Here is a 55,693-nt window from a genome sequence, read left to right on the forward strand (position 1 = left end):
CGAGGTGCTGTTGACCGGGGGGGCCGCCTGACGTTTCGTGACGCCGGAGGGCCGACGCCGGACGCTTGCGCCCGGCGTCGTCGTTTCCGAGCCCGCCGTCGCGCACCGGACACCGACGCGCCGCGGCCCGCCCCACGGAGCCCCGCCATGCCTTACAGCACATCCGTCGGCAGCCAGTCCTACCGCTTCGCCGACCTCAAGACCCTGCTGGCCAAGGCCAGCCCCGCGCGCTCCGGCGATTATCTGGCCGGCCTCGCCGCCGCGACCTACGAAGAACGCATGGCGGCGAAGATCGCTCTCGCCGACGTGCCGCTCAAACGCTTTCTCGAGGAAGCGCTGATTCCCTACGAAGCCGACGAAGTCACCCGTCTGATCATTGACGGCCACGACCTCGCGGCGTTCGCCCCGATCTCCCACCTCACCGTCGGCGACCTGCGCGACTGGCTGCTGCTCGATTCCACCGACAGCGCCACGCTGAGCGCCGTGGCGCCAGGCATCACGCCGGAAATGGCGGCAGCGGTGAGCAAGCTGATGCGCAATCAGGACCTGATCCTGGCGGCGAAGAAGTGCCGCGTGGTGACCCGCTTCCGCAACACCATCGGCCTGCCCGGCCACCTCTCCGTGCGCTTGCAGCCCAACCATCCCACCGATGACGTGCGCGGCATCGCGGCGAGCATGCTCGACGGCCTGCTCTACGGCTCGGGCGACGCGGTGGTCGGCATCAACCCGGCGAGCGACTCGCTGCCGACCCTGATGCGCCTTTGGCAGATGCTCGATGAGGTCCGCCAGCACTTCGACATTCCGATGCAGAGCTGCGTGCTCACCCACGTCACCACGCAGATCCAGGCCATCGAGGCCGGCGCGCCACTGGACCTGATGTTCCAGTCGATCGCCGGCACCGAGAAGACCAACTCCAGTTTCGGCATCAACCTGGCGATCCTGCGAGAGGCGCACGACGCCGCGCAGAGCCTCGGCCGCGGCACCGTCGGCGACAACCTGATGTACTTCGAGACCGGCCAGGGCTCGGCGCTTTCCGCGGGCGGCCACCACGGCGTCGACCAGCAGACCTGCGAGGCGCGCGCCTATGCCGTGGCCCGCGAGTTCAAGCCGCTGCTGACCAACACCGTGGTCGGCTTCATCGGGCCGGAGTACCTCTACGACGGCAAGCAGATCATCCGCGCCGGGCTGGAAGACCATTTCTGCGCCAAGCTCCTTGGCGTGCCGATGGGCTGCGACGTCTGCTACACCAACCACGCCGAAGCCGATCAGGACGACATGGACACCCTGATGACCCTGCTCGGCGCCGCCGGCATCACCTTCATCATGGGCATCCCCGGCGCCGACGACATCATGCTCAATTACCAGAGCACCTCGTTCCACGACGCGCTCTACCTGCGCAGCGTGCTCGACCTGAAACGCGCACCGGAATTCGATGCCTGGCTGACGCGCATGGCGATCACCGAGGCCTCCGGGCAGCTGCGCGAGATCGGTCGCGGCCACCACCTGCTCAAGCAACTGCCCTTCCTTTCCGGAGCCGCCTGATGAGCGACCTGACCCTGACGCAAGGCAACCCCTGGGACGAACTGCGCGCGCACACCTCGGCGCGCATCGCCCTCGGCCGGGTCGGCTCCAGCCTGCCGACCAGCGAGGTACTCAAGTTCGGCCTGGCGCACGCCCAGGCGCGCGACGCGGTGCACCGGCCGCTGGATTTCGACGCCCTCGGCGACGAACTCCAGGCCGCCGGTTTCCGCACCCTGCGGGTGAAGAGCGACGCCGAGGACCGGCATGTCTACCTGCTGCGCCCGGACCGCGGTCGCAGCCTCGACGAAGCGTGCCGCGAGCGCCTGCGCGAGGAGGCACCGGCACCGGAACTGGCCGTGGTGATCGCCGACGGGCTGTCCTCGATCGCCGTGCAGAACCACGCATTGCCGCTGCTGCGCCTGTTCCGCGAACGCTTCGAGGCCGACTGGGCGAACACGCCGGTGGTGCTGGCCGAACAGGGACGTGTGGCGATCGGCGACGGCATCGGCGAGGCGCTGCGGGCCAGGCTGGTGATCGTGATGATCGGCGAACGCCCCGGTCTGACCTCGCCGGACAGCCTCGGGCTGTACGTCAGCTACGCGCCGAAGGTCGGCCTGATGGACAGCGAGCGCAACTGCATCTCCAACGTGCGCCCGGAAGGACTGCCCTATGGCGTAGCCGCCCACAAGCTCGACCACCTGGTGCGCGGCGCGCTGCGCCTGCAGCTCTCCGGCGTGGCGCTGAAGGACGACAGCACGCTGCATGACGTACTGCCTGCGAACTGACAGGCTGTTCCGCGCGTCCTAAGGTAAGGACACCCAAAGACAAGAAGGAGATTCCAATGCCCTGGTATGCCTGGCTGATTCTACTGGTCGCCATCGGCTCCATCGTCGGCGGCCTGATGATGTTGCGCGACACGGCGAAGGAAGTGCCGCTGTCCAAGGAACAACTCGACCGCGTCCACCAACGCAACGCCGAAGCGGACGCCCAGGACGCAGACGACCGCTGACCACCCTTCCGTCCAATCCACGGCTTCACCCACGCCAGCGGCATGGCGCAGGGTGGGCGAAGCCCGCCTCCTTCCTCGTGATCACACCGGCTCGGGCCCAGCGCTAATGCTCGGCGTCGTCCTGCGCGGGCGCGGCGTCGAAGTGATAGCGCTCCACCAGCGCGGCATAGCGACCGTCGCGCCGCAGCGCTTCGAGGATCGCCGAGAGGCGCTCGGCGTCGATCGGCCCGTTCGGGCGAATCAGCGCCAGCGGGCGAAACGCCTGGTCCACGCGCGTGGAAACCAGTAACCGCTCACGCAGCTCGGGGCGCGCGTCGAAGTGCAAGCGCAAGTAGGACTTGGCCATCACCGTGAGGTCGATGCGCTGGCGCAGGAGCATTTCCAGGTTGGTCTCGTGGGAGCGGCTGACGACGACGTCGAAGCGCTGGTGCAGGCGCTCGCTGTCGCTCTCGAAATCGGCGAAGGCATAGTGATAGCCGATGTGCAGACCCAGGCGCTTGTCTTCCAGCGTGGCGAAGTAGCTCTGGTCGCGGCCAGGCAGCGCGCGGGCGACGAAGACTTCCGAGTCGTCGATACCCAGGTCGAGGGTCTGCGTCGGGATGTCCTGCCAGCCCCACTGCCGCGACTCGAACAGCACCAGGTCGATACGACCGCGGGTGAAGTCGCGGTAGCGTCGCCCCGTGGAGGTCAACGTGATCTCGAAGCGGTAGTCGTCCTGCACCGCGTTCATCGCCTCCAGCAGCTCCGGCAGCAAGCCCCTCGGCTCACCCTGCGCCGGCATCGTCACATAGGGCGGATACTCGGTCGCGCCGACCACCACGCGCTGCGCGGCAAGCAGCGACTGGGCGAGCAGACAGCAGAGCAGAAAGAGGATTTTGCTAGGCGCGAACACGAAGGGTTCCCCGATGACGAGTGCGGCGCCCCGCGGATTCGGGGCTACTCGTTATCGGCCGGTTTCAGCGTTCCTTGATGACCAGTGACAGCGCCTGCTCGGCCAGTTGATCGAGGCTCATCGGACCCTCGGGGCGGAACCAGGTGTTCGTCCAGCTCAGCGCGCCGGTCAGGAAGCGCCGCAGGATGAAGCTGTCGCCGCTGAAATAGCCCGCCGCGCGGGCCTCGTCGAGCACGTCGAGCCAGAGCTGCTCGTAGGTATCGCGCAGGCCGAGGATGTAGCGCTGGCTGTCCTCGGACAGCGACCGCCATTCGTAGACGAGCACCGCCATCGCCTCGCCGGTGCCGCCCATGATCGATTGCAGCTCGCAGCGGATCAGCGCCAGCACCCGCCCGCGCAGGTCCTCGGCCTGCGCCAGCGCGGCGTGCATCAGCGCGGTGTTGTAGCGGATGGTTTCCTCCATCACCGAACGAAGGATTTCATCCTTGCTCTTGAAGTGATGAAAGATGCTGCCGGACTGAATGCCCACCGCGCTGGCCAGGTCGCGCACCGTGGTGCGCTCGTAGCCCTTGCTGCGGAACAGGTGCGCCGCCGTTTGCAGCAACTTGCCGCGGGCGCTTTCAGGATCGGTGATCTGTCCGCTGGCGAGCAATTCCGCCATCACTGCCTGGGCCTGCCGATCGTCCACGCTGAATTCCCCGATTACTGGATGATGCGCCATCGGCAAAACCGTCCGATATACGCAAGTCGTTGTGTATGCGAAGGAATTTATGCTGCGCGGAGTCGCCAAGCAAGCGCTTGGGCAAGAAAAGCACCGCGGAGGGGTTTCAAACCAAGCGCTTGCTTGGTAGGCTCGACTGCACTCGAATCCCGCTGCAGGAATTCTCCATGTCAAAGACCGTTCGCATCGGCTGCGCCTCCGCCTTCTGGGGCGATACGTCCACGGCAGCCGCACAACTGGTCCAGGGTGCGCAACTGGACTACCTGGTGTTCGACTACCTCGCGGAGATCACCCTGTCGATCATGGCCGGCGCGCGCATGAAGAACCCCGAAGCCGGCTACGCCACGGACTTCGTCGAGGTACTCGCGCCGCTGCTGGAAGATATTTCCAGCAAGCGCATCCGCGTGATCAGCAACGCCGGTGGGGTCAATCCGCAGGCCTGCGCCCGGGCCCTCGCCAGCGCCTGTGCCCAAGCCGGCGTGGACCTGAAGATCGCCGTCCTGCACGGCGACGACCTGCAGCCGAGCTTCGCCGAGCTGCGCAAGGCCGGCATCCAGGAGATGTTCAGCGGCGACCCGCTGCCGCCGATGTGCGTGTCGATCAATGCCTACCTCGGCGCACCGGGCATCGTCGCGGCGCTGCAACAGGGCGCGGACATCGTCATCACCGGCCGGGTGGTCGACAGCGCTGTGGTCAGCGCCGCACTGGTGCATGAGTTCGGCTGGGCCTGGGACGACTATGACCGGCTGGCCCAGGCCGCGCTGGCCGGGCACATCATCGAGTGCGGCGCGCAGTGTACCGGCGGCAACTTCACCGACTGGGAACGCGTGCCGGACTACGAGCACATCGGCTTCCCCATCGTCGAGGTCGCCGCCGACGGCCGCTTCGTGGTCGGCAAACCGCCGGGAAGCGGCGGTCTGGTCAGCCCGTTCAGCGTCGGCGAGCAACTGCTCTACGAGATCGGCGACCCGCGCGCCTACCTGCTGCCGGACGTGGTCTGCGACTTCACCCGCGTGACGCTCGAGCAGGTCGGCGAAAACCGCGTCGCCGTGCAGGGCGCCCGTGGCCTTGCGCCCACCGAACGCTACAAAGTCAGCGCCACCTGGCCGGACGGTTTCCGCTGCGTCGCCAGTTTCCTGATCGCCGGGATCGACGCGGTGCGCAAGGCGGAACGGGTCAGCCGGGCGATCGTCGCACGCTGCGAGGAAATGTTCGCCCAGCGCCACTGGGCGCCTTTCGCCCAGGTCGACATCGAGCTGCTCGGCGCCGAAGCCACCTACGGCGCGCGGGCCGAACGCCGCGACGCCCGCGAGGTGGTGGTGAAAATCGGCGTGCGCCATCCGCGGAAGGAAGCCCTGCTGCTGTTCTCCCGCGAGATCGCCCAGGCGGCGACCGGCATGGCGCCGGGATTGACCGGCATCGTCGGCGGCCGGCCGACGGTGTACCCGGTGATCCGCCTGTTCTCCTTCCTGATCGACAAGGACGCCTGCACGCTGAGCGTCGAGCTGAACGGCGAACGCCTGCCCGTCGCCCTGCCGCCCCGCCCGGCGCTGGATACCCGGGAACTGCCCGAGGACCTGCAACCGCCGCGCCCCGAGGGCGAAGCGGACACCAGCGTGCCGCTGATCCGCCTCGCCGTGGCCCGTTCCGGCGACAAGGGCGACCACGCCAACATCGGTGTGATGGCGCGCCGCCCCGAGTACCTGCCGTGGATCGCCGAAGCGCTGACCTGCGATGCCGTGGTGGAGTGGATGCGCCACGTGCTCGACCCGGTCACCGGGCGCGTCGCCCGCTGGTACCTGCCCGGCACGCACAGCCTGAATTTCCTGCTGGAGAACGCCCTGGGCGGGGGCGGCGTGGCCAGCCTGCGCATCGACCCGCAAGGCAAGGCATTCGCCCAGCAGTTGCTGGAGTTTCCGGTGCCGGTGCCTCGTGCGCTGGCGCAGACGCTGCCGGTGGACCAAGAGGTGTAGCCGGGCGAATCAGTGGGTGGAAAACGCTTCGCGGTCGTCCACCCTACGCGACAGACAGGGCACCACCTTGACAGGGTGGTGCCCGATACGAGCCGAAGGACAACAACAATGACATACGACTCGATCTTCAAACCCAGCCTGTTCAGCGGCCGAACCGCGCTGGTCACCGGCGGCGGCAGCGGCATCGGCCGTTGCACCGCGCACGAACTGGCGGCCCTGGGCGCCCACGTGGTGCTGGTCGGGCGCAAGCAGGACAAGCTGGAAAGCACCGCCGGCGAGATCGTCGAGGACGGCGGCAGCGTCGCCTGGCGGGTCTGCGACATCCGCGAGGAAGACGCGGTGAAGACCATGGTCTCGGCGGTGATCGCCGAACACGGGCCGATCCATCACCTGGTCAACAACGCCGGCGGCCAGTACCCCGCCCCGCTCGCCTCGATCAACCAGAAGGGCTTCGAGACCGTGGTGCGCACCAACCTGGTGGGCGGTTTCCTGGTCGCCCGCGAAGTCTTCAACCAGAGCATGAGCCGGACCGGCGGCAGCATCGTCAACATGCTCGCGGACATGTGGGGCGGCATGCCCGGCATGGGCCACTCCGGCGCGGCGCGGGCGGGCATGGAGAACTTCACCAAGACCGCCGCCGTCGAGTGGGGTCATGCCGGGGTGCGGGTGAATGCCGTGGCGCCGGGGTGGATCGCCTCCAGCGGCATGGACACCTACCCGGAGGCGATGAAGAAGATGATCCGCTCGCTCAAGGATCACGTGCCGCTGCAACGCATCGGCAGCGAGTCGGAAGTCTCCGCCGCCATCGTCTTCCTGCTGTCTCCGGCGGCGGCCTTCATCAGCGGCAACAGCATCCGCATCGACGGCGCGGCCAGCCTCGGCAGCCGGGCCTGGACGCTTGGCGCCGCGAAGCACGCCGAGGGCTACAACGGTTTCCACCGCGCCTACCTGCCGGACGTGCTGAAAGGAGAATGACGCGATGCCGGTGATCCAGTCCGAACTCGATGTACACGGCGACACCTTCGCCGCCAACCGCGACGCCATGCTGGCGGCCCTCGAAGGCTTTCGCAGCGTCGAACGGCAATGCCTGGAAAAGGCCGCCCAGGCCAAGGAAAAGTTCGACCGCCGCGGCCAGCTGCTGCCGCGCGAACGGCTCGACCTGCTGCTGGATGCCGGCAGCCCGTTCCTCGAACTCTGCGCGCTGGCCGGCTACAGGCTGCACGACGACAAGGACGGCACCCAGGCCGGCGGCGGGATCATCTCCGGCATCGGCTATATCGCCGGGGTGCGCTGCCTGATCAACGCCAGCAACAGTGCGATCAAGGGTGGCACCATCTCGCCCAGCGGGCTGAAAAAGACCCTGCGCCTGCAGCAGATCGCCATGGAGAACAAGTTGCCGCTGGTGACCCTGGCCGAGAGCGGCGGCGCCAACCTCAACTACGCGGCGGAAATCTTCGTCGAGGGCGCGCGAGGCTTCGCCAACCAGGCGCGGATTTCCGCCATGGGTCTGCCGCAAATCACCGTGGTGCACGGTTCGTCCACCGCCGGGGGCGCCTACCAGCCGGGGCTCTCGGACTACGTGGTGGTGGTCCGCGGCAAGGCCAAGATGTTCCTCGCCGGCCCGCCGCTGCTCAAGGCCGCCACCGGCGAGATCGCCAGCGACGAGGAACTGGGTGGCGCGCTGATGCACGCCCAGGTCGCCGGCACCGCCGAGTACCTGGCGGAAAACGACGCCGACGGCGTGCGCATCGCCCGCGAGATCATCGCCATGCTGCCGTGGAACGCGCAGTTGCCGGCCCGCGAGCGGCCGACGCATCCGCAGCCGCTGTACCCGGCCGAGGAACTGCTCGGCGTGGTTCCGGCCGACCCCAGGAAGCCCTACGACGTGCGCGAGATCATCGCGCGGATCGCCGACGGCTCCGAGTTTCTCGCCTTCAAGCAGGAGTTCGACGCGCAGACCGTGTGCGGCCACCTGCGCATCGAGGGCCAGCCGTGCGGGCTGATCGGCAACAACGGCCCGATCACCCCGCAGGGCGCGGCCAAGGCAGCGCAGTTCATCCAGCTCTGCGAACAGAGCAACACCCCGCTGCTGTTCCTGCACAACACCACCGGCTTCATGGTAGGCACCGAGTCCGAGCGCCAGGGCGTGATCAAGCACGGCTCGAAGATGATCCAGGCCGTAGCCAACGCCACGGTGCCCAAGCTGACGCTGGTCGTCGGCGGCTCCTACGGCGCCGGCAACTACGCGATGTGCGGCCGCGGCCTCGACCCGCGCTTCATCTTCGCCTGGCCGAACAGCCGTACCGCGGTGATGGGCGGCGCGCAGGCCGGCAAGGTGCTGCGTATCGTCACCGAGGAAAAGCACGCCAAGGACGGCAAGGTCGCCGACCCGAAGATGCTCGACATGCTGGAAAGCGTCACCGCGCAGAAACTCGACAGCCAGTCCACCGCGCTCTACGGCACCGCCAACCTGTGGGACGACGGACTGATCGACCCGCGCGACACGCGGACGCTGTTGGGCTATCTGCTGGACATCTGCGCCGAGGCGGAACGGCGGCCGTTGAAGAAGAGCAGCTTCGGCGTGGCGCGTTTCTGACCCCAATACGTGAATCGGTGCGCATAGCGCACCCTACGGAGAACTGCGCAGGAACCGAACGTAGGGTGCGCCGTGCGCACCAACCAAGTCTCGGTGCACACAGCCCAGGCGGCCCGCACCCCCTACTGGAGAACAACAACAATGATCTTCACCCAGGAACACGAGGAGCTGCGCCGCACAGTGCGCAATTTCGTCGACAAGGAAATCAACCCGCACGTCGACGCGTGGGAGAAGGACGGCCGCTTCCCGATCCACGACATCTTCAAGAAGGCCGGCGAACTGGGCCTGCTGGGCATCTCCAAGCCGGAGAAATTCGGCGGCATGGGCCTGGACTACAGCTACTCGATCGTCGCCGCCGAAGAGTTCGGCACCGTCCATTGCGGCGGCATCCCGATGTCCATCGGCGTGCAGACCGACATGTGTACCCCGGCCCTGGCGCGCTTCGGCTCCGACGAGCTGCGCGAGGAGTTCCTGCGCCCGGCCATCAGCGGCGAAATGGTCGGCTGCATCGGCGTATCCGAAGTCGGCGCCGGCTCCGACGTCGCGGGCCTGAAGACCACCGCGCGCAAGGACGGCGACGACTACCTGATCAACGGCAGCAAGATGTGGATCACCAACTCGCCGTCGGCCGATTTCATCTGCCTGCTGGCCAACACCAGCGACGACAAGCCGCACGTCAACAAGTCGCTGATCGTGGTGCCAATGAAGACGCCCGGCATCAGCGTCAGCCCGCACCTGGACAAGCTCGGCATGCGCAGCTCGGAGACCGCCCAGGTGTTCTTCGACAACGTGCGCGTGCCGCAGCGCAACCGCATCGGCCACGAAGGCGCGGGCTTCATGATGCAGATGCTGCAGTTCCAGGAAGAGCGGCTGTTCGGCGCCGCCAACATGATCAAGGGCCTCGAGCACTGCGTCGACGCCACCATCGATTACTGCAAGCAGCGCCACACCTTCGGCCTGCCGCTGATCGACAACCAGGTCATCCACTTCCGCATGGCCGAACTGCAGACCGAGATCGAGGCGCTGCGCGCGCTGGTCTACCAGGCCACCGAGATGTACGTGAAGGGCCGCGACGTGACCAAGCTGGCATCCATGGCCAAGCTCAAGGCCGGCCGCCTCGGCCGTGAGGTCACCGACGCCTGCCTGCAGTACTGGGGCGGCATGGGCTACATGTGGGAGAACCCGGTGGCGCGCGCCTACCGCGACGTGCGGCTGGTCTCCATCGGCGGCGGCGCCGACGAAATCATGCTCGGCATCATCTGCAAGCTGATGGGCATCCTGCCGGGGAAGAAAAAATAGTCGGGAACGATTTTTTAACGTCGCGCAGCGACGGCCCGAAGGATGGCCGCCAGGGGCGGCAGGCCATGAAGAAAGGCTGAGCGTCGTGGACATCGCGTTCCACGTCCACCACCACGGTGGATCGATAAGGCGCGATCCACCCGACGCGCTGTAGCGGTCTGCACCGCGAAACACTGGAGTCGAAGGTATTCCCATGAGTGACCTGCCCCACTGCGAAACCCTGCTGCTGAAGCTCGAGGCTGGTGTGCTGCACGTCACCCTCGACCGCCCGGACAGCCGCAACGCCATGAGCCTGGCCATGGTCGGGGAGCTACGCGCCGCACTCGCCGCCGTGAACCAGGACCGCAACGTGCGCGCCCTGGTGCTGCGCGGCGCGGGCGGGCACTTCTGCGCGGGCGGCGACATCAAGGACATGGCCGGGGCGCGGGCCAGGGGCGGCGACGCCTACCGCGAACTGAACCGCGCGTTCGGCACCCTGCTGGAAGAGGCGCAACAGGCCCCGCAGGTGCTGATCGCCGTTCTCGAAGGCGCGGTGCTGGGTGGCGGCTTCGGCCTGGCCTGCGTGTCCGACATCGCCATCGCCTCGACGACGGCCAGGTTCGGCCTGCCGGAAACCAGCCTGGGCATCGTTCCGGCGCAGATCGCGCCCTTCGTGGTGAAACGCATCGGCCTGACCCAGGCGCGACGCCTCGCGCTGAGCGCCGCGCGTTTCGACGGCGCGGAGGCGCTGCGTCTGGGCCTGGTGCATTTCAGCGAGCCTGACGCGGAGCTGGAGCAGCGTCTGCAGCAGGTGCTCGAACAGGTGCGCCAATGTGCGCCGGGCGCCAACGCAGCGACCAAGGCGCTGCTACTGGCCAGCGAAGACGAACCACTGGACGCCCTGCTCGACCGCGCCGCCGGCCTGTTCGCCGACGCGGTGGCGGGCAGCGAGGGCGTGGAAGGCACGATGGCTTTCGTGCAGAAACGCACGCCGAAGTGGGCCCAGTAGTGGCTCTCCCGTCTCCCGCTTGCGGGAGAGGTTGGCGGAGAGGGAACGAACAGGCCCTAGCATTTGTAGGGTGGATGTCGCTCTTCACATCCACCGGAACACCGCCCGGTGGATCGATAAAGCGCGATCCACCCTACGCAAACCACAGTGGTTTGAACGGCAGATCGTAGGGTGGATGTCGCTCTTCACATCCACCAGAACACCGCACGGTGGATCGATGAAGCGCGATCCACCCCACGCAAACCCGAGTCGGCTTCGAACGGCAGGAGTAGGACAACAACATGGCTGCATTCGACAAGATCCTCATCGCCAATCGTGGCGAGATCGCCTGCCGGGTCATGCGCACCGCGCACGAGCTGGGCTATCGCACGGTTGCCGTGTACTCCGAAGCCGATTCCGGCGCGCGCCATGTGCAACTGGCCGACGAGGCCGTGTGCATCGGCCCGGCGCAGGTCAACCAGTCGTACCTGGTGATCGAAAACATCATCGCGGCGGCACAGAAAACCGGCGCAGACGCCATCCATCCGGGCTACGGCTTCCTCTCCGAGAATGCCGACTTCGCCCGCGCCTGCGAAGCGGCGGGCATCGTCTTCATCGGCCCGGGCATCGAGGCGATCCACCTGATGGGCAGCAAGCGCCTGTCGAAGATCGCCATGCTCGAAGCCGGCGTGCCCTGCATTCCGGGTTACGAAGGCGCCGACCAGGACGAGACGAGCCTGGCCGAACAGGCCGCACGCATCGGCTACCCGCTGATGATCAAGGCCAGCGCTGGTGGTGGCGGCCGGGGCATGCGCCTGGTGCAGGACAGCGGCGAGCTGATCGCCGGGTTGCGCACCGCACGCTCGGAGGCGCAGAACGCGTTCGGCAACGGCGAACTGATCCTCGAACGCGCGCTGGTCCAGCCGCGCCACGTGGAGATTCAGGTTTTCGGCGATCGACACGGCAACGTCGTGCACCTCGGCGAGCGCGACTGCTCGGTGCAGCGTCGTCACCAGAAGGTCGTCGAGGAATCGCCCTGCCCGGTGATGACACCCGCGCTGCGCCAGGCGATGGGCGATGCGGCGGTCAAGGCCGCGGCGTCGGTCAGCTACGTCGGCGCCGGTACCGTGGAGTTTCTCCTGGACGCAAACGGCGAATTCTTCTTCCTGGAGATGAACACGCGGCTGCAGGTCGAGCACCCGGTCACCGAACTGGTCACCGGCCAGGACCTGGTGGCCTGGCAGATCAAGGTCGCCGAGGGCCAGCCGCTGCCGCTGCGCCAGGAGCAGATCCAGCTCAGCGGCCACGCCATGGAGGTACGCCTGTACGCCGAGGACCCGGCGCACGGTTTCCTGCCGCAGACCGGCGAGGTGCTGCGCTGGGAGCCGGCCGAGCGGGAAGGCATCCGCATCGACCACGGCCTGCGCGAAGGCCAGCGCATCAGCCCGTTCTACGACCCGATGCTGGCCAAGGTGATCGCCTACGGCGCGACCCGCGACGAGGCGCGGCGCAAGCTGATCCGCGCGGTCGAGGACTGCGTGCTACTCGGGGTGAACGGCAACCAGCGCTTCCTCGCCAACCTGCTCAGGCACCCGCAGTTCGCCGCCGGACGCGCCAGCACCGCCTTCATCGCCGAGCATTTCGCCGACGATGCCAGCCTGTTTCCGCAGCGTGCTGCTGCCGGCGAGCTGGCCTGCGCCGCCGCCCTGCTCTACCAGTCCCACGCGCAGGCGAACCGCCAGCGCGCGGGCTGGCGCAATGCGGCGCAGGCGACGGCGTGCTTCCAGCTCGGACAGGCCGAGCAGCGTTATCGGGTGGAGCTGCGGGTGATCGAACCCGGCGCACAGCCGCAGCTCCTCGCGCAGGTTGGCGACGCGCGCATCGCGCTGCGTCTGCTCGATGGCGACGGGCGCTGGGCGACCCTGGAAATCGATGGAGTCCGCCGGCGCCAGGCCTACCACCTGGCCGGCGACAAACTCTGGCTGTACGGCGCATTCGGCAATCTGGAACTGGTCGACCTGACCCAGGCCGCGGCCGACCCTTCGCAGGCGGAAGGCTCGACCACGCTCAAGGCGCCCATGGACGGCGCCATCGTCGAGGTCCTGGTAAGCGAGGGCGAGCGCGTCGCCAAGGGGCAACTGCTCGTCGTGCTGGAGGCCATGAAGATGGAGCACTCGCTAAAGGCCGGCCTCGACGGCATCGTCGTCCGGGTCCAGGCGAACAAGGGCGAGCAGGTGAAGAATCGCCAGATGCTGGTGGAGATCGAACCATCCGAAGCCTGACAAGGGTTTGCATAACAACAATGAGCGGAGAGCAACCATGTCCCTGTACGGCAAAACGCTATTCATCACGGGAGCCAGCCGCGGCATCGGCCGGGAGATCGCCCTGCGCGCGGCCCGTGACGGCGCCAACATCGTCGTCGCGGCGAAGAGCGCCGAGCCCCACGCCAAGCTGCCCGGCACCATCTTCAGCGTCGCCGAGGAAGTGGAGGAAGCCGGCGGCAGGGCCATGCCGCTGCAACTCGACGTGCGTGACGAGAACGCGGTGTCAGCCGCCATGGCCCAGGCGGCCGAACACTTCGGCGGGCTGGATGCGCTGATCAACAATGCCGGCGCGATCAAGCTGCTCGGCGTCGAGAAGCTCGAGCCCAAACGCTTCGACCTGATGTTCCAGATAAACACCCGCGCGGTGATGGTCTGCAGCCAGGCGGCGCTGCCCTACCTGAAGCAAAGCGCCAACGGGCACATCCTCAGCCTCTGCCCCCCGCTGAACCTGGCGGGCAAGTGGTTCGCCCAGCACGGCCCCTACACGGTGAGCAAGTACGGCATGAGCATGCTCAGCCTGGGGATGCACGAGGAGTTCGGCCGCTATGGCATCAGCGTCAACGCGCTCTGGCCGAAAACGATGATCGCCACCGCGGCGATCGAGTTCGAGCTGGGCAGCCGCGACGCCTTCCGGCGCGCCCGAACGCCGGCGATCATGGCCGACGCCGCCCACGCCATCCTCTGCACGGAAGGCCGGCAGCTCAGCGGGCGTTTGCTGATCGACGAGGAGATTCTGCGTGAACAGGGGCAGAGCGAATTCGAGCAGTACCGCTTCGACCCCGAAGGCGGCAGCCTGATAAGCGATCTGTTTCTCGACTGATCGCAAGGCAGAACGGTCGGGGTGACGCGGCCGACTTACTGGCGGAAATGGAACTGCAGCTCGGCGCCCTCGATACCGCTGTTGCGCTCCAGCTCATTGGAGATGACCCGCCCGCTGAGCTGGAACGGCTGCTGCACGTTCTCCTTCTCGGCGAACATCGGCGGCAGCAGGCCACTCTCCGACTTGGCGGTGGCCTTCTGCTTGGCTTCGGGCTCGAGGCTTTCCACCAGTTCGCGGGGCAGGCTCAGGTCCAGCTTGGGTTTGGCCAGCGTGACGTCCTCGACGGGCGTCTCCGCGGGCGTGCCCTTCGCCTTGCCTTTGGATTTGACCACCGGCGCGGCCGGTGCAGGTGCCTGCGGCGCCGGCTTGGCGGCGGAGCTGTCGGCCACCACGGGCTTAGTCGCCACCGGCGGCGGCAATTCCTTGCGCGGCGCGGCAGGTTCAACCTGGGTGACGGGCTTAGGCCTGGCGGGCTCGTTCGGCGGCCCGGGCGGCGTGTCGCCGCTGTCGCAGGCAGTGAGCAGAAGCGCTAGGCAAAGGGTGGTCATTCGCGAAATCATGGCATCTATTCTACAGCGCTGAGGCCAGCCCAACGGTTGACCCGATGGGCGATTTCCTACAGCAGGCTCACGGCATCCTGGCACAGCTGAGTCGCTAGCAGGCCCAAGGTTATGAACGCCCGCTCGGCCTCGCGGTTCCACGGAATTCCGCAGTTCAGACGGACGCAATGGTTGAATTGCTCGGTGTTGCTGAAGATCAACCCGGGCGCGATGCTGATGCCCTGCTGCAACGCCCTGACCTGCAGCTCCTTGGTGTTCACCCGCGCCGGCAGACTGACCCAGAGGATGAAGCCCCCGTTGGGCCGGGTGATCTGCGTACCCTCCGGGAAATGCTGCTGCACCGCGAGCTGGAACGCACTGAGGTTCTTTCGGTACTCCTGGCGTATGTAACGCAGATGACGGTCATAGCCGCCGTTTTCAAGGTAGGCGGCGACCGCCATCTGCGTGACGCTGCAGGCCGAATGGGTGGTGAACGTCTGCAGCCGCTGGATATCGTTCTGGTATTTGCCGGCGACGATCCAGCCGATTCGCACGCCCGGCGACAGGGTCTTGGAAAAGCTCGAACAGTAGATCACCCGCCCGTGCCGGTCATGGGCCTTGAGTGCCTTCACCCCGCCCTGCTCGAACATCAGCTCGCCGTAGATATCGTCTTCGATGATTTGGATATCGAACTCGTTGGCCAAGCGCAGCAGTTGCTTCTGGCGGTCCTCCGGAATCGTTCCGCCCAGCGGATTGCTCAACCGCGCGGTCAGCACCAGCGCCTTGATCGGCCATTGGTTGGCAGCGAGTTGCAACGCCTCGAGGCTGATCCCGGTGGTCGGATCGCTGGGGATCTCGATGACCTTGAGGCCGAGCAGGTCGGCCAGTTGCAGCAGACCGTAATAGGTCGGCGACTCGGTAGCGATCAAGTCGCCCGGCTGGGTCAGCACGCGCAGCGACATCTGCAGGGCATCGACGCAGCCGTGGGTGATCACCACTTCCGACGGGTCGACCACCACGCCGGCATCGCGCATGCGAATCGCCACCTGCCGGCGCAGCGGCTCGAAGCCCGGGCTGAACATGTAGCTGAATGCCCGCGGGCTCTGGAACCGGGTGACCTTGGCCAACTGCTGGTGCAACGCGCGCACGGGCAGGTAATCCACGTGCGGCACCGCCGCTCCGAATGGAAACACGCCTTCGCGGCGCGACTCGGTGAGTACCTGGTTGATGATGCTCGCCCGCGTGACCAGCCCGGGCAACTCGACGCGGGCGATGTCCGGCGTCGGCGCGGTCAACGCCGGCGTCTGGTGCACGTAGTACCCGGACTGCGGACGCGCGCGGATCAGTCCCTGGTCTTCCAAATTGGCATAGGCCTGCAGGACCGTCGCGTGGCTGACGCTGAGCTGCGAACTCATCTTGCGCACCGAGGGCACACGCTCGCCTGGCTGGTAGACACCACGGCGGATGTCCTCGGCCAGTTGCTGGGCGATGCGCTGGTAAAGCAGGAGGTTGGTCATGGCGGCGGTCCGTAGCGTGCGTAACAGTGTCGTGATAGTCCGATGTGCACCGGCACAGTTACCTCATTCTGCTGTCCGTTTCACAATTGCGCCAGCCCGCTGGTTCGTTCGCGCATAAAAAACCCGGCGCTCGAGACGAACACCGGGTTGGGTTCCGCGGCCCGTCAGCGTTCGTCGCTGAGGTGCCCCTGCTCGTCGGAAAAGACGATCTCCACACGGCGGTTCTGCGCGCGGCCGATGGAGGACGCATTCTCCGCGACCGGATACGCTTCGCCGAGCGCCTGCACCCGCATGCGCTTGGCGTCCACGCCGAGGTCTTCGAGCATGTCGGCCACCGACTGGGCCCGCGCGCGGGAAAGCTCCAGGTTCATCTTGGCGTCACCGCGGGCATCGCTATAGCCCTCGATGCGCACGATCCGACGCGGGTTGAGTTGCAGGAACTGCGCGAGCTTGAGCACGGTGCGGTTGGCCGAAGCCTTCAGCTCGGAATGGCCGGTGTCGAACAGCACGTCGCCCAGCGTCATCACCAGCCCACGGTCGGTGTTGCTGGTCAGTACGCTGGCCATCTGCGCATCGAGCAGTGCACCCTGCTGCTGCACGCTGAGCAACTTGGCCTCGCGCAGCGTCAGTTGCAGGCGTCGACGCTCGAGCTCCAGGGCGGCCAGGCGCTCGTTATTCTGGGTCAGTTTGCCGTGCTCGGTGGCGATCGCGCTGTAGCGCTGGCTCAGGTAGGCGAAGTGAACGACATCGTCGTCGCTCCCCGAATAGCTGGACAACCGGTCGGCACGCGCCAGCGACTCGCCTGCGCGAATCACATCCTTGGGCGCCGCGTGCAACACCTCGGCATTGTCCTTCACCGCATCGAACGCGGCATGCGCCTGCTCCAGGGCCTGCTGGGCTTGTGGCGAAGTGGCGCAACCGGCAAGGGCAAGAAGGCAGACGCCTCCCGCCGCGGCGAGAAAACGGCTCATTGCTGCTCTCCCAGTTGCTTGCGCAGGCGGTTCAATTTGCCGTGCAGGTCGGCCAACTGAGCCTCGCTCTTGCTGGTCAGTACCAGCGCCTCGGCAAGCCGTGCGTCCAGTTCGGCCTGCTCGGCCAGAACTCGCGCACGCTTGTAGTCCTGGTCGGCGATGGCGCCCTGGGCGGCGGCCAGCTTGGTCTCGGCAAGCACCAGCTCGTCCATCTGTTCGACGGCACCAACGGCCTTGGCCTGGGCCACGGCCTGTTCGGTCAGGCGAATCTGTTCGGCGGGGATGGGATCGGTGGCGCAACCGGCGAGAAACATGAACGCCACGCCGGCGGCGAATAAACGATTACTCAAAACGGATTCCTATGGAGTCGATTCACTGGCCGTCTGGGCGTTTTCCTGCTCCCAGCGCTCGAGATTGCTCTGCAGCAGAGTCTGCGGCAGACCGGCAGCGCTCAATTCTGTCATTTTCTTCGCCAGTTGTCCGCGCAACCAGGGCTCGTTGCAGGCCGAGTCGTGGGACAGCGTGAGAAACAGCCCCTCGCTGGAAACCGGTGGAGAGAGCACTTCGAGCTGGTCGGCGATGTTCATCTTGCGCGCCAGCGCGAGCCCCGGGTACTGCTCGTAGATCACGTAATCGCTGCGCTCGAGCAGCAGCATCTGGAAGGCCTGGTTCAGGCTCGGCACCGTTTCCAGCTGCAGGTTTTCCTGGGAGAAGGTATCGAATGCCTGGCCGAAGCTGTTGTTCACCAGGGTTCGCCCGCTGTGGCCACGCAGGTCGTCCCAGGCGCTGTAGGGGAACGTCTCGCCCTGACGAATCCACACCACGCTGGGGGTCTCGTAAATGGCCGGATGGATGTAGTCCATGGTGTCCAGCCGCGCCGAAGTCAGGAAGGCCCCCGCGAGAAGATCGACGCGCCCGGTACGCACTTCATCCTGAGCACGTGACCAGGGGCCGGTGTAGATCACGTCGATCGTGACCCCGAGTTCCTTGCCAATGTGCTTGAGCAGATCGGCGTTGGCACCGACCAATTGTTTGGGGTTCTTCGGGTCGCGCCACAGGTAAGGCGGATATTCGGGGTTGCCGGTAGCGACCAGACGCTCGCATTTGCCGGCGGCCATGAGCCAATTTGGAACAAGAGCGAATCCCAACAGCAACGATGTAAACCAGGCGTATCTGCCCATGCTGGATCTCGGCCGATAGTCAAAAACGGTCTTTCGTAGCAGGACGCCCTACCGCCTGTCCGCCGCTACGCTATCCGTCCTTGTACAAAATCCACGGCCCCGTGAACAGGAAATAATGACAATTCGGTGATCTGGGCACATTCCGCGCCCACAAAAAAGCCCGCTCGAGAGCGGGCTTTTTCAGGTCGGGCGTCGGATCAGAGCTGCTTTTCCAGCTCCGGCACGGCCTCGAACAGATCCGCCACCAGGCCGTAATCGGCCACCTGGAAGATGGGTGCTTCTTCATCCTTGTTGATCGCGACGATCACCTTGGAGTCCTTCATGCCGGCCAGGTGCTGGATCGCACCGGAGATACCGACGGCGATGTACAGCTGCGGCGCGACGATTTTGCCGGTCTGGCCGACCTGCATGTCGTTCGGCACGAAGCCGGCATCGACCGCGGCGCGCGATGCACCCACGGCGGCGCCGAGCTTGTCGGCCAGCGAGTACAGGTGGCTGAAGTTGTCGCCGTTCTGCATGCCGCGACCGCCGGATACGACGATCTTCGCGGCCGTCAGCTCAGGACGGTCGGATTTGGCGAGTTCCTCACCGACGAAGGACGAAATGCCTGCATCGTGGGCAGCACCGACAGCCTCGACGCTGGCCGAACCGCCTTCTGCGGCGACAGCGTCGAAACCGGTGGCACGTACCGTGATGACCTTCACCGAGGCGCTCGATTGCACGGTGGCGATGGCGTTGCCGGCATAGATCGGGCGCTTGAAGGTGTCGGCCGACTCGACCGAGACGATCTCGGAGATCTGGTCGACATCCAGCTTGGCGGCGACGCGCGGCATGATGTTCTTGCCGTTGGCGGTGGCCGCGCTGAGCACGTGGCTGTAGCCACTCGCCAGCTCGACGACCAGCGGGGCGACGTTTTCCGGCAGTTGATGCGCATAGGCCGCGTTGTCGGCAACCAGCACCTTGCTCACACCGGCGATCTTTGCGGCGGCAGCGGCCACATCGGCAACGGCCTGGCCGGCGACCAGTACGTGGATATCGCCACCGATCTTGGCGGCGGCGGCAACGGTATTCAGGGTCGAGGGCGCAACGGCGGTGTTGGCCTGCCCGACGGTGACGTAGTCAGCGATTACCAGGATCGTCATTTAGATTACCTTCGCTTCGTTCTTCAGTTTTTCGACCAGTTCAGCCACCGACTTGACCTTGATACCGGCGCTGCGTACGGCCGGAGCTTCGACTTTCAGGGTCTTGTTGGTGGAAACCACGGATACACCCAGCGCATCGGGCGTCAGGGTTTCCAGTGGCTTCTTCTTGGCCTTCATGATGTTCGGCAACGAGGCGTAACGCGGCTCGTTGAGGCGCAGGTCGGTGGTGACGATCGCCGGCAGGTTCAGCGCGACGGTCTGCAGGCCGTCGTCGATCTCGCGGGTGACGTGGACCTTGTCGCCGGAAACTTCGACCTTGGAGGCGAAGGTGCCCTGACCGTAGCCGGTCAGCGCCGCCAGCATCTGGCCGGTCTGGTTGTTGTCGCTGTCGATCGCCTGCTTGCCGAGGATCACCAGTTGAGGCTGCTCCTTGTCGACCACGGCCTTGAGCAGCTTGGCTACGCCCAGCGAGGTCAGTTCTTCGCTCGACTCGACCAGCACGGCGCGGTCGGCACCCAGTGCCAGCGCGGTGCGCAACTGTTCCTGTGCGGCGCTCGGGCCGATGCTGACGACCACGATCTCGGTGGCCACGCCCTTCTCCTTCAGGCGAACCGCTTCTTCCACGGCAATTTCGCAGAAGGGGTTCATCGACATCTTCACGTTCGCAAGGTCAACGCCGGAGTTGTCCGCTTTGACGCGAACCTTGACGTTGTAGTCAACCACTCGTTTGACAGCTACAAGAACCTTCATGGATTCCTCGTTGTTCTCCGGTGAAAAAGAAACCCGTCAGACAGGCCTGATGGGCATTGCATGTCGGCCGGGACCGACCGTCGAACTGTACGTTAAGCGCAAAATGGCTCGTATCTTGACCGTATCGCCCAATCGGGTCAATACGAGGAAAAGATCCCAAAACAGCCGCCAAAGCCGATTCTATCAGGCTTTGCGCAGATTCAAACAAACGTTTGTATTGGACCCGCGCGAGGGTGTGGATATAATGCGCGCAGCTCTGGTCAGGGAAAGACCGGCACCATCATAAAACCGAAGAGCCTTGATTAGGAGATAGCTGTGGAACGCGAATACATGGAATTCGACGTCGTCATCGTAGGCGCCGGCCCTGCTGGTCTGTCCGCCGCCTGTCGATTGAAGCAAAAGGCCGCCGAAGCGGGCCAGGAAATCAGCGTCTGCGTGGTCGAGAAAGGTTCCGAGGTCGGCGCCCACATTCTATCTGGCGCCGTGTTCGAGCCGCGCGCCCTGAACGAACTCTTTCCCGACTGGAAAGCGCTCGGCGCCCCGCTCAACACGCCGGTGAAGCGCGACGACATCTATCTGCTGAATAGCGCAGACAAAGCCACCAAGGTCCCGAACTTCTTCGTGCCCAAGCCGATGCACAACGAAGGCAACTACATCATTTCCCTCGGCAACCTGTGCCGCTGGCTGGCCCAGCAGGCGGAGAACCTCGGCGTCGAAATCTATCCGGGCTTCGCCGCACAGGAAGCGCTGATCGACGAGAGCGGCATCGTCCGCGGCATCGTCACCGGCGATCTCGGCGTCGATCGCGAAGGCCACCCGAAAGAAGGCGTGTTCACGCCTGGTATGGAGCTGCGCGGCAAGTACACGCTGTTCGCCGAGGGCTGCCGCGGACATATCGGCAAACAGCTGGGCAAGCGCTACAACCTGGCCAAGGATGCCGACCCGCAGCACTACGGCATCGGCATCAAGGAACTCTGGGAAATCGACCCGGCCAAGCACGAGCAAGGCCTGGTGGTACACACCTCCGGCTGGCCGCTGAACAAGGAAAACCCGGGCGGTTCGTTCCTCTATCACCTGGAGAACAACCAGGTCGTCGTCGGGCTGATCGTCGACCTCGCCTACAGCAACCCGCACCTGTCGCCGTTCGACGAGTTCCAGCGCTACAAGCACCACCCGGTGATCAAGCAGTACCTGGAAGGCGGCAAGCGCATTTCCTACGGCGCACGCGCGCTGGTCAAGGGCGGCTACAACTCGCTGCCGAAGATGGTCTTCCCGGGCGGCGCGCTGATCGGCTGCGACCTCGGCACACTCAACGCGGCCAAGATCAAGGGCAGCCACACCGCGATGAAGTCCGGCATGCTCGCCGCCGAAGCCATCGCCGAGGCGCTGGCCGCTGGTCGCGAGGCCGATGAACTGAACAACTACGTGGACGGTTTCAAGGCCAGCTGGCTGCATGACGAGCTGTACCAGACCCGCAACTTCGGCCCGGCGATGCACAAGTTCGGCCCGCTGCTCGGCCCGGCGTTCAGCTTCGTCGAGTACAACCTGCTCGGTGGCAAGTTGCCGTTGACCCTGCACGACACGCGCATGGATCACACCTGCCTGAAGAAAGCCGCGGAAGCCGAGAAGACCAGCTACCCGAAACCGGACGGCAAGATCAGCTTCGACAAGCTCTCGTCGGTGTTCCTCTCCAGCACCAACCACGAAGAGGATCAGCCGATCCACCTGAAACTGACCGATCCGAGCATTCCGATCGGCCAGAACCTCCCGCTGTACGACGAACCGGCCCAACGTTACTGCCCGGCAGGCGTCTATGAGGTGGTGACTCAGGAAGATGGCGAGAAGCGCTTCCAGATCAACGCGCAGAACTGCGTCCACTGCAAGACCTGCGATATCAAGGACCCGGCGCAGAACATCACCTGGGTCGCCCCGGAAGGCACCGGCGGGCCGAACTACCCCAACATGTGAGTAATGAAAAAGGCCCCTCGGGCCTTTTTTGTGGGGTGCGGAAAAGCGCGGGCATCAAGCCGGCAGCGGTCCGATGGGGAAGAAAACGCCGCTGCTCCAGACACCCAGCCAGCACTCGCCATCCTGATCGCGCGGCACCGCCAGCTCGACCATCTGGTAGAAGACATTGCGGTGAATCAGCGCATCGAGGTTGCCGCGCACCCGCAGATAAGGCGCAGGTTCCGCGGTGTCCTTGTCGAGCATCACCCGGATCGGATGCTCTTCACCGGCCACGATTTCATCATCGACATTGCTCATGAAGCGCAATACCTGGCGCTCGCCCTCGCCTTCCACCTGCAACGTCAGCGCCACGAACGGCGCGTCGTCCACCCTGATGCCGACCTTTTCCACGGGCGTGATCAGAAAATAATCGTCGCCATCGCGCCGGATGATGGTGGAGAAGAGCTTGACCATTGGCTTTCGCCCGATCGGCGTTCCCAGGTAGTACCAGGTGCCGTCCCGGGCGATGCGCATGTCGATGTCGCCGCAGAAGTCGGGGTTCCACAAGTGCACGGGCGGCAGGCCTTTCTTTTCCCCCTTGGGGATCTGCGCCAGAAGATCGTTGGCCTTACCTGATTCGCTCATGTTCACCTCGTGTTCAAGCCCAGCAGACGCTGGGCGTAGTCGCGCAGTGGCGGTGCCAGCAAATCCTCCGGGCGTTGATCGTAGAACGTCAGAAATCCGCCCCGGTTGCGGATGCGTGCAGTGTCCACGAGGAAATTGGTGCTGGTTTCTACCAGTATCAGCTGGATCACGCCGCGGTCGATGCCCAGGCGGTCCAGCGCTTCCTGGTCCTCCCACTCTTCCACCGTGCCTATGCGGTCGTCGGCGCTGGCGAAGCGGGCGTACAGCAGGTAGTGCGCGCCGAAGCTGCGCGCCTCGGCCATCGCCTCGTCCAGCCCGAGCGGACCACGTGCGCGTCGAACCATCGGAAAATATTCGACGAAACCGTTGAAGGCTTCCTCCGCGACGACATTGGGTCGCGGGTAGGCGCTACCGGGCGGAATAAAATGCCCCTGGGCGATGTAGATGAAGGAGTCGGGCTGCAGGCGCCGGTTATTGGCTCGCTCGGTGGCACTGTGATCGAGAATGCCGGCGTCGGCCAACTGATAGCGGGTGCCTTCGGCCATGTCGCTGACCTTCATGCAGCCACTCAGGCAAAGCAGCACCAACCACGGAATCATGCGTCGCATCGAATCTTCTCCTGGCGCCGGCGACGGGAAACCGGCGGATGGACGGTCAATGCAGCTTCCGCGCCATCACTACAACGGACCGAACATGCGGGGAGAAATTCAGCGGGCGAGTGGCCGCGCCACCCGCAGGAACCGCCCGCAGCCCTCAGGCAGCGGGCGTATCGCCGTCGCGCTTGCGCTTGTTGCCCATGCGCACGCCGATGTCCATGAGGAACTGGAAGAAGCCTTCCTGATCCTCCAGCACATTGCTCCAGAACGGCGAGTGGTAGAGCGCGACGGCGCCGTGCACCAGCGCCCATGCGGCGCAATAGTGGAAGTACGGCGGCACGTTCTCCAGCTTGCCCTCGGCGATACGGCCTTCGATCAGGCGGGTCAGACGCTGGAAGTTCGAGGCTCGAATCTTGTGCAGCTCCTCGATCATTTCTGGCACCTGGTTGCCCTTGACGACCTTCTCCTCGAGCCGGTCGAACAGCCGGTAGCGCTGCGGATCGCGCATGCGGAACTCGAAGTAGGCGCGCGACAGCGCTTCCTTGTCGTTGTCGAGTTTGTCCGAGTGGAACAGCTCGTTGAGGTCGCGCTCATAGTCGAGCATCAGGCGCAGGTAAATCTCCGCCTTCGACTTGAAGTGCTTGTAGATCGTGCCTTTGCCGATACCGACTGCGTCGGCGATCATCTCGACAGTGACGCTGTCTTCACCTTGCTCGAGGAACAGCTTGAGCGCGGTGTCGAGGATCTCCTGCTCACGGCGGCGGAATTCTCGGACCTTACGGGGTTCTTTCTGCATAGGAAGACTAAGGTGAAAATCGAAGCGGGATATTATGCCCAACCGGCCGCAAATTGCACGGAACATCCATCATGTATGCCTTTCAAGACGAGTTCCCGCAGGCTTCCGGCCTGCGTTATCTGAATCACGCCGCCGTCGCCCCCTGGCCAAAACGCGCGAGCATGGCGATAAGCGCCTTCGCCGAAGAGAACGCCACGCACGGTGCCCGTGACTACCCGCAATGGCTGGACGTGGAACACCGCCTGCGCGAACGCCTGCGACGCCTGCTCAACGCGCCCGGCATCGCGGATATCGCGCTGGTGAAGAACACTTCCGAGGCGCTGTCCTTCGTGGCCTTCGGCCTCGACTGGCGCAGCGGCGATCAGGTGATCATCAGCGACGAGGAATTCCCATCCAACCGTGTCGTCTGGGAAGCGCTCAAGCCGCAGGGTGTCGAGGTGATCCAGGTCAGACTGGCCGGCAAGGACCCCGAAGCCGCGCTGCTCGCCGCCTGCGGACCACGAACGCGACTGATGGCCATCAGCGCGGTGCAATACGCCAGCGGACTGCGCCTGGACCTGCCGCGTCTGGGCCAGGGCTGCCAGCAGAACGGCGTGCTCCTGTGCATCGACGCCATCCAGCAACTGGGCGCCCTGCCCTTCGATGTCCAGGCCAGCCACTGCGCCTTCGCCATGGCTGACGGACACAAGTGGATGCTCGGCCCGGAAGGCCTCGGCGTGTTCTATTGCCGCCGCGATCTGCGCGACCAGCTGAAGCTGCACGAATACGGCTGGCACATGCTGGAGCACGCCGGCGACTATGACCGCGCCGACTGGGAACCAGCACGCAGCGCTCGCCGCTTCGAATGCGGCAGCCCGAACATGCTCGGCGCCATGGGCCTGGAAGCCAGCCTGTCGCTGCTCGAAGAAATCGGCATGGAGGCGGTGGGCAAGGCGCTGGAAGAGCGGGTGCAATGGCTGCAGGAAGGGCTGCAGGCAATTCCCGGCGTCCGTCTGCACAGCCCGCTGAACCCGGCCCGCCGCGCCGGAATCCTGACCTTCAGCCTGAACGGCTGCGACAACGCCGCCCTGTTTGCCCATCTGAAGGCTCATCAGGTCGTCTGCGCCCAGCGAGGCGCCGGCATTCGCTTGTCGCCGCACTTCTACACCGAAACGCGGGTAATCGAGGAGACCCTGAACGTGCTGCGTCAGAAGGTAGAGGGGTGAGTGCTCAGCAAACGCAGCGGTATTCCAAATCTGTTTAAAAAACGACCAGCATTCGCTGGACGCCACGCCGGCCTGGTCAATAATCCAATCACCGGATGCAGCGTTTTCCCCCGAACGCCGCACGGGCAGGCGCCGTGGACCGCGCGTCCTGATGCAACTCCTAAATGGTCTTGACCCGGATTCACCCCCAGAACCCGGGTTTTTTTTGCCTGCTCAGAACCGCGCGAGCGGGAACAGCCGCTTAAAGTTGGCCGTGGTCTGCTCGGCCAGCGTGTCGAAGCCGACCCCGCGCAGCTCGGCGAGGAACTCCGCCACTTCACGTACGTATTGCGGCAGGTTGGGCTTGCCGCGATGGGGGATCGGTGCGAGGTAAGGCGAATCGGTTTCCACCAGCAGGCGATCTGCCGGCACCTGCCGCGCCACTTCGCGCAGTGCATCGGCGTTGCGGAAGGTGACGATGCCCGACAGCGAGATGTAGAACCCGATATCCAGCGCCGCCTTGGCCATTTCCCAGTCCTCGGTGAAGCAGTGCAGCACGCCGGCCTGGGGCAGCGCTGCCTCGCGCAGCAGCGAGAGGGTGTCAGCCCGCGCTTCGCGGGTATGCACGATGACCGGCTTGCCGGTGATCTGCGCCGCGTGCAGGTGCAGCCGGAATGCCTGCCGCTGCAGCTCGGCCGCCTCCGGTTCGTAGTGGTAGTCCAGGCCGGTCTCGCCGATGGCAGCGACGCGCGGATGCTCGAGTTCGGCCAGCAGCCAGTCGAGAGCCGGCGCGGCGCCGGGCTGGATGTCCAGCGGATGCACACCGACCGAACAGTGCACATCGGCATAACGCTCGGCCAGCGCCTTCACGGCCGCGGCGTTGTCCGCGCTCACACCGATGCAGAGGAAATGTCCGACGCCGCGCGCGCGCGCCGCCTCCAGCGCGGCATCGAGAGAGCCGCCGTGGGCAGCCAGGTCGAGGCGGTCGAGGTGGCAATGGGAGTCGACGAGCATGGCAAATCTACGAGGATGAGGAAGGTATGGCGGGCGCCAACGGGTTGGGTTACATCGTGTGGGTCGGGCGATCGGACTTCAACGCGCCGGCGAGGTAGGTCTCGATCTTGTTGCGGGCGGTGTTGTCACCCTCGTTGAACTGCACGCCTACACCGGCGGCGCGGTTGCCCTGGGCACCCTTCGGCGTGATCCAGACCACCTTGCCGGCCACCGGAATCTTCTCAGGCTCGTCCATCAGGTTCAGCAGCATGAACACTTCGTCACCGAGCTTGTAGCTCTTGTTGGTGGGGATGAACAGACCGCCGTTCCGGATGAAGGGCATGTAGGCGGCATACAGCACGGATTTGTCCTTGATGGTCAAGGACAGGATTCCGTTACGCGGACCCAGGTTCGGTGGCAGGCTCATGCGGTATTCCAATGCGGTAGTTGACGCGATTCTAGCCCGGCCCAGGCAGGCTTGCCCACTGCACGAGGAGAGCCTCGAGAAGCAGCACACGGTTCAGGTTGGCTTTGCCGAGAACCTTCTGCCGCTGCGCCAACAGCCAGTCCTGCATCGACAACAGCTTGGCCTGCGGAGTTTTGTCCGCCAGGTACTGGACGACCTTGCGCATGTCCGCCGGTCCGAGCCCGCCTTCATCACGGGTCAGTTGATAACGCAGCATCAGCTGCGCCCACTGGTGGAACCAGTCGAACAGCAGCTGCAGCGGTACGGCATTCCAACCCTCGGCCAACTGGCTGGCGCCCTGCTGCTGCTTGAGCAGCTTCTTCACCCCGTCGATGACCTGCGCGCGCAGCTCGAGCACACCCTGCCCATGCAGGCGCTTGGCCGCCAGCGGCGAGCCGCCGGCCAGCTCGAGCAGTTCGGTGAGCATCTCCGGCGTCGCCTCGGGGACGTTGGCGGAGAGCCAGGCCAGACTCTGCTCGGCACTCGGCAGCGGGCAGGCCTGCTGTACGCAGCGACTCTTGACCGTGGGCAGCAGGCGGCTGGGCTGATGGCTGATCAGCAGCAGCACGGTGTTTCCCGAGGGCTCCTCAAGGCTCTTGAGCAGCGCGTTGGCGGCGTTGAGGTTCATCGCCTCGACGGGCTCGACGAGGATCACCTTGCGCCCGCCGAGTTGCGCCGTCTGCACCACGAAGGACACCAGCTCGCGCACCTGGTCGACCTTGATCGGCTTGTCGGCCTCTTCGGGCTCCAGCACGAAATTGTCCGGGTGGGTGCCTGCCGCCAACAGATGGCAGGCCTTGCATTGACCACAGGCATCGGCGCCCTGCGGTTGCAGGCAGAGCAGCCGCGCCATCAGCCGCTCGGCGAAGGCGCGCTTGCCGATTCCGGCCGGGCCGTGCAGCAGATAGGCGTGCGCATGCTGGCTGCGCGTGGCCATCTGCTGCCACAACGCGGCCTGCCAGGGAAAGGCTTCAGCCACGGGCCAACTCCAGCAGCTCGGGCAGCAGCCCATCGAGCGCGCGCTGTACGGCGTCCAGCGGCTGCGCCGCGTCGACGATGCGGTAGCGCGCCGGCACGGCGGCGGCGCGGGTGAGATAGGCCTGGCGCACCGCCTCGAAGAAGCCACGGCCCTCCTGCTCGAAGCGATCGAGCCGGCCACGCGCGGCGGCACGCGAGAGGCCGATCTCCACCGGCAGGTCGAAGATCAGCGTCAGTTGCGGGCGCAACTCGCCCTGGACGAACGCCTCGAGCTCGGCAATACGCGCCGTGGACAAGCCGCGACCGCCGCCCTGGTAGGCGTAGGTGGCATCGGTGAATCGATCGCAGAGCACCACGCAACCGCGCGCCAGCGCCGGACGGATGACCTCGGCCAGATGCTGCGCGCGAGCGGCGAACACCAGCAGCAGCTCGGTATCGGCCGCCATGGGCTCGTCGCTGGGTGCCAGCAACAGCTCGCGAATGCGCTCGGCCAGCGGTGTGCCGCCCGGCTCGCGGGTCAGCAGCACTTCGACGCCGTTCGCCCGCAGACGCTCGGCGAGGTACTCGCGATTGGTACTCTTGCCGGCGCCTTCCGGGCCTTCCAGGGTGACGAACAGGCCGCTCACGGGGCTTCCTTCTGCTGGGATTGCGGGGGAACGGGAATTGGCGCCGGACTGGAACGGTAATCGGCGCGGCGCTTTAACTGGTACTCGCGTACCGCACGGTTGTGCGACTCCAGGTCATCGGAGAACAGGTGGCTACCATCGCCCCGCGCAACGAAGTACAGGCTGCTGCCGGGCTCCGGATGCAGGGCGGCGTGGATCGCCTCGCGGCCGACCAGAGAGATCGGCGTCGGCGGCAGCCCGGCGACCATGTAGGTGTTGTAGGGGTTGGCCTCGCGCAGATGGGCACGCGTCAGCTTGCCGTTGTAGCGCTCGCCCAGGCCGTAGATCACGGTCGGATCGGTCTGCAGCAGCATGCCTAGACCCAGGCGGCGGATGAACACGCCGGCGATCTGCCCGCGTTCGGATGGCACGCCGGTTTCCTTCTCCACCAGCGAGGCCATGATCAGCGCCTGGTAGGCGTCGGCGTACGGCAAGCCTTCGGCGCGCTGCGCCCATTCCTCGTCGAGCACCTGTTGCAGGCGCTGCCTGGCCTGCTTCAGCAGGTCGATGTCCTTGGTGCCGCGCACGTAGCGATAGGTGTCCGGGAAGAAGCGCCCTTCAGGATGTGCGCCGGATTCGCCCAGGCGCGCCATCAGTTCGCGGTCGTCCACGCCGGCGAGGGTCTGCTCCAGCTTGGTCTGCTTTTCCAGCGCCTGGCGCACCTGATGGAAATTCCAGCCCTCAACCAGCGTCAGGCTGTACTGAACGACCTCACCGTGCTGCCAAAGGCGAAGCAGATCCGCGGCGCTCATGCCCGGCGTGAGACGGTACTCGCCGCTGTGCAGGCTCTGTCCGGACAGATTGAAACGCCAGTAGAGGCGAAGCCAGAACGAATCGCGCAACACCGCTTCGCTCTCCAGCTCACCCAGCAGGCCACCTGGCGTGCTGCCGCTGGGCACCTCGAGCAGGCGCTCCTCGGCGAGGGCCAGCGGCTGCTGCAGCGCCTCGCGTTGCCGCCAGCCGCAGAAACCCAGCGCAAGACCGCCGAGCAATACGCCAACCTCGAGCAGAATCAACAATTTGCGTATCACGAATCAGAAATCCAGAAGCGTGCGGAGGATGCCCTGCAGTTTACGGGTGAGCGCTCCGGCGGACCAGACATGTCCCTCCAGACGGCGCACGGGCCAGATCCCGTACAGGCTGTTGCAGAGGAACACTTCGTCGGCAGCGAGCAACTCGTCGTAATCGACATCCCGGATCTCAACCACGATCTGCTGTTCCGCCGCCTGCTCCAGCACCCAGGCACGCATCACCCCGGCGACACCGCAGCGGCTCAGCTCGGCGGTAATCAATCGGCCCTCGCGGACCAGGAACAGGTTGCTGAAAACCCCCTCCACCACCCGTCCCGACATGTCCCGCATCAGCCCCTCGGCATAGCGCGGCTCCTGCCACTCGCCACGGGCGATGACCTGCTCGAGCCGGTTCAGGTGCTTCATACCGGCCAGCAACGGCTGCTCGGCGAGGCGCGTGCGACAGGGAAACAGCTCGACACCCTGAGAGACGTTGGCTTGCGCATAGGATGGCCAGGGACTGCCGAACAACAACCGGCGCGGCGTGGGCGCGCCAGGCGGCGCATAACCGCGGGCACCGTCGCCGCGGGTGACGACCAGTTTCGCGACGCCCTCGCCCAGCTGCGTGGCGAAAGCCAACAGCTCGGCGCGCAGCAGCGCCTGATCGAGGGGGATGGACAACCGTCGGCAGCCGTCGGCCAGCCGCGCCAGATGATGCTCGAGCAGACGTGGGCGTGCGCTGTGCACGGCGATGGTCTCGAAAAGCCCATCACCGTAGGCGAGGCCGCGATCCAGGCTGGACAGCGTCTCGCTGGGTCGACCGTCGACCCAGCGGAGCATCAGTCGGCGAACCGGCTGAACACCAGCGAGCCGTTGGTGCCGCCAAAGCCGAAGGAGTTGGTCAGTACGACGTCGATCGGCCGTGCCTTGGCCTGGTTCGCCACGAAATCGAGGTCGCAGCCCTCGTCCGGTTCGTCCAGGTTGATGGTTGGCGGTGCGACCTGGTCGCGGATCGCCAGCACGCTGAAGATCGCCTCGACCGCGCCCGCCGCACCCAGCAGGTGACCGGTCATGGACTTGGTCGAACTGACCGACAGCGCGTAGGCGTGATCGCCGAAGACGCTCTTGATCGCCATCGCCTCGGCGAGATCGCCAGCCGGCGTGGAAGTGCCGTGGGCATTGATGTACTGCACCTGCTCCGGATTCAGCGAAGCGTCGCGCAGCGCGTTGCGGATGCAGCGGGCGGCACCGGCGCCATCATCGGGCGGCGAAGTCATGTGGTAGGCGTCGCCACTCATGCCGAAGCCGACCAGCTCGGCATAGATGGTCGCGCCGCGCGCCTTGGCATGCTCCAGCTCTTCCAGCACCAGCGCGCCGGCACCGTCGGACAGCACGAAGCCGTCCCGGCCCTTGTCCCAGGGACGGCTGGCGCGCTGCGGATCGTCATTGCGCGTGGACAGAGCCCGCGCGGCGGCGAACCCGCCGATGCCCAGGCCACTGGCGGCCATTTCCGAGCCGCCGGCGATCATCACGTCGGCTTCGCCATAGGCGATGTTCCGCGCGGCCATGCCGATGCAATGGGTGCCGGTGGTACAAGCGGTGGCGATGGCGTAGTTCGGCCCCTGGATACCCAGATGGATGGACAGGAAGCCGGACACCATGTTGATGATCGACCCGGGCACGAAGAACGGCGAAATGCGCCGCGGCCCCTGTTCGATCAGCGATTTGCAATTGTTCTCGATGTTGGTCAGGCCGCCGATACCGGAGCCCATGGCCACGCCGATACGCTCACGATTGGCATCGGTGACCTCCAGCCCGGAATCGCGAACCGCCTGGAAGCTGGCGGCCAGTCCGTACTGGATGAACAGGTCGATCTTGCGAGCTTCCTTGGCCGAGAGGTATTCCTCGACATTGAAATTCCTCACCGAGCCCCCGAAACGGGTGCTGTAGGCGGAAAGGTCCATGTGCTCGATGGGAGCGATGCCACTGCGGCCGGCGAGAATTCCTTCCCAGCTGCTCGGCACATCGGTCCCCAGCGGTGACAACATACCCACACCGGTGACCACGACGCGTCTGCGCGACACTGCTATATCCTCTTCTTATCGTGCGCCCTGGAATGGCGCTTAAAGAAAAGCCGCACGCCCCGAAAGGCAGTGCGGCTTTTCCCAGTCGGAAAGTCGACGATTACGAGATCACTGCGCGTGCGCGTTGATGTAATCGATGGCTTCCTGAACAGTGGTGATCTTCTCAGCTTGCTCGTCCGGGATCTCGGTCTCGAATTCCTCTTCCAGAGCCATCACCAGCTCGACGGTGTCAAGAGAGTCCGCGCCCAGGTCTTCGACGAAGGAAGCACTGTTGGTCACTTCCTCTTCTTTGACGCCGAGTTGCTCAGCGACGATTTTCTTGACGCGTTCTTCGATGGTGCTCATGTTTTGTTTTCACTCCTAGTGGACAAGTCCCGGCAGCTGGGCTGCGGGTAAGTGTATAGAAAGGGTTTTCCGCTTTTCAAGCTGAACGCCACCGACCTTCCCTGAGCCGCACGACGCCGCCTATTCTACCAGCGATAATTGGGAGCGGATTCTAGACCGTTCCTGTGACAGATTCCTTAAGGATTCCGTCACATTAGCTCATGTACATGCCGCCGTTGACCGGAATGGTCGCACCAGTGACATAGGACGCGCCATCCGACGCAAGGAAAGCCACGACCTTGGCGATTTCCTCGGCTTGCCCCAGACGGCCCAGCGGAATCTGCCCAAGCAACGCGTCACGTTGCGCTTCCGGCAGTTCACGGGTCATGTCGGTATCGATGAAACCCGGCGCTACCGCATTGACGGTAATCGCCCGCGAACCGACTTCACGCGCCAGCGCGCGACCAAACCCCTCGAGACCGGCTTTGGCTGCGGCATAGTTGGCCTGGCCACCGTTGCCCATGGCGCCGACGACCGAACCGATATTGATGATACGGCCCCAACGCGCCTTGGTCATACCGCGCAGAACGGCCTTGGAGAGACGGAACAGGCTGTTGAGGTTGGTATTGATGACCTCGAACCACTCATCGTCCTTCATGCGCAACATCAGATTATCACGCGTGATCCCTGCGTTATTGACGAGGATCGATGGCTGGCCGAGATGCTGCTGAATGTGTTCCAGGGTGCTCGAGACCGAGTCGCTGTCGGTTACGTCGAGGACCAGGCCAGCGCCTTCGATACCGTTCTGCTTGAGCGTTTCGGCGATGCGTTCGGCGCCGGCGGGCGACGTCGCAGTGCCAATGACGATCGCACCCTGGCGACCCAACTCGAGGGCGATGGCCTGGCCGATACCGCGACTCGCGCCGGTAACCAGCGCCACCTTACCTTGCAAACTCATACTCTTCTCCATGCTCAGGCCAGCGCTGCGCGCGTCGCAGCGAAGGCTTCGGGGGTATCCAGGTTATGCGTGCGGAGGTCTTTCACGCAGCGCTTGTTCAGGCCGCTCAACACCTTGCCAGGACCACATTCGACAAGATCGGTCACGCCCTGTCCTCCCAATCGAACGATGGACTCGACCCAGCGGACCGGGCTGTACAGCTGCGCCAGCAAGTCCCGCTGAAGCGTTTCCAAATCGACAGGCACCGCCGCACTGACGTTCTGCACCAGGGGAATGCTCGGCGCCTGCCAGGCAATCGCCTGAACCGACTCGGCAAAGCGCTCGGCAGCCGGTCGCATCAGCTCGCAGTGCGACGGAACGCTCACCGGCAGCGGCAGCGCGCGCTTCGCGCCACGGGCCTTGCAGGCTTCCATGGCGCGCGCCACGGCAGCCGCACCGCCCGCGATCACGACCTGGCCGGGAGCATTGAAATTCACCGCGCTGACCACTTCGCCCTGTGCCGCTTCGGCACAGGCAGCCAGAACGTCGGCGTCGTCCAGACCGATGATCGCCGCCATCCCGCCCTGCCCGGCCGGCACTGCCTGCTGCATCAACTGTCCACGACGCTCGACCAGCTTCACCGCTGCGGCGAACGGCAGGCTACCGGCAGCCACCAGGGCGGAATACTCGCCGAGGCTGTGCCCGGCAACGAAGGCGGGCGTGGCGCCACCCTCGGCCAGCCAAAGGCGCCAGAGCGCGATCGATGCCGCGAGGATGGCCGGCTGGGTTTTGTCGGTTTCGTTGAGACGCTCCACAGGACCCTGCTGGATCAACGCCCAGAGGTCATAGCCGAGGGCATCGGACGCTTCGGCGAAAGTCTGCAGAACGGTTCCCGCCTGTGCGCCGTGCTCAGCCAGCATGCCGAGCGACTGCGAGCCTTGACCGGGAAATACGAATGCGAGGGGTGCGGACATTGCAACGGGCCCTTTTTGAATCTCTTATCGGAAAAACGCCCGACATGCAGTCCGCTTGCCGGCGTCGCGAATCATCTTTGGATGTCAGAGGATCGAAAACGGTCACACATCCTACAGCAACAGATCTTCGAGGCGCCCATGCAGACGGCGAGGCAGGTTCTCCCGCACCTCCACGACCGCGCGGCGAATAGCGCTCTGAAAACCCTCCTGCCCGGCAGAGCCATGACTTTTCACCACGATGCCCTGCAACCCGAGGAAGCTCGCGCCATTGTGCCGGGCGGGCGCCAACTCGGCCTGCAGCCGGCGCAGGAGCGGCAAGGCGAGAACCCCCACCAGTCGTGAGGTGACGCCCGATCGAAACAGCGCTTCGAGCCGCGACGACACGAGCGAAACCAGGCCCTCGCTGGACTTGAGCAGGATATTGCCAACGAAACCGTCGCACACCACCACATCGGCTTCTCCACGATAGAGACCGTCACCCTCGACGTAACCGATGAAGTTGAGCCCTTCCTCTTTCTGCAGCAGGCTGGCGGCCAGCTTGACCTGCTGGTTGCCCTTGATCTCTTCGGTACCGATGTTGAGCAGCGCAACACGCGGATGCGGAGTGCCCAGGGCCTCGGCGGCGACCACGCCCATCACGGCGAACTGATAGAGGTGCTCGGCCGAACAATCGACGTTCGCACCCAGGTCGAGCAGATGACAGCTTCCGGTGCGGGTAGGAATGGCGGTGACCATCGCCGGACGATCGATACCCGGAAGAGTCTTCAAGAGGTGACGCGACAGCGCCATCAGCGCACCGGTGTTGCCGGCGCTGACACAGGCCTGAGCGTATCCGTCGCGCACCAACTCCAGAGCGACGCGCATGGACGAATCAGGCTTGCCACGCAATGCCTGGGACGGGCGTTCGTTGGTACCGACAACTTCCCCGGCATGCTTTATGTGCAGACGCGAGCGATCGACACCCGGATGGCGTGCAATGATTTCTTCGAGGAGAGCGGTCTGGCCAACGAGGACCACGTGAAGCGAGGGGGATTCAACCAGGCAGGCGATGCTGGCTGGAACAATGAAGCGGGGACCGAAGTCCCCACCCATTGCATCAATCGCGATGATCGGAGCGGACAAGATTACTCGTCGGCGCCCTTGTCGATCACTTTGCGACCGCGGTACACACCTTCCGGGGAAACGTGGTGACGCAGGTGAACTTCACCGGTGGTCTTTTCCACGGACAGGGCGTTCGACTCGAGACCGTCGTGCGAACGACGCATGTCACGGGCGGAACGGGATTTTTTGTTCTGCTGAACAGCCATACTGATTTAACTCCTAAACGTTTGGGTCACGCTTCAACTGGGCCAGTACGCTGAACGGGTTGGACCGCGAAACCTCGTCCTCGCTCGGTTCAGGCTCATCGAGCCCCGCCGGCGGCTGGCAATCTTCATGGACCGGAACGATAGGCAAGGCGAGCAGCAACTCATCCTCAACCAGCGTCAGCAGATCCAGGGGCTCCTCCCCCACCTCCAGCGCGTCATAGCCTTTCGGCACTGACTGGTCGGAAGCCCCTTCCTTGACCACGGCGTAAATGTATTCGCCATGGATCGGCAGAGCGGAGATCTCCAGACAACGCTGGCAGATCATCTTTACCTCAGCGCTGAACTCGCTGCGAATGAACGCAGCGCGACGCTCGTTGCGATCAAACACCAGCTTGACATGCACCGTACCGGCGTTATCAGCGAGTTGAGCGCTCAGACGCGGCAAGCTTGCCTGCTGCAGATCACCCTCAAGGGTGGTACCGCGATCTGCAAGCTTGCGTGGATCAACCTGAGGTGGAATCGGCCCATTCAACATAGGCGCGAGATTCTAGGGATGTAGGTCGTCGCTGTCAAAGAAAATCCACCCTGTCCGCTCTCGGATGCGATCGTTAGAATCCCGGCGAACAACAGGAGAAAACGCATGCTGCCCTTGGTTCTCGCATCCAGCTCCGCCTACCGCCGCGAATTGCTCGAACGTCTGCGCCTGCCATTCAGTTGGTCCGCGCCGGCGATCGACGAAACCCGGCGACCTAACGAGGAAGGCGAAGCCCTGGTACTGCGCCTTGCCGAGGAAAAAGCGCGCGCCCTCACCCACCTGCACCCCCAACACCTGATCATCGGCTCGGACCAAGTGGCCGTTTTGGACGGACAGATTCTTGGCAAACCGATGAGTTTCGCTCGCGCCCAGGCGCAACTGCGTGGCGCCAGCGGCAGCAGCGTGGTGTTTCTCACCGGGGTGGCCCTGCTCAACACCGCCACCGACGAATGCCAGGTGGATTGCGTGCCGTTCACCGTGCACTTTCGCGAACTCGACGACGAACGGATCGAGCGCTATCTGGAAGCCGAAAGGCCCCTTGACTGCGCCGGTAGCTTCAAATCGGAAGGATTGGGCGTCAGCCTGTTTCGGGCGACCGAAGGCAGCGACGCGACGAGCCTGGTCGGACTGCCACTGATTCGCCTGGTGGACATGCTGCTGACCGAAGGCGTTCGGATTCCGTGATCCGCACGCCCTAGCCATATAAGAAGCAGCGATCAGCGCAGCGAAGGACCCTGGAAGCCCATCCACATCGCCAGATTGTCGGCGACGCTGGCACCGATCTTCTTGGCGAAACGGTCGAAAGGCGTTTCCTCGACGGTGTAATCCTTTATTTCCTTCTCGCCGATGACTTCGCGCGCAACGTAACTGGTGCTGCCAAGGCCATCGATCAGGCCCAGTTGCAGCGCCTGTTCTCCCGACCAGATCAGACCGGAAAACAGTTCCGGATGATCCTTGTCCTTCAAGCGGTCGCCACGCCCCTTCTTCACGCTGTCGATGAACTGGCGATGGGTCGTCTGCAACACGCCCTGCCAGAACTCGGCTTCATCCGCCTTGGGTGGCTGGAAGGGATCGAGAAACGCCTTGTGCTCGCCGGAGGTGTAGACGCGACGATCGACCCCCAGCTTCTCCATGGTTCCCACGAAACCGAAACCCGCGGCAGTGACACCGATGGAGCCTACCAGACTGGATTTATCGGCGTAGATCTCGTCGGCCGCACTGGCGATGTAATAGGCACCGGAGGCGCCCAGGTCGGAAATGACCGCATAGACCTTGGTCGCAGGCTTGTCGGCGCGCAGGCGACGGATTTCGTCATAGATATAGCCGGACTGCACCGGGCTGCCGCCTGGACTGTTGATGCGCAGGATCACACCCTTGGTGCTTTCGTCCTCGAAAGCGGCGCGCAGGCTGCCAATGATGTTGTCTGCGCTGGCGGCCTCCTTGTCGGCGATCATCCCGCGCACATCGACCACCGCGGTATAGCTGCCGCTGGACGATCCGGCCTTGCGCAAGTTGAGCATCGGCGAAAACAGCGCCAGCATGCCGAACAGGTAGACGAAGGTCAGCAGCTTGAAGAAGATGCCCCAGCGGCGCGAGCGGCGCTGCTCCTGGACACTGGCGAGCAGTGCCTTTTCCAGCAGCTTCCAGCTCTTTTCGTCGACCGTGGAAGCCGAAGCCTTCCAATCATCCGACATTCTCGTACTCCTTGATCAGTGAGCCATTGGCGACGCCGTCGAACCAGCGGCGCAGTTCGGAAAACTCGTTGATGGCGAGCTTGGGAGCAAACGCGAGCAGCTCGCTCAGCGATTGGGCACCGTAGCCGACCGCCACCGAATCGATGCCCGCGCGGCGCGCCATGTCCAGATCGAACGACGAATCGCCGACCATCAGCGCCTTTTCCGGCGGCACGCCGCAGTGGGCAAGGATCTCGTTGAGCATCAGCGGATCGGGCTTGCTGGCCGTTTCATCGGCGCAGCGGGTGATCTCAAAGTAATCCAGCCAGCCATGCCCCGCCAGCACCCGATCCAGCCCACGGCGGCTCTTGCCGGTGGCGACCGCCATGCGCAGGCCACGCCGGCGAAACGACTCCAGACACTCGACCACCCCAGAAAACAAAGGAGATGGACGCATGTCCAGCGCCATGTAGCGCTCGGCGTAACGCTGCCGGAACACTTCCACCCGGCCGACCTCGACCAGCTCCGGATAAAGCGTGGCAATAGCCTCCGGAAGACCGAGCCCGATTATGCCCTTGATCGCCTCGTCACTGCGTTCGCCCAACCCGTCAAGACTCGCCGCCGCGCGCATCGAATCGACGATACGACCGATGGAATCGCACAAGGTGCCGTCCCAGTCGAAGATCAGCAGTTCGTAATCAGGCACCCAGGCGCTCCAAGGTGCGCCCCCAGACTTCATCCACCTCGGCCTCGACCTTCAACTCGCCACCCTCGGGCAGCGGCACGGTCAGCGCATAGGCATGCAGGAACAGCCGCTTGCCGCCCATTTCGCGGATCTCGCGGGTGAACTCCTCATCGCCGTACTTGCTGTCGCCCGCGATCGAGTGCCCCGCGTGCTTGGCATGAACGCGAATCTGGTGAGTGCGACCGGTGATGGGGCTGGCCTCGACGAGGGTGGCGAACTCGCCGAAGCGACGCAGCACACGAAACACCGTGAGCGCTTCCTTCCCCTCGGGATTGACCTCGACCATGCGCTCGCCGGACCGCAGGTTGTTCTTCAGCAAGGGTGCGCTGATCTTCTTCTTCGCCGCCGGCCAGTTGCCGCGCACCAGCGCCATGTAGCGCTTGTCGACACCGTCGCCGCGCAACGCCTCGTGCAGGTGACGCAGCATGCTGCGCTTCTTGGCGATCATCAGAAGGCCGGAGGTATCGCGATCCAGCCGATGCACCAGCTCGATGTCCTTGGCGTCGGGACGCAACTGGCGGAATGCCTCGATCACGCCATAGCTCAATCCGCTGCCGCCGTGCACGGCGATGCCGGCCGGCTTGTTCAGCACGATCAGGGCCTTGTCTTCGTAGACGATGGCTTTTTCGAGACGCTCGAGCAAACCCAGCGCCAAAGGCGCGGGCTCGTCCCGCTCGGCCATGCGTAGCGGCGGCACGCGCACGACATCCCCGGCCTGCAGCTTGTATTCGGGCTTGATCCGCCCCTTGTTCACACGCACTTCGCCCTTGCGAAGAATGCGGTAAATCAGGGTCTTGGGAACGCCCTTGAGCTGAGTGCGAAGAAAGTTGTCTATACGTTGGCCGGCAAATTCCGGCGAGACCTCCAGCAGTTGAACGCCAGTGGTCGGTTGGGCGGGAGTCGTCATCGCGCAATGATAGCAATTTTTCATGGAATTGAAGCACTTAATGATTACTGCTATAGTCCCGAACGCCGCCAAAAGCGGCCACGGCCTGGTGGACACCCGCTGAATCGTTCGTCCACCGCCGCTAGCAACCCATGCCAGGACGTGAGGCCGTCCGACGAAGTTACCCGCCGTATTGTCGCGAGTAGCTCGAAACCCAGCCTTGAGCCCATACGCGCTGCCCCGTAGGAGCATCGCGATAAATGAAAACCCGCTGCGGATTCTGCGAGCGGCACCCGATTTTCAAGGGATACGTGTAGGGTGGAGATGCACAATCATCGGACTGCGTAGCTTCAGGCTTTATTCAAGACGCTTCATCTCGTCCGCTGTCGATGATTGATTCCTCCTCCTGACAAAGTGCTTTTGTTCCGACAGAAGCAGGAGACGTCGTCGCGAACCCGGCCCCATTGGCCTGGCATCGCTGGACACTACAGCGGTAAGCCGCTGTTGACGCGCACCTGACACCGACCGCGAGAGTCGTGTGTGCCGAACGCCGTTTCCGGCAGCCCGGAAACCGAACGGTATTACATGAAAAGAATGCTGATTAACGCGACTCAACCCGAAGAGTTGCGTGTCGCGCTGGTAGATGGCCAGAAACTCTACGACCTCGACATCGAATCGGGCGCCCGTGAGCAGAAGAAGGCAAACATCTACAAAGGCCGAATCACCCGCGTAGAACCCAGCCTGGAAGCCGCCTTCGTCGACTTCGGCGCCGATCGCCACGGCTTCCTGCCCCTCAAGGAAATTTCCCGCGAATACTTCAGCAAGGCCCCCGAAGGCCGCGTGAACATCAAGGAAGTCCTCAAGGAAGGCCAGGAAGTCATCGTCCAGGTCGAGAAAGAAGAACGCGGCAACAAGGGCGCTGCCCTGACCACCTTCATCAGCCTGGCCGGTCGTTATCTGGTGCTGATGCCGAACAACCCCCGTGCCGGCGGCATCTCCCGCCGCATCGAAGGCGAAGAGCGCAATGAACTGCGTGAAGCGCTGAACGGCCTCGACGCCCCCGCGGACATGGGCCTGATCGTACGCACCGCCGGCCTCGGCCGCTCCAGCGAAGAACTGCAATGGGACCTCGACTACCTGCTGCAACTCTGGACCGCGATCAAGGAAGCCTCGGTAGGCCGTAGCGCACCTTTCCTGATCTATCAGGAATCCAACGTCATCATCCGCGCCATTCGCGACTACCTGCGCCAGGACATCGGCGAAGTGCTGGTCGACAGCGTCGAAGCCCAGAACGAAGCGCTGAGCTTCATCCAGCAGGTGATGCCGCAATACGCCAGCAAGATCAAGCTGTATGAAGACAGCGTTCCGCTGTTCAACCGCTTCCAGATTGAGAGCCAGATCGAAACCGCCTTCCAGCGCGAAGTGAAGCTGCCGTCCGGCGGTTCCATCGTCATCGACCCGACCGAGGCCCTGGTGTCCATCGACATCAACTCGGCGCGTGCGACCAAAGGCGGCGACATCGAAGAAACCGCCCTGCAGACCAACCTGGAAGCGGCCGAAGAGATCGCCCGCCAGTTGCGCCTGCGCGACATCGGCGGCCTGATCGTCATCGACTTCATCGACATGACCCCGGCGAAGAACCAGCGCGCCGTGGAAGAAAAAGTCCGCGAAGCCCTCGAAGCCGACCGCGCACGCATCCAGATCGGTCGCATCTCGCGTTTCGGCCTGCTGGAAATGTCGCGTCAGCGCCTGCGTCCGTCGCTGCGTGAAACCAGCGGCATCGTCTGCCCGCGCTGCAACGGCCAGGGCATCATTCGCGACGTCGAATCGCTGTCGCTGGCGATCCTGCGCCTGATCGAAGAAGAAGCCCTGAAGGACCGCACAGCTGAAGTCCGCGCCCGCGTTCCGTTCCAGGTAGCCGCTTTCCTGCTCAACGAGAAGCGCAACGCGATCACCAAGATCGAGCTGCGTACCCGTGCACGCATCTTCATTCTGCCGGACGACCACCTGGAAACCCCGCACTTCGAAGTGCAGCGCCTGCGCGACGACAGCCCCGAGCTGCTCGCCGGCCAGTCAAGCTACGAAATGGCCGCGGTTGAGGAAGAGGAAGTCCAGCCGGTCAGCGCCACGCGCACCCTGGTTCGCCAGGAAGCAGTGGTCAAGACCGTTTCCCCCGAGCGCCCTGCCCCGGCACCGAGCGCTCCGGTCGCTGCCGCACAACCGGTCGCCAGCGCGCCAGAACCGAGCCTGTTCAAGGGCCTGGTGAAGTCCCTGGTCAGCCTGTTCGCCGGCAAGGAAGAACCCGTCGCCCAGCCCACCGAGCAGAAGCCCGCTGCGCAGCGTCCGCAGCGCAGCGACGAACGCCGCAATGGTCGTCAGCAGAACCGTCGTCGCGACGGTGGCCGTGACAACCGCGAGCCGCGTGAAGCGCGCGCCAATAGCGAAGAGCGCAAACCGCGCGAAGAACGCCAGCCCCGCGAGGACCGCGCACCGCGCGAAGAGCGTGCCCCTCGTGAAGAACGCGCACCTCGTGAAGCCCGCGAGCCACGTGAGGGCCAGGAAACCCGCCGCGAGCGCACGCCGCGCGAGCCGCGTGAAGCCCGTGGTGGCGAAGAGCGTCCGACCCGCGAACTGCGTGAGCCACGCGAGCCGCGTGAAGCCCGCGAGCCGCGTGAACTGCGTGAGCCCCGCGAGCCGCGTGAAGCCCGTGAACCGCGTGAAGAGCGCCAGCCACGCGAGGCCGGCGAAGGCCGTCGTGAACGCACCGAGCGCGCCCCGCGTGAAGAGCGTCAACCGCGCGCCGAGCAGCCGGTGGTGGCCGACGAGGAACTGCTGAGCAGCGAAGAAGTGGTAGAGGAAAGCAACGAAGGCAGCGATGACGACCGTCCGCGTCGCCGTTCGCGTGGCCAGCGTCGCCGCAGCAACCGCCGTGAGCGTCAGCGTGACGCCAATGGCGAGATCATCGAGAACGCCGAGGAAGGTGAAAGCGCGGAAACGTCGAACAATGCGCCTGCCGCTGCCGACATTGCCGTCGCGGCTGCCGTGGCCAGCTCGCTGGCTGCAGCGCCTGCCGAAGGCGACGAGCCGGAAAGCACTCCGGCCCAGGTCGAGGCTGCGCCTGTCGCCGACGACGCACCGGTTGCCGAAACCACCTACGTCCAGCCCATCGCCGAAGTCAGCGAGCCTGTTGCCGTGGAAGCTGCCGAAGCATCGGCGCAGACCCAGGACAGCGAGCTGCCCGCTCCGGTCGAAGCAGAACCACTGGCGAGCGAAGCACCCGCCGCCGTCGAGCAGATCGTCGAGCCGGTCAGCGAGCCCGTCGTCGAAGCCCAGGCGCAGAGCGAGGCGGCCACCGTCGAAGCGGTCGCGCCGGTCATCGAAGCCCCGCAGGCTGAAAGTATCGTGGTCGAACAGGCGGCCGGCGGGCGCGCACCGAACGATCCGCGTGAAGTGCGTCGCCGTCGCCTGGAAGCCGAGCGTCTCGCGCGTGAAGCTGCCGAAGCCGCCACCGTCGGCGAAACCGCCTCGCAGGTCGAAGTGCCCTCGGTCGGCGAAGCACAGCCCGAGCCGGTCGCCGAGTACGCGTCCGAGCTGGGTCAGGCGCCGGTCGCTGCCGAGCCGATGATCGAGGCCGAAGAACCGGCCGCACCGGTCGAAGCCATCCAGCCGGTGGCCGAGACCGAGATCGAAGTCGCCCCGCAAACGTTGGAAGCGCAAGCCGAACAGGCCGCTACCCGTGCACCGGAGCCGACCGAGGTCGAAGCCCAGAACGAAGACGAGGACAAACCGAAGGTTTGATCGAGTCCGAGTAACGAAAAAGGGGATGCCATTGGCATCCCCTTTTTTTATTTCTCCGGCGGACGGTGCGCCAGACGCCAGGAGGCATCGCGATGAACGGACGAAGTCAGAGCAGGTTCGGTTCCATTTCCAGCTCGACGCCGAAACGCTCGGCGATATCCGCCTGGATGCTTCGTGCCAGCGCCAGCAACTGATTGCCGCTGGCCGCGCCGTAGTTCACCAACACCAGGGCCTGCAGACGGTGCACACCGGCATCGCCCTCGCGGAAGCCTTTCCAGCCGGCGCGATCGATCAGCCAGCCGGCCGCCAACTTCACCTGGCCATCGGGCTGCGCGAACGCCACCAGATCGGCATGCTCGGCACGAAGGCGGGCGGCCTGCTCGGCGCTCACCAGCGGGTTCTTGAAGAAGCTGCCGGCGTTGCCAAGCACGGCGGGATCGGGCAGTTTCTCGCGGCGAATGGCGCAGACCGCGCGGCTGACGTCCGCCGGCGTCGGCGCACTGACGCCCTGCTCCGCCAGCTTCTGCCGCAACGGGCCGTAATCGAGGTGCAGGATTGCGGTACGACTCAGGGCGAAACGCACGCGCAGGATCAGCCAGCGCCCGCTTTCGCGCTTGAAGCGGCTGTCCCGGTAGCCGAAGGCGCACTCGTCCAGGCTGAATTCGCGCAGTTCGCCGGTCTGCCGATCCAGCGCGGTCAGGCCGGCGAACACGTCCTTGATCTCGACGCCGTAGGCGCCGATGTTCTGCATCGGCGCGGCGCCGACCGTGCCGGGAATCAGGCTGAGGTTTTCCACGCCGGCCAGGCCCATGTCCAGGGTGGCAAGGACGAAGTCGTGCCAGGGTTCGCCGGCCTCCGCCTCGACCAGCACGTGCTGGCCATCGTCGACCAGTACACGAATGCCCCGGCTGGCCAGGCGCAGCACCAGCGCATCGACATCGCCAGTCAGCAGCAGATTGCTGCCGCCTCCGATGGGCAGCAGAGGCAGCCCCTCGTGCGCGGCGATCCGCAACGCCTCGCGCACCTCGTCATCGTTTCGCGCGTCGGCGAACAGCCGCGCCCGCACGTCGACGCCAAAGGTATTGAAGGGTTTGAGCGAAACATCGTGCTGCAGCGACAGGCTCACAACTGTGCCCTCAGGTCGGCGAGCAAGGCGGCACCGGCGCACTCGATGAGGTCGAGCACATGGTCGAAACCCTCGGCGCCGCCGTAATAGGGATCGGGAACGTCCTGTTCGGCCTGGCCGCAACGGCGCAGGAAAAGATCGAGTTCCGCCCGCGACGTGGCGGGGCGCTGCGCCTGCAGGTCGCGCAGGTTGCTCCGGTCCATCGCCAGGATCAGGTCGAAACGCTGGAAGTCGGCGACCTCGAACTGGCGGGCGCGGAGATCGTCGAGCACATAGCCCCGCTGCCGGGCCGCACGCGCGGTACGGCTGTCGGGCGCCTTGCCGACGTGCCAGTCGCCGGTGCCGGCGGAGTCGACCACGATCTCGTCCTGCAGACCGGCAGCGCGCACCTGATGACGGAACACTCCCTCCGCGGTCGGGGAACGGCAGATGTTGCCGAGGCACACGAACAGCACCTTCACGGCTCAGCCTCCCAGCAGACGGCGAACCCGCTGCAGGTCTTCCGGCGTATCCACCCCGGTGGGCGGCGCCTCCAGCGCATCGCCGACATGGATACGCACCCCGTGCCAGAGCGCACGCAGCTGCTCCAGTGACTCGGCGCTTTCCAGCCAGCAAGGGCCCCAGGCGACGAAATCGAAGAGGAAACTGGCGCGATAGGCATAGATACCAATGTGGCGGCGGTAGGGAATTCCTTCCGGCAGCTGTTCGCGGCTGGTGGCGAAGGCGTCTCGGGCCCACGGCAGCGGCGCGCGGCTGAAGGTCAGCGCGAGGCCGTCGAGGTCGCTGACGACCTTGACCACGTTGGCGTTAAACAGGGACGCGACGTCCAGAATAGGCTCGGCCAGGGTGGCGATTCCCGCCTCGGGATGCGCCGCGAGGTTGCTCGCGACCTGGTCGATGATCGCGGGCGGAATCAGCGGCTCGTCGCCCTGCACGTTGACCACGATGGCGTCGTCGGCCAGGCCGAGCTGCACCGCCACCTCGGCCAGGCGGTCGGTGCCGGAATTGTGGTCGGCGCGGGTCAGCAGCACCTCGGCGCCGAAGGCGCGACAGGCCGCGACGATGCGCTCGTCGTCGGTGGCGATCACCACTCGCCGGGCCGCGCTCTTGCGTGCCTGCTCCCAAACGTGACGGACCATCGGCTTGCCGGCGATCTCCTGCAGCGGCTTGCCAGGCAGGCGGCTGGAGGCATAGCGCGCCGGGATGACCACGGTGAAATCGGCAGTCATCTTACTTGTCCAGGCGCTCGTCGACGTTAAGGCTGCGCGCTTCGCTTTCCAGCATCACCGGGATGCCGTCGCGGATCGGATAGGCCAGGCCGGCGCCCTTGCTGATCAGCTCGGTCTTGTCCTCGCTGAGCTTCAGCGGGCCCTTGCAGACCGGGCAGGCCAGGATGTCGAGCAGTTTTAGGTCCATGGGAAGTTCCTCGGGAGTCAGAGACGTTCGGGTAGCAGGTGCGCCAGTCGGGAATCGAACCAGGCGATGAAGGCGCAGGAAGGCTGCGCCTCGACCGCCAGGTACCACCAGTCCTCGGCGGCGAAGTCACGACATTTCACCGCGTCCTTCTCGGTCATCAGCAGTGGCAATGCGGGGCTGAACTGCAGTTGCTCCGCCGTGTAGCGGGCGTGGTCGGCGAAGGCGTGCTCGATGGGGCGCCAGTTTAGCGCCTCGAGGGTGGCGAAGAAACGCCGGGGGTTGCCGATGCCGGCCAGGGCATGCAGCGCCTGCCCCGGCGGAAAATGATCGAGCGGACGATGTTCGCCACTGCGCAGGTTGACCAACGCCGAAGGACGCAACTGCAGGGCGAAACCCTCGGCGGTGTCCTCGCCGGCACCGTTGAACAGCACCGCGTCGACCTCGGCGAGACGCTCGGCCGGCTCGCGCAGCGGACCGGCGGGCAGGCAGCGACGGTTGCCGAGACCACGCGCGGTGTCGATCAGCACCAGTTCGAGGTCGCGCGCCAGGCGGTAATGCTGCAGGCCATCGTCGCAGAGGATCAGGTCGGGCGCTTCGTCGTCCATCAGCGCGCGTACCGCGCGCGCGCGGTCGGGATCGATCACCAGTGCCACGCCGCTGCGCTGGACGATCATCAGCGGCTCGTCGCCGGCCTGCTCGGCGCTCTGCCCGGCACGCACGCGCCAGGGCAGATGCGGCGGACGGGCACCGTAACCGCGGCTGACCACGCCGACGCGCAGGCCGCGCGCGCGGCAGTGCTCGATCAGCCAGAGGATCATCGGCGTCTTGCCGGTGCCACCCACCGTGACGTTGCCGACCACGATCAAGGGTACCGGCGCCCGGTAGATCGAGCCCTCGCCGGCGAGAAAACGCGCGCGCTTACGCCGCACCACGCCCCGGTAGAGCGCCTCCAGCGGACGCAGCAGTGCCAGCGCCGGATGATCGCGATACCAGGCGTCGAGCAAAATATCGCGCAGGGCCATCAGGGTTTCGCCGTGGCCTCGACCGTGGTCAGGCGCAGATGGGAGAAGCCGAGCTTGCCGGCAGCATCCATCGCGGTGATGACTGCCTGGTGCGGTGTCTTGCCGTCGGCGCTGATGGTCAGCGGCAGGCTGTTGTCACCGGCGGATTCCTTCTGCAGCGCGGTCATCAGGCCGTCCAGGTCGTTTTTCAGCAACGCCTGGCCGTTCAGTGCATAGCTGCCTGAGGCGTCGATGAGGATTTCCATCTGCTTGAGCTCGGAGGGCGTGGTCTGCTCGCCACTGACCGCCTCGGGCAGATCGACCTTGAGGTTGGTCTCGCGGGTGAAGGTGGTGGTAACCACGAAGAACAGCAGTAGGATGAACACCACGTCGATCAGCGACGTCATGTTGATGTCGATGCTCTCCCGCCTGCGGAGTCTGCGAAACTTCACGCCTTGCCCTCGTTGAAGTCGACGTCGCGATCACCGTGCACCACCTCGACCAGCTTGATCGCCTCCTGCTCCATGCCGACTACCAGTTCGTCGACGCGACGCACCAGGAAGCGGTGGAAGAACAGCGCCGGGATGGCCACCATCAGGCCGGCCGCGGTGGTCACCAGCGCCTTGCCGATGCCGCCGGCGAGACCGGCGGCGTTGGTCTGGCCGGCGGCATTGAAGGCGCTGAATATCTCGATCATGCCGAGCACGGTGCCCAGCAGGCCGAGCAACGGCGCCATGCCGGCGATGGTGCCGAGGGTGTTGAGGTAGCGTTCCAGCTCGTGGATCACCCGCGAGGCCGCCTCCTCGATGCTTTCCTTCATGATCTCGCGACCGTGCTTGGAATTGGCCAGGCCGGCGGCGAGCACTTCACCCAGCGGCGAAGAGGCGCGCAGCTCCTTGAGCCGCAGGCTGCCCAGTTGGCCTTCCTGGATCCAGCGCCAGACCTGACCGACCAGGTGAGGCGGCGAGACGCGGCTCGCCCGCAGGGTCCAGAGACGTTCGGCAGCGATGGCCAGCGCGACCACGGAGCTGAGGATGATGGGCAGCATAATCCAGCCGCCCGCTTTGACCAGTTCCCACACGGCAACGACCCCCTTCGCGAAAAATGGCGCCACTCTAGCATAGGGTTCCCAAGGCTTGAGCAACTGCGCAACGCGGCGTCTCACGGCGCGTGTCCGGCGGGGCTTTGCGCGGCCTCGGGAGGAAGCGGGCCGCGCCAGAACCGACGCTGCGCGCGCAGCGGCCAGGCAGGCTCGAACGTACCCAGCTCAATGCGCAGAGCGCCCTCCTCGACGTTGTCGTGAAGCGCAATGGCGAGCGCCCGGTAACGCGCGACGACCGTTGGATGCGGATGGCCGAAGGCATTGTGCTGCCCGCGGGAGAACAGCACTGCGCGCGGCTGCACCGCCTGCAGGAAGGCCATTGACGAAGAACTGCGGCTACCGTGGTGCGGCGCCAGCAGCCACTCGGCACGCAGATCACGGCCGGCATCGATCAACGCGCGCTCGGCCTGGATATCGATGTCGCCGGTGAGCAGCATGCGCTCGCCATTGGCCTCGACCTTCAACACGCAGGACGCCTGGTTGCCCGTCGTCGCCCCACTCCAGCGCCAGGTGCTGAAGCGCACGCCTTCCCACTGCCAACGGGCGCCGTCGACGCACGACCGGGCCTGGAGCGACGCGGGCAAGCGGTCCGGCTCGCCACTGATGACCTCCACCGGAGCCAGGTCACGCTGGATCGCCAGGGCGCCGCCGGCATGGTCAGAATCAGCATGGCTGAGCAGCAGCCGGTCGAGCCGGCGCACGCCCAGCTTGGCCAGCGATGGCAGCACCACCCGCTCGCCGAGGTCGAAATCGCCATAGCGCGGGCCAGCGTCGTAGAGCAAGGCGTGGCCACGCGTGCGGATCAGGACCGAAAGCCCCTGCCCCACGTCGAGCTGCCAGACCTCGGCCCGACCCTCAGGCGGCGCGCCGGACGGTGGAAACAGCATCGGCAACAGCAATGCCAGGCCGAATGCCCGCAACGGCACCCCGCTGGGCAGCAACAGCAGGAAGGCGCCGAACATGCCGAGCAGCCAGGCCCACAGCGGAACCGCCGTCGGCAGCCAGGCGGGCCACCAGTGCGCCATGGGCGCCAGGATCAGGAACAGCAACTCGAGCAGACCGCCCGCCAGTTGGAACAGCCCTTCGCCCAGCCAGGGAACCGGGAGCAGCAGCGTGCCCAGCAGCGCCGGCGGCAACACGACGAAGCTTACCCAGGGCACCGCGATCAGATTGGCCAGTGCGCCGCTGATGCTGATCGGCAGCCCGAGTGCCAGCAGGCCGGGCAGCAGGCCGATGGTCATCACCCACTGCGCCCGCCCCAGCGCGCGCCAGGCGCTCCAGGCACCGAGGCGGCCGGCGAAGGTCAGGGCGAGGATCGCCACCGCGCCGAAGGACAGCCAGAAACCGGCCTGCAGGCTGGCCAGCGGCTCGATCAGCAGCACCAGATCGAAAGCCAGCAGCAGCGCGGTCCACACGCCCAGGTGGCGAAAACGCAGGCGCCAGACCAGCACCACCGCGAGCATGATGCAGGCGCGGCGGATCGGCACCTCGAAGCCGGCCAGCAGCGAGTAGCCGAGCGCTGCGGCGAAACCCAGCGCGCAGGCCCAGGGTAGCCAGGGCAGACGCCGCGGCCACAGGCCGTGACGCGCCAGCTGGACGATCAGCCCGTAGACCAGCCCGGCCATCAGGCTGACGTGGCCGCCGGAGATCACCATCAGGTGAATCGTTCCGGTGTCCTGCAGCATTTGCCAGTCGGCGCTGGAAAGCCCGGAGTCGTCACCCAGCACCAGCGCCGTGAGCCCGCCCTGGCGACCGAACGCGGGCAACGCCAGCAGCCGTTGTCGCAGGCCATCGCGCCAGGCACCGATGCCCTGCGCCGGCGCCAGGCGCTCGCCGCTCTTCACCGTGCCGGTGGCGCCGATACGCTGGGCCAGCAGCCAGGCCTCGTAATCGAAGGATTGCGGATTGACCAGACCGTGCGGTCGCTTCAGGTGTACCGCCAGGCGCCAGCGTTCACCCGCCCGCAGCGCCGGGCCGCCGTACCAGGCCAGGCGCATCCGCTGCGGCAGCCGCACGCGGCGCGATTCGGCTTCCGCCAGCTCGAAGCGCACCACCTCATCCGACACCGCCGGCAGGCCGACGACCTGTCCTTCCAGCCACAGCGTACGGTCGTCCAGTTCCGGCGCGAGGCGATCGTCCAGCGCCGATTGCGCGGACACGCAGGCCCAGGTCAGTCCGAGAAGCAGCATCGCCACCCGATAGCGGCGGCAGGCCAGCGACAGCAGGCCGACCAGGGCAAGGCCGCTCAGCCCTCGAGTGTCGGGCAAGGCGGGCAGAAAACGCAGGAGCAAAAGCCCCGCGGCGAGCGCAATCATCCCTGTGCGCATGCTGGATCGACTCCAAGATCCGGCCGTGGAATGCGGCCGGACGGGTGAAACGATCGGTGCAGACTAGCAGGCCTTTGAAAAATCTGACCGAGGCAGGCAAGACGAGACGAAAGGGCCAAGAAAGCGGGGTTTACGTAGCTGTAAATGACTACTTCGAGGCCGTTTTCAACGCTGTATGCCAACGCAGGTAGTTTTTCAATCGCCTGCGGGCGGCGCCCCGGGGCCGGGGCGCTGCCTTGGGTCACTCGTAGCGCAGCGCTTCGGCAGGTTCCGTGCGCGAGGCGCGCCAGGCCGGATAGAGCGTGGCGAGGAAGCTGAGGATCAGCGCCACCGAGCAGATCAGCACCACGTCGGAGACTTCCAGCTTCGAGGGCAGCGAGCTGATGAAGTACAGGTCGGAGCTGAGGATGCGCATGCCGAGCGCACCTTCGACCCAGGCGATCAGGCTGCTGATGTTGATGGCCGCGAGCACGCCGAGCACGCCGCCGATCAGCGTGCCGATACAGCCGATCACGCTGCCCTGGACCATGAAGATCGCCATCACCTGGCGCGGCGTGGCACCGAGGGTGCGCAGGATGGCGATGTCGGCGCGCTTGTCGGCGACCACCATGATCAGCGTGGCGATGATGTTGAACGCCGCCACCGCGATGATCAGCATCAGCAGCAGGCCGATCATGGTCTTCTCCATCTTCATCGCGCTGAACAGGCTGCCCTGGGTGTGGGTCCAGTCGTCGGCGCGGTAGCCCTGGCCCAGGCCGCCGGCGATCGCCGCGGACACCTCGGGCGCGCGATAGAGGTCCTTCAGCGCCAGCCGCACGCTCTGCACCTGGCCCGGCTGCAGGCGCTGGATTTCTCCGGCATCGGCGATGTGCACCAGCGCCAGCGAGCCATCCAGCTCGGCGCCCACCTTGAACAGCCCGACCACGGTGAGCCGCTGCATGCGCGGGGTGATGCCGCCGGGCGCGCTGCTCAGCTCGGGGACGATCAGGGTGACCTTGTCGCCCAGGCGCAAGCCGAAACGCCGCGCGGTGATCTCCCCGAGCACCACGCCGAACTGCTCGGCCTTGAGGTCGTCGAGGCTGCCCTGGACCATGTGCTGGCCGATGATCGAGACCTTGGGTTCTTCCTGCGGATCGATGCCGTTGACCTGCAACGGCTGCATCGCCCCCTTGAAGGAAATCATCCCTTCGAGTTCGGCGAAGGGCACCGCGCCGGTGACTTCGGGGTTCTTCATCGCCGCGTCGGCAACGACCTTCCAGTCGTCCAGCGGCTTGTCGGCGGACAACGTGGCGTGGGACACCATGCCGAGAATCCGCGAGCTCATCTCCTGCTGGAAGCCATTCATCACCGAGAGCACCACGATCATCGCCAGCACGCCGAGCGCCAGGCCGATCATCGACGTCAAGGAGATGAACGAGATGAAGTGGTTGCGGCGCTTGGCCCGCGTGTAGCGGAGTCCGATGAAGATCGAGAGCGGGCGGAACATCAGGCGGCCACCAGCTTGCCGTCTTCCAGGCGCAGCACGCGGTCCATCTGCTGCGCCAGTTGCAGGTCGTGGGTAACGACCAGGAAGGCGGTCTGCGAGGAGCGGCTGAGCTCCAGCATCATGTCCTGGATGCCATGGGCGGTGTGGTTGTCGAGGTTGCCGGTGGGCTCGTCGAGCAGCACCAGCGCCGGATTGTTGACCAGCGCCCGGGCGATGGCCACGCGCTGGCGCTCGCCGCCGGACAGCTCGGCCGGCTTGTGCTCGAGTCGATGAGCGAGGCCGACGCGCTCAAGCAGCGCGGTGGAGCGCTGGCGCGCTTCGGCGATGGAGGTCTTGCCGATCAGCAGCGGCATGCAGACGTTCTCCAGCGCGGTGAACTCCGGCAGCAGGTGGTGGAATTGGTAGACGAAGCCCAGCGCGCGGTTGCGTAGCAGGCCGCGCGCTTTCTCGTTCAACGCGGACAGCTCCTCGCCAGCCAGCCAGACGCTGCCCTGGCTCGGCGTATCCAGCCCGCCGAGCAGGTTGAGCAGCGTGCTCTTGCCGGAACCAGAGGTGCCGACGATGGCGATGCGCTCGCCCGGATGCAGCTCCAGCTGCACGCCGGCCAGCACGTCGACCGCCACCGGGCCCTGTTCATAACGCTTGCCCAGGTTGCGGCAACTCAGGACTGCCTTATCACTCATAACGCAAAGCCTCCGCTGGTTGGGTGCGCGAGGCACGCCAGGCCGGATAAAGGGTGGCGAGAAAACTCAGGACCAGCGCGGCGGAACAGACCAGGACGACGTCCTCGGCCATCAGCCGCGAGGGCAGGTAATCGATGAAATACACCTCGGCGCTGAGGAATTTGTGCCCCAGCAGCCGCTCGAGGCCGGCGATCATCGCGCTGACGTTGAGCGCCGCGAGGATGCCGAGCGCCGCGCCGATCAACGTGCCGACAACGCCGATCACGGTGCCCTGGACCATGAAGATCGCCATGATCTGCCGCGGCGTGGCGCCCAGGGTGCGCAGGATGGCGATGTCCGACTTCTTGTCGGTCACCACCATCACCAGCGTGGAAATGATGTTGAACGCGGCGACCGCGACGATCAGCAGCAGCAACAGGCCGATCATCGCCTTCTCCATGCCGATGGCCTGGTAGAGGTTGCCGTGGGTGCGCGTCCAGTCGCGGGCGTAGTAATCCGGGCCGAGCCTGTTGGCGAGCTGATAGGCCACGCGCGGCGCCTGGAAAAGGTCGTGCAGCTTGAGGCGCACGCCCTGCACCTGGTCCGGTTTCCAGCGCTTGAGGCGCGCGGCATCGTCCAGGTGGGTCAGCGCCAGGTAGCCGTCCAGCTCGCCGGCGCCGACGTGGAAGATCCCGACCACGGTGAAGCGTTTCATCCGCGGGAACATCCCGGCCGGCGTCACCGCGACTTCCGGGGCGACGAAGGTCAGCTTGTCACCGATGTCGACACCGAGCTTCTGCGCCGCGCGATCACCGATGACGATGCCGAAGCCGCCCGACTGCAGGGCGTCGAGGTTGCCTTTTCCCGGCAGGAAGAACTGGTCGATGATCGAAACCCGATGCTCGAACTGCGGGTCGACCGCATCGATCAGCACCTTCTGCACCTGGCCGTTATTGGTCAGCAGGCCCTGCATCTGGGTGAACGGCGCTACCGCGGCGACTTGCGGATTGGCCTCCGCGAGCGTCGCCAGCGCGTGCCAGTCGGGGATCGGTTGCGGCGATTCGAGCGTCGCGTGCGGCACCATGCCGAGCACGCGGGTGCGCATCTCGTAGTCGAAACCGTTCATGACCGAAAGCACCACGATCATCACCAGCACGCCAAGGGCGAGCCCGATCATCGAGGTCAGCGAAATGAAGGAAACGAAATGGTTGCGCCGCTTGGCCCGCGTGTAGCGCGCGCCGATGAAGATTGACAGGGGTCTGAACATGTCGGGGGCTTGTTCGCTGGAAAGGGAACGTCCATTCAGGTGACGAAACGAACGCGGACGAAGTGTGCAGGCAAACGACGCAGCGCAGAGGCCGGAGGTGTTACGTCATGTTGAATGCGTGCGCCGTGTGACAACGGCACTCCCCTGTCCGGTTCCCGTACGCCGCGAATGCAAGGTACGAAAAGCGGCTTTTGACAGCCGATGTAGCAGGGCACGATGCGCGGCCTTACACTCAGCCAATCACTGCTGCCATGGGACCGCCATGCCGCCCTCAGACACCGATGATCGCCGCGAATACTACCGTATCGACGACACGATCGCATTGGAATTTCACCTTCTGTCGGGCGCCGAAGCCCAGACCCAGGAGGCGCTGCACGACGCCTCGCCGCTGTTCAACCTGCTCAGCGACCTGCACCTGGCGGACTTCGAATCGCAACAATTGCTGCGCCACATCGGCGAGCGCGATCGCACCCTGGCCAACTACCTCAAGGTGATCAACAAGCGCATCGACCTGCTCGGCCAGGCGCTGGCGCAGAATCTGCTGCGTGACGTCGGCTCGCCGAAGCAGGTGAGCCTGTCCGAGGGCGGCATCGGCTTCGACAATCCGCGGGAAATCCCGGTGGGCAGGCAGCTGGCGATCAAGATGGTGTTGATGCCCCAGGCCCTCGGCCTCCTGCTGCGCGCCGAAGTGATCCATTGCCAGGAAAAGGCCGACGGGCAATTCGAGATCGGCACCGAGTTCGAAGGGCTCACCGAAGCCCAGCGCCAGTTGCTCGCCCGGCACATCCTGCAAAAGCAGGCACTGGACCGGCGCCAGGCGCTGCAACGCCCCAGTACCGACGCATGAAGCGCGCGCTTCTGCTGATCGCCTTGCTCTGTGCGGCCGGGCTGCGTGCCCAGACCCTCGAAATCCCCCTCGGGGAACAGGGCCGGGCGGACCTCGCCCTGCCCGCCCGCGGCGATTCGCAACGCGCCGTGCTGGAACGCTTCGGCCTGGCCGACGAGGAGCACCCGGCCGTCGGCCGACCGCCGATCACGCGCTGGGACTACCGCGAATTCTCCGTTTACTTCGAAAGCGGCCGGGTGATCGACAGCGTGCGTCACCACCAGCCCCACAACCTCAAGGAATGACCTCTTGACCCTGATCTACGGCCATCGCGGCGCAAAGGGCGAAGCCCCCGAGAACACCCTCGCCGGCTTCCAGAAATGCCTGGAGCACGGCGTGCGCCGCTGCGAACTGGACCTGCACCTGTCACGCGACGGCGAGCTGATGGTGATCCACGACCCGACCCTGAAACGCACCACCGGCCGCCGTGGCAAGGTGGTCGAACACGACGCCGACGAGTTGGTCGACTACGACGCGCGCCAGGGCGGTCCGGGCTGGCTGCAGCCGGCGCCGATTCCGCGACTGGCCGAGCTGTTCGAGAAATGCCCGTTCGAGCACTGGCAGCTGGAGGTCAAGAGCGCCTCGCGGGTGCGCGCGGCGCGTACCGTGCTGGCGATCCAGGAACTCGCCACGCGCTATGGCCTGATCGACAAGGTCACCGTCACCTCCAGCTCGCGCGAGGTGTTGCGCGCGCTCAACCGCCTGACGCCGGAAATCTCCCGCGGTCTGGTGGCCGAGTACAACTGGCTCGATCCGCTGAAAGTCGCCAAGCAGCACGGCTGCAGCCTGCTCGCGCTGAACTGGACGCTGTGCACCCCCGAGCGGTTGCAGAAGGCGCAGAAACAAGGGCTGCACGTTTCGGTATGGACGGTGAACGAACCGGCGCTGATGCGTCGCCTCGCAGACTTTGGCGTCGACAGCATCATCACCGACTTCCCGGGTACGGCGGTTTCGACGCTGCAGCGTTGATCAGGCTGGTGGGCTTCAGCCCACCAGTCCCACCTAAGCCCCCATTCCCCAGCCACAAAAAAACCGACCCTCGCGGATCGGTTCTTCCGGCCTGTTCAGAAACTTTCCCGATTCGGCCATTGCCACGCGCGGGAGTCGCCGAAGGGATTCTCCCCGGCCGGCTCAGGCCACCGGCCGGAGTTGCTCAAAAAAGCCGGTTGAGCCCGTCGAACGCCGCGACCCGGTAGGCTTCGGCCATGGTCGGGTAGTTGAAGGTGGTGTTGACGAAGTACTTCAGGGTATTCGCCTCGCCCTGCTGGTTCATGATCGCCTGACCGATGTGGACGATTTCCGACGCCTGATAACCGAAGCAGTGCACGCCGAGGATCGCCAGCGTCTCGCGGTGGAAGAGAATCTTCAGCATGCCCACCGGCTCGACGGCGATCTGCGCGCGCGCCATGCCCTTGAAGAAGGCCTTGCCGACCTCGTAGGGAATCTTCGCCTGGGTCAACTCGCGCTCGGTCTTGCCCAGCGAGCTGATCTCCGGAATCGTGTAGATGCCGGTCGGCACGTCGTCGACATGCCGCCAGCTGTCGTTTTCGACGATGCTCCCCGACGCCGAGCGGCCCTGGTCGTAGGCGGCGCTGGCCAGCGCCGGCCAGCCGATCACGTCGCCCGCGGCATAGACGTTGGAAGCGCTGGTGCGG

At 65.3% G+C, this 55,693-nt stretch carries 56 protein-coding genes and 1 pseudogene; 17 read left to right on the plus strand and 40 right to left on the minus strand.

All coding sequences use genetic code 11. From position 1 onward, the window contains the following. Positions 1-147: 147 nt before the first annotated feature. Genes QMX85_RS13150 through QMX85_RS13160 form a run of 3 tightly spaced genes read left to right on the plus strand, consistent with a single transcriptional unit; the run spans position 148 to position 2,530 of the window. A complete protein-coding gene (locus QMX85_RS13150) occupies positions 148-1,542 on the plus strand; it encodes an ethanolamine ammonia-lyase subunit EutB (protein ID WP_282341548.1) in 1,395 nt (464 codons plus the stop codon). Next, entirely contained in the window at positions 1,542-2,306 is a 765-nt protein-coding gene (gene eutC / locus QMX85_RS13155) for an ethanolamine ammonia-lyase subunit EutC (RefSeq protein ID WP_090231233.1), read from the plus strand. The genes QMX85_RS13150 and eutC overlap by 1 nt, the downstream gene beginning before the upstream one ends. Before the next feature lie 56 nt (positions 2,307-2,362). Further along, the gene (locus tag QMX85_RS13160) at positions 2,363-2,530 is read left to right on the plus strand and encodes a DUF2897 family protein (RefSeq protein WP_090231234.1); all 168 of its coding nucleotides are present in this window, start codon (positions 2,363-2,365) and stop codon (positions 2,528-2,530) included. 103 nt (positions 2,531-2,633) lie between these two features. On the opposite strand, the gene QMX85_RS13165 is transcribed toward QMX85_RS13160, so the two are convergent. Beyond that, positions 2,634-3,422 (minus strand): transporter substrate-binding domain-containing protein, encoded by a 789-nt coding sequence (locus tag QMX85_RS13165; protein ID WP_282341551.1) that lies wholly within the window; start codon positions 3,420-3,422, stop codon positions 2,634-2,636. 64 nt (positions 3,423-3,486) lie between these two features. Further along, positions 3,487-4,110 (minus strand): TetR/AcrR family transcriptional regulator, encoded by a 624-nt coding sequence (locus tag QMX85_RS13170; protein ID WP_217632902.1) that lies wholly within the window; start codon positions 4,108-4,110, stop codon positions 3,487-3,489. A 200-nt stretch (positions 4,111-4,310) separates the two neighbouring features. On the opposite strand from QMX85_RS13170, the gene QMX85_RS13175 reads away from it, so the two are divergent. The 7 genes from QMX85_RS13175 to QMX85_RS13205 all read left to right on the plus strand — a co-directional run bounded on the left by QMX85_RS13175 (position 4,311) and on the right by QMX85_RS13205 (position 14,122). Next, positions 4,311-6,116, plus strand: a complete 1,806-nt coding sequence (locus QMX85_RS13175; protein ID WP_282341555.1) for an acyclic terpene utilization AtuA family protein — start codon at positions 4,311-4,313, stop codon at positions 6,114-6,116. A gap of 108 nt (positions 6,117-6,224) precedes the next feature. After that, a complete protein-coding gene (locus QMX85_RS13180; protein WP_282341557.1) occupies positions 6,225-7,091 on the plus strand; it encodes an SDR family oxidoreductase in 867 nt (288 codons plus the stop codon). A gap of 4 nt (positions 7,092-7,095) precedes the next feature. Then, positions 7,096-8,712, plus strand: coding sequence for a geranyl-CoA carboxylase subunit beta (gene atuC / locus QMX85_RS13185; protein WP_282341559.1), 1,617 nt, complete (start codon positions 7,096-7,098; stop codon positions 8,710-8,712). A gap of 141 nt (positions 8,713-8,853) precedes the next feature. Further along, positions 8,854-10,011 (plus strand): citronellyl-CoA dehydrogenase, encoded by a 1,158-nt coding sequence (atuD, locus tag QMX85_RS13190; RefSeq protein ID WP_282341632.1) that lies wholly within the window; start codon positions 8,854-8,856, stop codon positions 10,009-10,011. Between the two features lie 193 nt (positions 10,012-10,204). Beyond that, positions 10,205-10,999 carry an enoyl-CoA hydratase-related protein gene (locus QMX85_RS13195; protein WP_282341561.1) on the plus strand — a complete coding sequence of 265 codons (795 nt, stop codon included), beginning with the start codon at positions 10,205-10,207 and terminating at the stop codon, positions 10,997-10,999. A gap of 281 nt (positions 11,000-11,280) precedes the next feature. Continuing rightward, positions 11,281-13,260, plus strand: a complete 1,980-nt coding sequence (locus tag QMX85_RS13200) for an acetyl/propionyl/methylcrotonyl-CoA carboxylase subunit alpha (protein ID WP_282341564.1) — start codon at positions 11,281-11,283, stop codon at positions 13,258-13,260. A 37-nt stretch (positions 13,261-13,297) separates the two neighbouring features. Then, positions 13,298-14,122: an NAD(P)-dependent oxidoreductase gene (locus QMX85_RS13205; RefSeq protein ID WP_282341566.1), complete on the plus strand. Its 825-nt coding sequence runs from the start codon at positions 13,298-13,300 to the stop codon at positions 14,120-14,122. 35 nt (positions 14,123-14,157) lie between these two features. Here QMX85_RS13205 and QMX85_RS13210 read toward each other — a convergent pair whose 3' ends face one another. The 7 genes from QMX85_RS13210 to QMX85_RS13240 all read right to left on the minus strand — a co-directional run bounded on the left by QMX85_RS13210 (position 14,158) and on the right by QMX85_RS13240 (position 20,222). Then, on the minus strand, positions 14,158-14,670 hold the full coding sequence (locus tag QMX85_RS13210) for a hypothetical protein (RefSeq protein ID WP_282341568.1): 513 nt from the start codon (positions 14,668-14,670) through the stop codon (positions 14,158-14,160). Positions 14,671-14,738: 68 nt separating this feature from the next. Beyond that, a complete protein-coding gene (locus QMX85_RS13215; protein ID WP_090231243.1) occupies positions 14,739-16,178 on the minus strand; it encodes a PLP-dependent aminotransferase family protein in 1,440 nt (479 codons plus the stop codon). A gap of 164 nt (positions 16,179-16,342) precedes the next feature. Beyond that, a complete protein-coding gene (locus QMX85_RS13220) occupies positions 16,343-17,149 on the minus strand; it encodes an OmpA family protein (RefSeq protein ID WP_282341571.1) in 807 nt (268 codons plus the stop codon). Next, positions 17,146-17,499, minus strand: coding sequence for a DUF4398 domain-containing protein (locus QMX85_RS13225; RefSeq protein ID WP_282341573.1), 354 nt, complete (start codon positions 17,497-17,499; stop codon positions 17,146-17,148). The genes QMX85_RS13220 and QMX85_RS13225 overlap by 4 nt, the downstream gene beginning before the upstream one ends. Before the next feature lie 9 nt (positions 17,500-17,508). Next, on the minus strand, positions 17,509-18,267 hold the full coding sequence (locus QMX85_RS13230; RefSeq protein WP_282341575.1) for a transporter substrate-binding domain-containing protein: 759 nt from the start codon (positions 18,265-18,267) through the stop codon (positions 17,509-17,511). Positions 18,268-18,527: 260 nt separating this feature from the next. Beyond that, the gene (locus tag QMX85_RS13235) at positions 18,528-19,472 is read right to left on the minus strand and encodes an FAD-binding protein (protein WP_282341577.1); all 945 of its coding nucleotides are present in this window, start codon (positions 19,470-19,472) and stop codon (positions 18,528-18,530) included. Next, positions 19,473-20,222 (minus strand): electron transfer flavoprotein subunit beta/FixA family protein, encoded by a 750-nt coding sequence (locus QMX85_RS13240; RefSeq protein ID WP_282341579.1) that lies wholly within the window; start codon positions 20,220-20,222, stop codon positions 19,473-19,475. A 315-nt stretch (positions 20,223-20,537) separates the two neighbouring features. On the opposite strand from QMX85_RS13240, the gene QMX85_RS13245 reads away from it, so the two are divergent. Next, positions 20,538-22,190 carry an electron transfer flavoprotein-ubiquinone oxidoreductase gene (locus QMX85_RS13245; protein WP_282341581.1) on the plus strand — a complete coding sequence of 551 codons (1,653 nt, stop codon included), beginning with the start codon at positions 20,538-20,540 and terminating at the stop codon, positions 22,188-22,190. Positions 22,191-22,244: 54 nt separating this feature from the next. Here the strand turns inward: QMX85_RS13245 and QMX85_RS13250 are convergent, their stop codons facing one another. The 3 genes from QMX85_RS13250 to QMX85_RS13260 form a co-directional block, all read right to left on the minus strand. Beyond that, the gene (locus tag QMX85_RS13250) at positions 22,245-22,814 is read right to left on the minus strand and encodes a DUF1285 domain-containing protein (protein ID WP_282341634.1); all 570 of its coding nucleotides are present in this window, start codon (positions 22,812-22,814) and stop codon (positions 22,245-22,247) included. 2 nt (positions 22,815-22,816) lie between these two features. Continuing rightward, positions 22,817-23,422: a DUF4823 domain-containing protein gene (locus tag QMX85_RS13255; RefSeq protein WP_282341583.1), complete on the minus strand. Its 606-nt coding sequence runs from the start codon at positions 23,420-23,422 to the stop codon at positions 22,817-22,819. A gap of 145 nt (positions 23,423-23,567) precedes the next feature. Next, the gene (locus QMX85_RS13260; RefSeq protein WP_090231251.1) at positions 23,568-24,206 is read right to left on the minus strand and encodes a TetR/AcrR family transcriptional regulator; all 639 of its coding nucleotides are present in this window, start codon (positions 24,204-24,206) and stop codon (positions 23,568-23,570) included. Positions 24,207-24,277: 71 nt separating this feature from the next. Here QMX85_RS13260 and QMX85_RS13265 point away from each other — a divergent pair, with 71 nt between their 5' ends. Further along, a complete protein-coding gene (locus QMX85_RS13265; RefSeq protein ID WP_282341586.1) occupies positions 24,278-25,411 on the plus strand; it encodes an aminotransferase class V-fold PLP-dependent enzyme in 1,134 nt (377 codons plus the stop codon). Between the two features lie 213 nt (positions 25,412-25,624). Here the strand turns inward: QMX85_RS13265 and QMX85_RS13270 are convergent, their stop codons facing one another. The 13 genes from QMX85_RS13270 to QMX85_RS13330 all read right to left on the minus strand — a co-directional run bounded on the left by QMX85_RS13270 (position 25,625) and on the right by QMX85_RS13330 (position 35,663). Further along, complete coding sequence (locus QMX85_RS13270; protein WP_282341588.1) at positions 25,625-26,404, minus strand: TatD family hydrolase; 780 nt, start codon at positions 26,402-26,404, stop codon at positions 25,625-25,627. A gap of 49 nt (positions 26,405-26,453) precedes the next feature. Further along, positions 26,454-26,810 (minus strand): PilZ domain-containing protein, encoded by a 357-nt coding sequence (locus QMX85_RS13275; RefSeq protein WP_090231254.1) that lies wholly within the window; start codon positions 26,808-26,810, stop codon positions 26,454-26,456. Between the two features lie 31 nt (positions 26,811-26,841). Next, positions 26,842-27,828 (minus strand): DNA polymerase III subunit delta', encoded by a 987-nt coding sequence (locus QMX85_RS13280; RefSeq protein WP_282341592.1) that lies wholly within the window; start codon positions 27,826-27,828, stop codon positions 26,842-26,844. Then, positions 27,821-28,453, minus strand: a complete 633-nt coding sequence (gene tmk, locus QMX85_RS13285; RefSeq protein WP_282341593.1) for a dTMP kinase — start codon at positions 28,451-28,453, stop codon at positions 27,821-27,823. Before tmk ends, QMX85_RS13280 begins: the two co-directional genes overlap by 8 nt. Continuing rightward, complete coding sequence (gene mltG / locus QMX85_RS13290; RefSeq protein WP_282341594.1) at positions 28,450-29,523, minus strand: endolytic transglycosylase MltG; 1,074 nt, start codon at positions 29,521-29,523, stop codon at positions 28,450-28,452. Before mltG ends, tmk begins: the two co-directional genes overlap by 4 nt. Positions 29,524-29,526: 3 nt before the next feature. Continuing rightward, entirely contained in the window at positions 29,527-30,342 is an 816-nt protein-coding gene (gene pabC / locus QMX85_RS13295; RefSeq protein WP_282341595.1) for an aminodeoxychorismate lyase, read from the minus strand. After that, the gene (gene fabF / locus QMX85_RS13300; protein WP_273233097.1) at positions 30,342-31,586 is read right to left on the minus strand and encodes a beta-ketoacyl-ACP synthase II; all 1,245 of its coding nucleotides are present in this window, start codon (positions 31,584-31,586) and stop codon (positions 30,342-30,344) included. Before fabF ends, pabC begins: the two co-directional genes overlap by 1 nt. Positions 31,587-31,694: 108 nt before the next feature. Further along, positions 31,695-31,931, minus strand: a complete 237-nt coding sequence (gene acpP, locus QMX85_RS13305) for an acyl carrier protein (RefSeq protein WP_003283670.1) — start codon at positions 31,929-31,931, stop codon at positions 31,695-31,697. Positions 31,932-32,124: 193 nt separating this feature from the next. After that, positions 32,125-32,868 (minus strand): 3-oxoacyl-ACP reductase FabG, encoded by a 744-nt coding sequence (gene fabG / locus QMX85_RS13310; RefSeq protein WP_282341598.1) that lies wholly within the window; start codon positions 32,866-32,868, stop codon positions 32,125-32,127. Positions 32,869-32,882: 14 nt separating this feature from the next. Further along, positions 32,883-33,821: an ACP S-malonyltransferase gene (fabD, locus tag QMX85_RS13315; protein WP_282341599.1), complete on the minus strand. Its 939-nt coding sequence runs from the start codon at positions 33,819-33,821 to the stop codon at positions 32,883-32,885. A 111-nt stretch (positions 33,822-33,932) separates the two neighbouring features. Continuing rightward, positions 33,933-34,943 carry a phosphate acyltransferase PlsX gene (gene plsX / locus QMX85_RS13320; protein ID WP_282341601.1) on the minus strand — a complete coding sequence of 337 codons (1,011 nt, stop codon included), beginning with the start codon at positions 34,941-34,943 and terminating at the stop codon, positions 33,933-33,935. A 2-nt stretch (positions 34,944-34,945) separates the two neighbouring features. Beyond that, complete coding sequence (gene rpmF, locus QMX85_RS13325) at positions 34,946-35,128, minus strand: 50S ribosomal protein L32 (RefSeq protein WP_090231262.1); 183 nt, start codon at positions 35,126-35,128, stop codon at positions 34,946-34,948. A gap of 13 nt (positions 35,129-35,141) precedes the next feature. Continuing rightward, on the minus strand, positions 35,142-35,663 hold the full coding sequence (locus tag QMX85_RS13330; RefSeq protein ID WP_282341603.1) for a YceD family protein: 522 nt from the start codon (positions 35,661-35,663) through the stop codon (positions 35,142-35,144). Between the two features lie 105 nt (positions 35,664-35,768). Here QMX85_RS13330 and QMX85_RS13335 point away from each other — a divergent pair, with 105 nt between their 5' ends. Further along, on the plus strand, positions 35,769-36,347 hold the full coding sequence (locus QMX85_RS13335; RefSeq protein WP_282341604.1) for a nucleoside triphosphate pyrophosphatase: 579 nt from the start codon (positions 35,769-35,771) through the stop codon (positions 36,345-36,347). Between the two features lie 32 nt (positions 36,348-36,379). On the opposite strand, the gene sppA is transcribed toward QMX85_RS13335, so the two are convergent. The 3 genes from sppA to rluC are packed head-to-tail and all read right to left on the minus strand — an operon-like array spanning position 36,380 to position 38,988. Continuing rightward, positions 36,380-37,357, minus strand: a complete 978-nt coding sequence (sppA, locus tag QMX85_RS13340; RefSeq protein WP_282341606.1) for a signal peptide peptidase SppA — start codon at positions 37,355-37,357, stop codon at positions 36,380-36,382. Next, positions 37,347-38,042, minus strand: coding sequence for an HAD-IA family hydrolase (locus tag QMX85_RS13345; protein WP_282341607.1), 696 nt, complete (start codon positions 38,040-38,042; stop codon positions 37,347-37,349). The genes sppA and QMX85_RS13345 overlap by 11 nt, the downstream gene beginning before the upstream one ends. Continuing rightward, on the minus strand, positions 38,035-38,988 hold the full coding sequence (gene rluC / locus QMX85_RS13350; protein ID WP_282341608.1) for a 23S rRNA pseudouridine(955/2504/2580) synthase RluC: 954 nt from the start codon (positions 38,986-38,988) through the stop codon (positions 38,035-38,037). The genes QMX85_RS13345 and rluC overlap by 8 nt, the downstream gene beginning before the upstream one ends. 564 nt (positions 38,989-39,552) lie before the next feature. Between rluC and rne the strand changes: the two genes are divergently transcribed. Then, entirely contained in the window at positions 39,553-42,765 is a 3,213-nt protein-coding gene (gene rne / locus QMX85_RS13355) for a ribonuclease E (protein ID WP_282341610.1), read from the plus strand. A 106-nt stretch (positions 42,766-42,871) separates the two neighbouring features. On the opposite strand, the gene murB is transcribed toward rne, so the two are convergent. The 11 genes from murB to QMX85_RS13410 all read right to left on the minus strand — a co-directional run bounded on the left by murB (position 42,872) and on the right by QMX85_RS13410 (position 53,152). Next, entirely contained in the window at positions 42,872-43,891 is a 1,020-nt protein-coding gene (murB, locus tag QMX85_RS13360) for a UDP-N-acetylmuramate dehydrogenase (protein ID WP_282341612.1), read from the minus strand. After that, entirely contained in the window at positions 43,888-44,352 is a 465-nt protein-coding gene (locus tag QMX85_RS13365; RefSeq protein ID WP_282341614.1) for a low molecular weight protein-tyrosine-phosphatase, read from the minus strand. The genes murB and QMX85_RS13365 overlap by 4 nt, the downstream gene beginning before the upstream one ends. A gap of 3 nt (positions 44,353-44,355) precedes the next feature. Next, positions 44,356-45,120, minus strand: a complete 765-nt coding sequence (gene kdsB / locus QMX85_RS13370) for a 3-deoxy-manno-octulosonate cytidylyltransferase (RefSeq protein ID WP_282341616.1) — start codon at positions 45,118-45,120, stop codon at positions 44,356-44,358. A gap of 1 nt (position 45,121) precedes the next feature. Then, the gene (locus tag QMX85_RS13375) at positions 45,122-45,307 is read right to left on the minus strand and encodes a Trm112 family protein (protein WP_090231271.1); all 186 of its coding nucleotides are present in this window, start codon (positions 45,305-45,307) and stop codon (positions 45,122-45,124) included. 17 nt (positions 45,308-45,324) lie between these two features. Then, positions 45,325-46,329 carry a tetraacyldisaccharide 4'-kinase gene (gene lpxK, locus QMX85_RS13380; RefSeq protein WP_282341620.1) on the minus strand — a complete coding sequence of 335 codons (1,005 nt, stop codon included), beginning with the start codon at positions 46,327-46,329 and terminating at the stop codon, positions 45,325-45,327. After that, the gene (locus QMX85_RS13385; RefSeq protein WP_282341621.1) at positions 46,329-46,760 is read right to left on the minus strand and encodes a biopolymer transporter ExbD; all 432 of its coding nucleotides are present in this window, start codon (positions 46,758-46,760) and stop codon (positions 46,329-46,331) included. Before QMX85_RS13385 ends, lpxK begins: the two co-directional genes overlap by 1 nt. Then, positions 46,757-47,389 (minus strand): MotA/TolQ/ExbB proton channel family protein, encoded by a 633-nt coding sequence (locus QMX85_RS13390; RefSeq protein WP_282341622.1) that lies wholly within the window; start codon positions 47,387-47,389, stop codon positions 46,757-46,759. Before QMX85_RS13390 ends, QMX85_RS13385 begins: the two co-directional genes overlap by 4 nt. Positions 47,390-47,469: 80 nt before the next feature. After that, positions 47,470-49,737 carry a DNA internalization-related competence protein ComEC/Rec2 gene (locus QMX85_RS13395; protein WP_282341623.1) on the minus strand — a complete coding sequence of 756 codons (2,268 nt, stop codon included), beginning with the start codon at positions 49,735-49,737 and terminating at the stop codon, positions 47,470-47,472. A gap of 241 nt (positions 49,738-49,978) precedes the next feature. Further along, positions 49,979-51,223 carry a lipoprotein-releasing ABC transporter permease subunit gene (locus tag QMX85_RS13400; RefSeq protein WP_282341624.1) on the minus strand — a complete coding sequence of 415 codons (1,245 nt, stop codon included), beginning with the start codon at positions 51,221-51,223 and terminating at the stop codon, positions 49,979-49,981. After that, positions 51,223-51,906, minus strand: coding sequence for a lipoprotein-releasing ABC transporter ATP-binding protein LolD (lolD, locus tag QMX85_RS13405; protein ID WP_090231277.1), 684 nt, complete (start codon positions 51,904-51,906; stop codon positions 51,223-51,225). The genes QMX85_RS13400 and lolD overlap by 1 nt, the downstream gene beginning before the upstream one ends. Further along, complete coding sequence (locus tag QMX85_RS13410) at positions 51,899-53,152, minus strand: lipoprotein-releasing ABC transporter permease subunit (protein WP_282341627.1); 1,254 nt, start codon at positions 53,150-53,152, stop codon at positions 51,899-51,901. The genes lolD and QMX85_RS13410 overlap by 8 nt, the downstream gene beginning before the upstream one ends. A gap of 262 nt (positions 53,153-53,414) precedes the next feature. Here QMX85_RS13410 and QMX85_RS13415 point away from each other — a divergent pair, with 262 nt between their 5' ends. The 3 genes from QMX85_RS13415 to QMX85_RS13425 are packed head-to-tail and all read left to right on the plus strand — an operon-like array spanning position 53,415 to position 55,007. Beyond that, the gene (locus QMX85_RS13415; RefSeq protein ID WP_090231279.1) at positions 53,415-53,999 is read left to right on the plus strand and encodes a PilZ domain-containing protein; all 585 of its coding nucleotides are present in this window, start codon (positions 53,415-53,417) and stop codon (positions 53,997-53,999) included. Continuing rightward, positions 53,996-54,283: a phosphodiesterase gene (locus tag QMX85_RS13420; RefSeq protein WP_282341629.1), complete on the plus strand. Its 288-nt coding sequence runs from the start codon at positions 53,996-53,998 to the stop codon at positions 54,281-54,283. Before QMX85_RS13415 ends, QMX85_RS13420 begins: the two co-directional genes overlap by 4 nt. Positions 54,284-54,287: 4 nt before the next feature. Next, the gene (locus tag QMX85_RS13425; protein ID WP_282341630.1) at positions 54,288-55,007 is read left to right on the plus strand and encodes a glycerophosphodiester phosphodiesterase; all 720 of its coding nucleotides are present in this window, start codon (positions 54,288-54,290) and stop codon (positions 55,005-55,007) included. Between the two features lie 184 nt (positions 55,008-55,191). Here the strand turns inward: QMX85_RS13425 and QMX85_RS13430 are convergent. Then, positions 55,192-55,693, minus strand: a pseudogene (locus tag QMX85_RS13430) (NAD(P)(+) transhydrogenase); the annotation flags it as partial.

Source organism: Pseudomonas sp. PS02288, assembly GCF_029959715.1.
GTDB lineage: Bacteria > Pseudomonadota > Gammaproteobacteria > Pseudomonadales > Pseudomonadaceae > Pseudomonas_O > Pseudomonas_O kuykendallii.

What these genes read in the sequence shown, in the direction of transcription:
- QMX85_RS13410 (WP_282341627.1), bottom strand. Translation starts at nt 53,152, where the DNA reads ATGTTCAGACCCCTGTCAATCTTCATCGGCGCGCGCTACACGCGGGCC.
- atuC (WP_282341559.1), top strand. Translation starts at nt 7,096, where the DNA reads ATGCCGGTGATCCAGTCCGAACTCGATGTACACGGCGACACCTTCGCC.
- fabG (WP_282341598.1), bottom strand. Translation starts at nt 32,868, where the DNA reads ATGAGTTTGCAAGGTAAGGTGGCGCTGGTTACCGGCGCGAGTCGCGGT.
- QMX85_RS13335 (WP_282341604.1), top strand. Translation starts at nt 35,769, where the DNA reads ATGCTGCCCTTGGTTCTCGCATCCAGCTCCGCCTACCGCCGCGAATTG.
- QMX85_RS13270 (WP_282341588.1), bottom strand. Translation starts at nt 26,404, where the DNA reads ATGCTCGTCGACTCCCATTGCCACCTCGACCGCCTCGACCTGGCTGCC.
- QMX85_RS13160 (WP_090231234.1), top strand. Translation starts at nt 2,363, where the DNA reads ATGCCCTGGTATGCCTGGCTGATTCTACTGGTCGCCATCGGCTCCATC.
- QMX85_RS13195 (WP_282341561.1), top strand. Translation starts at nt 10,205, where the DNA reads ATGAGTGACCTGCCCCACTGCGAAACCCTGCTGCTGAAGCTCGAGGCT.
- QMX85_RS13210 (WP_282341568.1), bottom strand. Translation starts at nt 14,670, where the DNA reads ATGACCACCCTTTGCCTAGCGCTTCTGCTCACTGCCTGCGACAGCGGC.
- QMX85_RS13375 (WP_090231271.1), bottom strand. Translation starts at nt 45,307, where the DNA reads ATGGACCTAAAACTGCTCGACATCCTGGCCTGCCCGGTCTGCAAGGGC.
- QMX85_RS13330 (WP_282341603.1), bottom strand. Translation starts at nt 35,663, where the DNA reads ATGTTGAATGGGCCGATTCCACCTCAGGTTGATCCACGCAAGCTTGCA.
- QMX85_RS13200 (WP_282341564.1), top strand. Translation starts at nt 11,281, where the DNA reads ATGGCTGCATTCGACAAGATCCTCATCGCCAATCGTGGCGAGATCGCC.
- rluC (WP_282341608.1), bottom strand. Translation starts at nt 38,988, where the DNA reads ATGACGACTCCCGCCCAACCGACCACTGGCGTTCAACTGCTGGAGGTC.
- fabD (WP_282341599.1), bottom strand. Translation starts at nt 33,821, where the DNA reads ATGTCCGCACCCCTCGCATTCGTATTTCCCGGTCAAGGCTCGCAGTCG.
- eutC (WP_090231233.1), top strand. Translation starts at nt 1,542, where the DNA reads ATGAGCGACCTGACCCTGACGCAAGGCAACCCCTGGGACGAACTGCGC.
- lolD (WP_090231277.1), bottom strand. Translation starts at nt 51,906, where the DNA reads ATGAGTGATAAGGCAGTCCTGAGTTGCCGCAACCTGGGCAAGCGTTAT.
- QMX85_RS13180 (WP_282341557.1), top strand. Translation starts at nt 6,225, where the DNA reads ATGACATACGACTCGATCTTCAAACCCAGCCTGTTCAGCGGCCGAACC.
- rne (WP_282341610.1), top strand. Translation starts at nt 39,553, where the DNA reads ATGAAAAGAATGCTGATTAACGCGACTCAACCCGAAGAGTTGCGTGTC.
- QMX85_RS13235 (WP_282341577.1), bottom strand. Translation starts at nt 19,472, where the DNA reads ATGACGATCCTGGTAATCGCTGACTACGTCACCGTCGGGCAGGCCAAC.
- QMX85_RS13250 (WP_282341634.1), bottom strand. Translation starts at nt 22,814, where the DNA reads ATGAGCGAATCAGGTAAGGCCAACGATCTTCTGGCGCAGATCCCCAAG.
- QMX85_RS13420 (WP_282341629.1), top strand. Translation starts at nt 53,996, where the DNA reads ATGAAGCGCGCGCTTCTGCTGATCGCCTTGCTCTGTGCGGCCGGGCTG.
- QMX85_RS13260 (WP_090231251.1), bottom strand. Translation starts at nt 24,206, where the DNA reads ATGCAGAAAGAACCCCGTAAGGTCCGAGAATTCCGCCGCCGTGAGCAG.
- acpP (WP_003283670.1), bottom strand. Translation starts at nt 31,931, where the DNA reads ATGAGCACCATCGAAGAACGCGTCAAGAAAATCGTCGCTGAGCAACTC.
- pabC (WP_282341595.1), bottom strand. Translation starts at nt 30,342, where the DNA reads ATGCTCCGCTGGGTCGACGGTCGACCCAGCGAGACGCTGTCCAGCCTG.
- QMX85_RS13175 (WP_282341555.1), top strand. Translation starts at nt 4,311, where the DNA reads ATGTCAAAGACCGTTCGCATCGGCTGCGCCTCCGCCTTCTGGGGCGAT.
- QMX85_RS13275 (WP_090231254.1), bottom strand. Translation starts at nt 26,810, where the DNA reads ATGAGCCTGCCACCGAACCTGGGTCCGCGTAACGGAATCCTGTCCTTG.
- atuD (WP_282341632.1), top strand. Translation starts at nt 8,854, where the DNA reads ATGATCTTCACCCAGGAACACGAGGAGCTGCGCCGCACAGTGCGCAAT.
- rpmF (WP_090231262.1), bottom strand. Translation starts at nt 35,128, where the DNA reads ATGGCTGTTCAGCAGAACAAAAAATCCCGTTCCGCCCGTGACATGCGT.
- QMX85_RS13220 (WP_282341571.1), bottom strand. Translation starts at nt 17,149, where the DNA reads ATGAGCCGTTTTCTCGCCGCGGCGGGAGGCGTCTGCCTTCTTGCCCTT.
- QMX85_RS13265 (WP_282341586.1), top strand. Translation starts at nt 24,278, where the DNA reads ATGTATGCCTTTCAAGACGAGTTCCCGCAGGCTTCCGGCCTGCGTTAT.
- lpxK (WP_282341620.1), bottom strand. Translation starts at nt 46,329, where the DNA reads ATGGCCCTGCGCGATATTTTGCTCGACGCCTGGTATCGCGATCATCCG.
- QMX85_RS13205 (WP_282341566.1), top strand. Translation starts at nt 13,298, where the DNA reads ATGTCCCTGTACGGCAAAACGCTATTCATCACGGGAGCCAGCCGCGGC.
- QMX85_RS13150 (WP_282341548.1), top strand. Translation starts at nt 148, where the DNA reads ATGCCTTACAGCACATCCGTCGGCAGCCAGTCCTACCGCTTCGCCGAC.
- QMX85_RS13395 (WP_282341623.1), bottom strand. Translation starts at nt 49,737, where the DNA reads ATGCGCACAGGGATGATTGCGCTCGCCGCGGGGCTTTTGCTCCTGCGT.
- QMX85_RS13415 (WP_090231279.1), top strand. Translation starts at nt 53,415, where the DNA reads ATGCCGCCCTCAGACACCGATGATCGCCGCGAATACTACCGTATCGAC.
- QMX85_RS13240 (WP_282341579.1), bottom strand. Translation starts at nt 20,222, where the DNA reads ATGAAGGTTCTTGTAGCTGTCAAACGAGTGGTTGACTACAACGTCAAG.
- QMX85_RS13255 (WP_282341583.1), bottom strand. Translation starts at nt 23,422, where the DNA reads ATGCGACGCATGATTCCGTGGTTGGTGCTGCTTTGCCTGAGTGGCTGC.
- QMX85_RS13230 (WP_282341575.1), bottom strand. Translation starts at nt 18,267, where the DNA reads ATGGCCGCCGGCAAATGCGAGCGTCTGGTCGCTACCGGCAACCCCGAA.
- QMX85_RS13215 (WP_090231243.1), bottom strand. Translation starts at nt 16,178, where the DNA reads ATGACCAACCTCCTGCTTTACCAGCGCATCGCCCAGCAACTGGCCGAG.
- sppA (WP_282341606.1), bottom strand. Translation starts at nt 37,357, where the DNA reads ATGTCGGATGATTGGAAGGCTTCGGCTTCCACGGTCGACGAAAAGAGC.
- kdsB (WP_282341616.1), bottom strand. Translation starts at nt 45,120, where the DNA reads ATGACTGCCGATTTCACCGTGGTCATCCCGGCGCGCTATGCCTCCAGC.
- QMX85_RS13400 (WP_282341624.1), bottom strand. Translation starts at nt 51,223, where the DNA reads ATGTTCCGCCCGCTCTCGATCTTCATCGGACTCCGCTACACGCGGGCC.